Origin of the sequence: Alkalihalobacillus pseudalcaliphilus (assembly GCF_028610675.1) — a bacterium.
Classification (GTDB): domain Bacteria; phylum Bacillota; class Bacilli; order Bacillales; family Bacillaceae_D; genus Alkalihalobacillus; species Alkalihalobacillus pseudalcaliphilus.
The window spans coordinates 708,780-766,450 of sequence record NZ_JAQQWS010000001.1 but is presented as its reverse complement, the minus strand read 5'-3'; the positions used below and the strand labels follow the sequence as shown (position 1 = coordinate 766,450).

At 37.8% G+C, this 57,671-nt stretch carries 57 protein-coding genes, 3 riboswitches and 2 other annotated features (2 of these 62 cut by a window edge); of the genes, 45 read left to right on the top strand and 12 right to left on the bottom strand.

Going from position 1 to position 57,671, the window contains the following annotated elements; translation table 11 throughout:
• Window positions 1-997, bottom strand: the 5' portion of a protein-coding gene (gene mtnA / locus PQ479_RS03700; RefSeq protein WP_047988960.1) for an S-methyl-5-thioribose-1-phosphate isomerase. The gene continues 59 nt to the left of window position 1, outside the view; the window shows 997 of its 1,056 coding nt (coding positions 1-997); its start codon is at window positions 995-997; its stop codon lies off the left edge, out of view.
• Window positions 994-2,199 (bottom strand): S-methyl-5-thioribose kinase, encoded by a 1,206-nt coding sequence (gene mtnK, locus PQ479_RS03695; protein ID WP_047988961.1) that lies wholly within the window; start codon window positions 2,197-2,199, stop codon window positions 994-996. Before mtnK ends, mtnA begins: the two co-directional genes overlap by 4 nt.
• Window positions 2,200-2,285: 86 nt before the next feature.
• Window positions 2,286-2,387: riboswitch (SAM riboswitch) on the bottom strand.
• Window positions 2,388-2,991: 604 nt separating this feature from the next.
• Window positions 2,992-3,095, top strand: a riboswitch (SAM riboswitch).
• Between the two features lie 88 nt (window positions 3,096-3,183).
• Between mtnK and PQ479_RS03690 the strand changes: the two genes are divergently transcribed.
• The 5 genes from PQ479_RS03690 (at window position 3,184) to PQ479_RS03670 (ending at window position 7,132) form a co-directional block, all read left to right on the top strand.
• The gene (locus tag PQ479_RS03690; protein ID WP_047988962.1) at window positions 3,184-4,395 is read left to right on the top strand and encodes a 2,3-diketo-5-methylthiopentyl-1-phosphate enolase; all 1,212 of its coding nucleotides are present in this window, start codon (window positions 3,184-3,186) and stop codon (window positions 4,393-4,395) included.
• A complete protein-coding gene (locus PQ479_RS03685; RefSeq protein ID WP_420535517.1) occupies window positions 4,374-5,054 on the top strand; it encodes a 2-hydroxy-3-keto-5-methylthiopentenyl-1-phosphate phosphatase in 681 nt (226 codons plus the stop codon). Before PQ479_RS03690 ends, PQ479_RS03685 begins: the two co-directional genes overlap by 22 nt.
• Window positions 5,051-5,701: a methylthioribulose 1-phosphate dehydratase gene (locus PQ479_RS03680; protein WP_047988964.1), complete on the top strand. Its 651-nt coding sequence runs from the start codon at window positions 5,051-5,053 to the stop codon at window positions 5,699-5,701. The genes PQ479_RS03685 and PQ479_RS03680 overlap by 4 nt, the downstream gene beginning before the upstream one ends.
• The gene (locus PQ479_RS03675) at window positions 5,679-6,209 is read left to right on the top strand and encodes a 1,2-dihydroxy-3-keto-5-methylthiopentene dioxygenase (protein ID WP_047988965.1); all 531 of its coding nucleotides are present in this window, start codon (window positions 5,679-5,681) and stop codon (window positions 6,207-6,209) included. The genes PQ479_RS03680 and PQ479_RS03675 overlap by 23 nt, the downstream gene beginning before the upstream one ends.
• Window positions 6,210-6,493: 284 nt before the next feature.
• Window positions 6,494-7,132, top strand: a complete 639-nt coding sequence (locus PQ479_RS03670) for an SDR family oxidoreductase (protein WP_047988966.1) — start codon at window positions 6,494-6,496, stop codon at window positions 7,130-7,132.
• 62 nt (window positions 7,133-7,194) lie between these two features.
• Here PQ479_RS03670 and PQ479_RS03665 read toward each other — a convergent pair whose 3' ends face one another.
• Entirely contained in the window at window positions 7,195-8,199 is a 1,005-nt protein-coding gene (locus tag PQ479_RS03665) for a tryptophan--tRNA ligase (RefSeq protein WP_273716852.1), read from the bottom strand.
• A gap of 40 nt (window positions 8,200-8,239) precedes the next feature.
• Window positions 8,240-8,493 (bottom strand) — a binding site (T-box leader).
• A gap of 302 nt (window positions 8,494-8,795) precedes the next feature.
• On the opposite strand from PQ479_RS03665, the gene PQ479_RS03660 reads away from it, so the two are divergent.
• The 5 genes from PQ479_RS03660 (at window position 8,796) to PQ479_RS03640 (ending at window position 15,495) form a co-directional block, all read left to right on the top strand.
• Window positions 8,796-9,026, top strand: a complete 231-nt coding sequence (locus PQ479_RS03660; protein ID WP_047988968.1) for a hypothetical protein — start codon at window positions 8,796-8,798, stop codon at window positions 9,024-9,026.
• A gap of 634 nt (window positions 9,027-9,660) precedes the next feature.
• The gene (locus PQ479_RS03655; RefSeq protein ID WP_047988969.1) at window positions 9,661-10,185 is read left to right on the top strand and encodes an NfeD family membrane protein; all 525 of its coding nucleotides are present in this window, start codon (window positions 9,661-9,663) and stop codon (window positions 10,183-10,185) included.
• Between the two features lie 22 nt (window positions 10,186-10,207).
• Window positions 10,208-11,740 carry a flotillin family protein gene (locus PQ479_RS03650; protein WP_047988970.1) on the top strand — a complete coding sequence of 511 codons (1,533 nt, stop codon included), beginning with the start codon at window positions 10,208-10,210 and terminating at the stop codon, window positions 11,738-11,740.
• 233 nt (window positions 11,741-11,973) lie between these two features.
• Window positions 11,974-12,486, top strand: coding sequence for a TlpA family protein disulfide reductase (locus tag PQ479_RS03645; RefSeq protein ID WP_047988971.1), 513 nt, complete (start codon window positions 11,974-11,976; stop codon window positions 12,484-12,486).
• Between the two features lie 1,926 nt (window positions 12,487-14,412).
• Window positions 14,413-15,495 (top strand): DUF3866 family protein, encoded by a 1,083-nt coding sequence (locus PQ479_RS03640; protein ID WP_047988972.1) that lies wholly within the window; start codon window positions 14,413-14,415, stop codon window positions 15,493-15,495.
• Here the strand turns inward: PQ479_RS03640 and mciZ are convergent.
• Complete coding sequence (mciZ, locus tag PQ479_RS21860; protein WP_083991249.1) at window positions 15,441-15,614, bottom strand: Z-ring formation inhibitor MciZ; 174 nt, start codon at window positions 15,612-15,614, stop codon at window positions 15,441-15,443. The genes PQ479_RS03640 and mciZ overlap by 55 nt on opposite strands.
• Window positions 15,615-15,713: 99 nt before the next feature.
• Between mciZ and PQ479_RS03630 the strand changes: the two genes are divergently transcribed.
• The 8 genes from PQ479_RS03630 (at window position 15,714) to PQ479_RS03595 (ending at window position 22,298) form a co-directional block, all read left to right on the top strand.
• Entirely contained in the window at window positions 15,714-16,259 is a 546-nt protein-coding gene (locus tag PQ479_RS03630; RefSeq protein WP_047988973.1) for an NUDIX domain-containing protein, read from the top strand.
• Window positions 16,260-16,339: 80 nt separating this feature from the next.
• On the top strand, window positions 16,340-16,981 hold the full coding sequence (gene spoIIM, locus PQ479_RS03625) for a stage II sporulation protein M (protein ID WP_273716851.1): 642 nt from the start codon (window positions 16,340-16,342) through the stop codon (window positions 16,979-16,981).
• Window positions 16,982-17,093: 112 nt separating this feature from the next.
• The gene (gene fur, locus PQ479_RS03620; protein WP_047988975.1) at window positions 17,094-17,579 is read left to right on the top strand and encodes a ferric iron uptake transcriptional regulator; all 486 of its coding nucleotides are present in this window, start codon (window positions 17,094-17,096) and stop codon (window positions 17,577-17,579) included.
• Window positions 17,580-17,716: 137 nt separating this feature from the next.
• On the top strand, window positions 17,717-17,947 hold the full coding sequence (locus PQ479_RS03615; protein WP_047988976.1) for a YqzK family protein: 231 nt from the start codon (window positions 17,717-17,719) through the stop codon (window positions 17,945-17,947).
• Window positions 17,948-17,962: 15 nt separating this feature from the next.
• The gene (gene xerD / locus PQ479_RS03610) at window positions 17,963-18,853 is read left to right on the top strand and encodes a site-specific tyrosine recombinase XerD (protein WP_047988977.1); all 891 of its coding nucleotides are present in this window, start codon (window positions 17,963-17,965) and stop codon (window positions 18,851-18,853) included.
• A 118-nt stretch (window positions 18,854-18,971) separates the two neighbouring features.
• Window positions 18,972-20,150 carry a phosphopentomutase gene (gene deoB, locus PQ479_RS03605; protein ID WP_047988978.1) on the top strand — a complete coding sequence of 393 codons (1,179 nt, stop codon included), beginning with the start codon at window positions 18,972-18,974 and terminating at the stop codon, window positions 20,148-20,150.
• A gap of 15 nt (window positions 20,151-20,165) precedes the next feature.
• The gene (locus PQ479_RS03600) at window positions 20,166-20,972 is read left to right on the top strand and encodes a purine-nucleoside phosphorylase (RefSeq protein ID WP_047988979.1); all 807 of its coding nucleotides are present in this window, start codon (window positions 20,166-20,168) and stop codon (window positions 20,970-20,972) included.
• A 21-nt stretch (window positions 20,973-20,993) separates the two neighbouring features.
• Window positions 20,994-22,298: a pyrimidine-nucleoside phosphorylase gene (locus PQ479_RS03595; protein ID WP_273716760.1), complete on the top strand. Its 1,305-nt coding sequence runs from the start codon at window positions 20,994-20,996 to the stop codon at window positions 22,296-22,298.
• Window positions 22,299-22,747: 449 nt separating this feature from the next.
• On the opposite strand, the gene PQ479_RS03590 is transcribed toward PQ479_RS03595, so the two are convergent.
• Window positions 22,748-23,197 carry a GNAT family N-acetyltransferase gene (locus PQ479_RS03590; RefSeq protein WP_047988980.1) on the bottom strand — a complete coding sequence of 150 codons (450 nt, stop codon included), beginning with the start codon at window positions 23,195-23,197 and terminating at the stop codon, window positions 22,748-22,750.
• Window positions 23,198-23,562: 365 nt separating this feature from the next.
• On the opposite strand from PQ479_RS03590, the gene PQ479_RS03585 reads away from it, so the two are divergent.
• A complete protein-coding gene (locus PQ479_RS03585; RefSeq protein ID WP_047988981.1) occupies window positions 23,563-23,985 on the top strand; it encodes an organic hydroperoxide resistance protein in 423 nt (140 codons plus the stop codon).
• Between the two features lie 185 nt (window positions 23,986-24,170).
• Here the strand turns inward: PQ479_RS03585 and PQ479_RS03580 are convergent, their stop codons facing one another.
• Window positions 24,171-24,503 carry a heme oxygenase gene (locus PQ479_RS03580; RefSeq protein WP_047988982.1) on the bottom strand — a complete coding sequence of 111 codons (333 nt, stop codon included), beginning with the start codon at window positions 24,501-24,503 and terminating at the stop codon, window positions 24,171-24,173.
• Between the two features lie 527 nt (window positions 24,504-25,030).
• Between PQ479_RS03580 and PQ479_RS03575 the strand changes: the two genes are divergently transcribed.
• From PQ479_RS03575 to sigF, 4 genes are all read left to right on the top strand, one after another.
• Window positions 25,031-26,197, top strand: coding sequence for a D-alanyl-D-alanine carboxypeptidase family protein (locus PQ479_RS03575; protein ID WP_047988983.1), 1,167 nt, complete (start codon window positions 25,031-25,033; stop codon window positions 26,195-26,197).
• Between the two features lie 118 nt (window positions 26,198-26,315).
• Entirely contained in the window at window positions 26,316-26,666 is a 351-nt protein-coding gene (spoIIAA, locus tag PQ479_RS03570; RefSeq protein ID WP_047988984.1) for an anti-sigma F factor antagonist, read from the top strand.
• Window positions 26,667-26,681: 15 nt separating this feature from the next.
• Entirely contained in the window at window positions 26,682-27,110 is a 429-nt protein-coding gene (gene spoIIAB / locus PQ479_RS03565; RefSeq protein WP_047989577.1) for an anti-sigma F factor, read from the top strand.
• A 12-nt stretch (window positions 27,111-27,122) separates the two neighbouring features.
• Window positions 27,123-27,896 (top strand): RNA polymerase sporulation sigma factor SigF, encoded by a 774-nt coding sequence (sigF, locus tag PQ479_RS03560; protein ID WP_047988985.1) that lies wholly within the window; start codon window positions 27,123-27,125, stop codon window positions 27,894-27,896.
• Window positions 27,897-28,043: 147 nt separating this feature from the next.
• On the opposite strand, the gene PQ479_RS03555 is transcribed toward sigF, so the two are convergent.
• Entirely contained in the window at window positions 28,044-28,403 is a 360-nt protein-coding gene (locus PQ479_RS03555) for a hypothetical protein (protein ID WP_273716758.1), read from the bottom strand.
• 432 nt (window positions 28,404-28,835) lie between these two features.
• Here PQ479_RS03555 and PQ479_RS03550 point away from each other — a divergent pair, with 432 nt between their 5' ends.
• The 10 genes from PQ479_RS03550 (at window position 28,836) to PQ479_RS03505 (ending at window position 39,943) form a co-directional block, all read left to right on the top strand.
• Complete coding sequence (locus tag PQ479_RS03550; RefSeq protein WP_047988986.1) at window positions 28,836-29,762, top strand: ABC transporter ATP-binding protein; 927 nt, start codon at window positions 28,836-28,838, stop codon at window positions 29,760-29,762.
• Complete coding sequence (locus tag PQ479_RS03545; RefSeq protein WP_047988987.1) at window positions 29,752-30,978, top strand: ABC transporter permease; 1,227 nt, start codon at window positions 29,752-29,754, stop codon at window positions 30,976-30,978. Before PQ479_RS03550 ends, PQ479_RS03545 begins: the two co-directional genes overlap by 11 nt.
• A gap of 166 nt (window positions 30,979-31,144) precedes the next feature.
• The gene (gene spoVAC / locus PQ479_RS03540) at window positions 31,145-31,609 is read left to right on the top strand and encodes a stage V sporulation protein AC (protein WP_047988988.1); all 465 of its coding nucleotides are present in this window, start codon (window positions 31,145-31,147) and stop codon (window positions 31,607-31,609) included.
• Between the two features lie 21 nt (window positions 31,610-31,630).
• Entirely contained in the window at window positions 31,631-32,626 is a 996-nt protein-coding gene (gene spoVAD, locus PQ479_RS03535) for a stage V sporulation protein AD (protein ID WP_047988989.1), read from the top strand.
• A complete protein-coding gene (spoVAE, locus tag PQ479_RS03530; RefSeq protein WP_047988990.1) occupies window positions 32,626-32,976 on the top strand; it encodes a stage V sporulation protein AE in 351 nt (116 codons plus the stop codon). The genes spoVAD and spoVAE overlap by 1 nt, the downstream gene beginning before the upstream one ends.
• A gap of 6 nt (window positions 32,977-32,982) precedes the next feature.
• Window positions 32,983-33,564: a stage V sporulation protein SpoVABEA gene (spoVAEA, locus tag PQ479_RS03525; protein ID WP_047988991.1), complete on the top strand. Its 582-nt coding sequence runs from the start codon at window positions 32,983-32,985 to the stop codon at window positions 33,562-33,564.
• Window positions 33,542-35,032 carry a spore germination protein gene (locus tag PQ479_RS03520; protein ID WP_047988992.1) on the top strand — a complete coding sequence of 497 codons (1,491 nt, stop codon included), beginning with the start codon at window positions 33,542-33,544 and terminating at the stop codon, window positions 35,030-35,032. Before spoVAEA ends, PQ479_RS03520 begins: the two co-directional genes overlap by 23 nt.
• Window positions 35,033-35,116: 84 nt before the next feature.
• Window positions 35,117-35,293: riboswitch (Lysine riboswitch) on the top strand.
• A gap of 127 nt (window positions 35,294-35,420) precedes the next feature.
• Window positions 35,421-36,743, top strand: a complete 1,323-nt coding sequence (gene lysA / locus PQ479_RS03515; RefSeq protein WP_047988993.1) for a diaminopimelate decarboxylase — start codon at window positions 35,421-35,423, stop codon at window positions 36,741-36,743.
• Between the two features lie 576 nt (window positions 36,744-37,319).
• Window positions 37,320-37,588: a binding site (T-box leader), on the top strand.
• A 161-nt stretch (window positions 37,589-37,749) separates the two neighbouring features.
• On the top strand, window positions 37,750-38,208 hold the full coding sequence (locus PQ479_RS03510) for a GNAT family N-acetyltransferase (RefSeq protein WP_047988994.1): 459 nt from the start codon (window positions 37,750-37,752) through the stop codon (window positions 38,206-38,208).
• A 271-nt stretch (window positions 38,209-38,479) separates the two neighbouring features.
• Window positions 38,480-39,943, top strand: coding sequence for a YcdB/YcdC domain-containing protein (locus tag PQ479_RS03505; protein ID WP_047988995.1), 1,464 nt, complete (start codon window positions 38,480-38,482; stop codon window positions 39,941-39,943).
• Window positions 39,944-40,013: 70 nt separating this feature from the next.
• Here the strand turns inward: PQ479_RS03505 and PQ479_RS03500 are convergent, their stop codons facing one another.
• Window positions 40,014-40,448 (bottom strand): peptidylprolyl isomerase, encoded by a 435-nt coding sequence (locus PQ479_RS03500; protein WP_047988996.1) that lies wholly within the window; start codon window positions 40,446-40,448, stop codon window positions 40,014-40,016.
• Between the two features lie 161 nt (window positions 40,449-40,609).
• Between PQ479_RS03500 and PQ479_RS03495 the strand changes: the two genes are divergently transcribed.
• Window positions 40,610-41,008, top strand: coding sequence for a hypothetical protein (locus PQ479_RS03495; protein WP_047988997.1), 399 nt, complete (start codon window positions 40,610-40,612; stop codon window positions 41,006-41,008).
• Window positions 41,009-41,088: 80 nt separating this feature from the next.
• Here the strand turns inward: PQ479_RS03495 and PQ479_RS03490 are convergent, their stop codons facing one another.
• Entirely contained in the window at window positions 41,089-41,958 is an 870-nt protein-coding gene (locus tag PQ479_RS03490; RefSeq protein WP_047988998.1) for a LysR family transcriptional regulator, read from the bottom strand.
• A 240-nt stretch (window positions 41,959-42,198) separates the two neighbouring features.
• Between PQ479_RS03490 and mmgD the strand changes: the two genes are divergently transcribed.
• The 3 genes from mmgD to prpB all read left to right on the top strand — a co-directional run bounded on the left by mmgD (window position 42,199) and on the right by prpB (window position 46,748).
• The gene (gene mmgD / locus PQ479_RS03485) at window positions 42,199-43,302 is read left to right on the top strand and encodes a citrate synthase (protein WP_047988999.1); all 1,104 of its coding nucleotides are present in this window, start codon (window positions 42,199-42,201) and stop codon (window positions 43,300-43,302) included.
• Between the two features lie 1,076 nt (window positions 43,303-44,378).
• Window positions 44,379-45,815 (top strand): bifunctional 2-methylcitrate dehydratase/aconitate hydratase, encoded by a 1,437-nt coding sequence (locus PQ479_RS03480; protein ID WP_047989000.1) that lies wholly within the window; start codon window positions 44,379-44,381, stop codon window positions 45,813-45,815.
• Window positions 45,816-45,830: 15 nt separating this feature from the next.
• Window positions 45,831-46,748: a methylisocitrate lyase gene (gene prpB / locus PQ479_RS03475; RefSeq protein WP_047989001.1), complete on the top strand. Its 918-nt coding sequence runs from the start codon at window positions 45,831-45,833 to the stop codon at window positions 46,746-46,748.
• 57 nt (window positions 46,749-46,805) lie between these two features.
• Here prpB and PQ479_RS03470 read toward each other — a convergent pair whose 3' ends face one another.
• Genes PQ479_RS03470 through PQ479_RS03460 form a run of 3 tightly spaced genes read right to left on the bottom strand, consistent with a single transcriptional unit; the run spans window position 46,806 to window position 48,679 of the window.
• Complete coding sequence (locus tag PQ479_RS03470) at window positions 46,806-47,498, bottom strand: ABC transporter ATP-binding protein (RefSeq protein WP_047989002.1); 693 nt, start codon at window positions 47,496-47,498, stop codon at window positions 46,806-46,808.
• On the bottom strand, window positions 47,495-47,878 hold the full coding sequence (locus PQ479_RS03465; RefSeq protein ID WP_047989003.1) for a GntR family transcriptional regulator: 384 nt from the start codon (window positions 47,876-47,878) through the stop codon (window positions 47,495-47,497). Before PQ479_RS03465 ends, PQ479_RS03470 begins: the two co-directional genes overlap by 4 nt.
• A gap of 3 nt (window positions 47,879-47,881) precedes the next feature.
• Window positions 47,882-48,679 (bottom strand): hypothetical protein, encoded by a 798-nt coding sequence (locus tag PQ479_RS03460; RefSeq protein WP_047989004.1) that lies wholly within the window; start codon window positions 48,677-48,679, stop codon window positions 47,882-47,884.
• 148 nt (window positions 48,680-48,827) lie between these two features.
• On the opposite strand from PQ479_RS03460, the gene PQ479_RS03455 reads away from it, so the two are divergent.
• The 8 genes from PQ479_RS03455 to PQ479_RS03420 all read left to right on the top strand — a co-directional run.
• Window positions 48,828-49,367, top strand: coding sequence for a small multi-drug export protein (locus tag PQ479_RS03455; RefSeq protein ID WP_053070410.1), 540 nt, complete (start codon window positions 48,828-48,830; stop codon window positions 49,365-49,367).
• 72 nt (window positions 49,368-49,439) lie between these two features.
• Window positions 49,440-50,174 carry a TspO/MBR family protein gene (locus PQ479_RS03450; protein WP_047989005.1) on the top strand — a complete coding sequence of 245 codons (735 nt, stop codon included), beginning with the start codon at window positions 49,440-49,442 and terminating at the stop codon, window positions 50,172-50,174.
• Window positions 50,175-50,531: 357 nt separating this feature from the next.
• Window positions 50,532-52,256, top strand: coding sequence for an ABC transporter ATP-binding protein (locus PQ479_RS03445; RefSeq protein ID WP_273716756.1), 1,725 nt, complete (start codon window positions 50,532-50,534; stop codon window positions 52,254-52,256).
• 309 nt (window positions 52,257-52,565) lie between these two features.
• Entirely contained in the window at window positions 52,566-53,195 is a 630-nt protein-coding gene (locus PQ479_RS03440; protein WP_047989006.1) for an SIMPL domain-containing protein, read from the top strand.
• 235 nt (window positions 53,196-53,430) lie between these two features.
• Entirely contained in the window at window positions 53,431-54,399 is a 969-nt protein-coding gene (locus PQ479_RS03435; protein ID WP_047989007.1) for an AEC family transporter, read from the top strand.
• A gap of 18 nt (window positions 54,400-54,417) precedes the next feature.
• Window positions 54,418-54,888 carry an SMI1/KNR4 family protein gene (locus PQ479_RS03430; RefSeq protein ID WP_047989008.1) on the top strand — a complete coding sequence of 157 codons (471 nt, stop codon included), beginning with the start codon at window positions 54,418-54,420 and terminating at the stop codon, window positions 54,886-54,888.
• Window positions 54,889-55,239: 351 nt separating this feature from the next.
• Window positions 55,240-56,385 carry an acyl-CoA dehydrogenase gene (locus PQ479_RS03425; protein ID WP_047989009.1) on the top strand — a complete coding sequence of 382 codons (1,146 nt, stop codon included), beginning with the start codon at window positions 55,240-55,242 and terminating at the stop codon, window positions 56,383-56,385.
• Between the two features lie 25 nt (window positions 56,386-56,410).
• Window positions 56,411-57,671 carry the 5' portion of an acetyl-CoA carboxylase biotin carboxylase subunit gene (locus PQ479_RS03420; RefSeq protein WP_047989010.1) on the top strand. 80 nt of this gene lie beyond the right edge of the window, so only the first 1,261 of its 1,341 coding nucleotides appear in the window; its start codon is at window positions 56,411-56,413; its stop codon lies beyond the right edge, outside the window.

The window sequence follows — 57,671 nt, the reverse complement described above, 5'->3', positions numbered from 1 at the left end:
CTTCTGTTATGATACCATATTCTGTAATGATACCAGAAATTAATGAGTGCGGAGTAACGTCAAATGCTGGATTAAACACGTTAATACCACTTGGAGCAATTGCTTGCCCGTTTAGGTGAGTTATTTCTTCTGGGGGACGTTCCTCAATGGGTATATCATCACCATGTAATGTGTTTAAATCAATAGTTGAGAAAGGGGCTGCTACATAAAAAGGAATCTGATGACTTTTCGCAAGCAGTGCTAAACCATATGTGCCGATCTTGTTAGCCGTATCACCGTTTGCCGCAATGCGATCGGCACCAACAATAATAGCATCTATTTTTTTTGTTTTGAGTGTATGAGCTGCCATACTATCGGTAATGAGAGTGACGTTGACTCCAAGCTGTTGGAGCTCCCAAGCAGTTAAACGTGAGCCTTGTAAGACGGGCCTTGTTTCACAAGCATAGGCATGTAACGTTAAACCTTGATCTTTAGCTAAGTAGAATGGAGCAAGAGCTGTACCATACTTGGCAGTAGCTATAGCACCGGCATTACAAATCGTCATAATTGTGTCTTGATCCTTAAAAAGTGATAAGCCATACTCGCCAATTTTCCTGCATGTTTCCGCGTCTTCTTTTTGAATGGCTAAAGCTTCAGTTAAAGCTATGTCTTTAGCTTCTTCAACACTACCTGACCCGCTTACCTTTTGAGTCATACGATCAATGGCCCAAAATAAATTAATAGCTGTTGGTCGGCTCGAAGCTAAGTAATCTCGTTGAGCGATAAATTCTGAAAGAAATAAATCAAGCTGATTGGATTGTTTCGCTTGTGCCCATAGGGCTAATCCGAATGCAGCGGCAATACCTATTGCTGGAGCCCCTCTCACTTTCAAATAAGTAATAGCTTCCCAAACTTGTTCAATTGTCGTTGCTCGTTCAAAAGTTACCTCATGAGGTAACTTTTGTTGGTCAAGAATTAAAACGGAATCTTTATCCCAACGTACTGATTGGATTGTCATACATATACCACCTTTACTTGTTGAATAAGCGAATCCATGTCTTTAATTGAATGACGTTCTGTGATGAATGTTCGAGCTACTTGTATAATGGTTTGCTGAACAGATTGACGGATTGCTAACTCTTGAATGCTATCGACATCTTTTACATGTGCTAAACCAATCATGCGACGAATCATTTCTGCACCTGCAAATCCAACTGACTCTGTCCAAATCGTCGCTAATACATCTTCAAGGTGACCATCCACTTTTGTAAACGACTCTTTACTTTCGTTTTTCCAAAGCTCGGTATATGTCGTTTCAAAAACCTTCCACGTATCGATGAGCGTTTGAATTAAATAGCTTTGTTGTTGTTCTTTCTCAATTGAATTACTTGCTTGACCTTCTTGTGCATAATAATTCATAATCAGATTCGCAAAAAAAGTGCCGATGTCAAAAGCTTTTGGTCCATAAAAGGCAAATTCAGGATCAATAATTTTTGTTTCATCTTTTGTTACAAAAATACTACCTGTGTGAATGTCTCCGTGTATAAGTGCTTCCGATTTTGTTAAGAAGAGATGTTTTAATTTTGCGACTTCTCTTTTTAGCTTATTGTCGCTCCATAATTCATGTACGAGTGGTTTCAAATGGTCGTCAAAAGAGTTTGTTTCACTATCAAAGAATGGATCAGTGAAAACGAGTCTTTCCGTAATATCACAAAGGTCTGGATTGATAAAATCTACCGCGAGTTCTTTTGCTTCCTTAGGGTGTAAATGAAAGGTTGATGTACGAAAAAGTATTTCTGCTAAATAAATACCAATATGGCTTGCAACTTGAGGGTAAAGATTACCCGTAATCAATCCTTCACGTAAAATTGTAAAGTCACTAAGATTTTCCATGACGGTTAAGGCAAGTGTCTGATCATGGTGAAAAACCTTTGGCACAAGATTAGGTACGTATTTGGCAGCGAGTTGAAGAACTGATGCTTCAATTCTTGCACGGTCTAGTGTTAACGGCCAACTTTCACCAACCACTTTGGCATATGGTAGAGCTTGTTTAACAATAAATGAACGACCTGTTGTTTGACTGAAAATATTGAAAACATAATTTAAATTGCCGTCACCAATCTCTGATACTGTCGCCCGCTCATCTTCATTTAGTAAACCAATTTCTTTTAAAAAATTGACAGCAGTTGCTTCTGTTAATGCTATGTATTGTATACTCATTTGTTATCTTCCCCTTTAATTTAAGTAATAAAAAAGCCTCTTTCTGTTAGCAGAAAGAGGCGAATAGACAATGTGTGAATCGACCTCTCTTATCTACCAGAACATGTCTGTTGGATGTAGCACCGTGCCAAAAGGTCGGTTGCTGCGGTTTCATCGGGCCAAATCCCTCTACCTACTCATGATAAGAGTGTAAAAAATATGAAATTAACTGACTTGTGATTACTATAAAGGATGTAGGCTCGGTCGTCAATAAGTTTTTGAAAATTATATATATTACACATAATAGGCTAAGTGTGCCTTTGAAATAGAAATAAGCTAAATAGAATAAATAATAAAAAAAGATTGACAATTAAACAAGTAAACTGGCAATATATATAGCAAGGAAAATACAACCAAGCAAGTAGCAACAAAATGGAACAATATCGAATCATCAGATGACTATTAGTGACAGAGCTGAGTTCCGGTCATAGCCGATTAGCTCAGCGCCACGTGATTGTCTCGGAGCATGATTTTCGGTAGTAGCGGCAAGCCAAGTTCCGCATATGAGTATCAGCAGGAACTTTCATATAAACCACTTATGGAGAAGCTGATTCATTTCGCCACCAATAAAGATGAAAGTAGTGGCGACTTCTTAAACATTTGGCTCGTTTACAACTCCATCACCATCAGGAGTCGCACGACCAAAAAGGGAGCAGTGACCTGTTAAGGTCGTCTATCGCAAGATGGAAGACCAGTTAACTTCAAGGCACGTACTACCACCCTTAAGTATACTTTCATATAAAAATAAATAATCTCTTATCAAGAGCTGGCGGAGGGATAAGCCCTATGAAGCCCGGCAACCGGTTTATTTAAATACGGTGCTAATTCTTACAATCTTTATGATTGAAAGATGAGAGAGGGAATACAAATTTGTCCTCTCCTTCTTTATTTGAATGGAGAGTTTTTTGTTAGTAATTTGATAGGTGTAAGGAGAGTGGAACAAACATGAGTCATGTGACAGCAACGTATCTAGTAAAAGGAAAAAAAGAGGAATTAGCTAAAAAAGCAGAAGGAATAGCCTTAGGATTAACAGTAGGATCGTGGACAGAGTTACCAACCATTGAACAAGAGCAATTAAAGGCTCATAAAGGAAATGTAGAGCAAGTAGAATATGTAGGAGAAGGTCGTGATGAGCATGGATTAATAAAAATTAGCTATCCAAGTTTAAACTTCTCTCCGGATTTACCAGCGATTTTAACAACGGTTTTTGGTAAACTTTCCCTTGATGGTGAAGTGAAATTAATCGATTTAAACTTCTCTAGTGAGTTAAAATCCTATTTTCCCGGTCCGAGATATGGGATTGATGGTGTCCGTGAACTTGTAGAAGTGAAGAAACGGCCACTATTAATGAGTATTTTTAAAGCGGCGATCGGTAGAGATTTAGACTCGTTACATGAGCAAATGCTTCTTCAAGCGTTAGGCGGAGTTGACATTATTAAAGATGATGAAATTTTATTTGAAAATGAAAAAACACCTCTAGAAGAGAGAATTCCAGTGTGTTTGGCTGCTATTACGGAAGCGGCAGAATCAACAGGACATAGACCATTATATGCTGTCAATATCACTGGAAGGACCTCACAACTTAAGGACAGGGCTAAGCAAGCGATAGATTTAGGAGCACCTGCTCTACTCTTGAATGTCTTTGCTTATGGGTTGGATGTCTTACAAGATTTAAGAGAGGATACCGAAATTGATGTGCCCATTTTAGCCCACCCTGCAGTAAGTGGGGCGATGACATCGAGTGCTTATTATGGTTTTTCTCATCAATTATTGTTAGGGAAATTATTAAGAATGGCTGGAGCGGACCTTGTTTTATTCCCGTCACCTTATGGTAATGTGGCGTTAGAAAAGGACAAAGTGTTAGGCATTGTCACGTCATTAACTGAGCAAGATGATAGCTATAAGAAAGCATTCCCGGTTCCTTCTGCAGGCATTCACTCTGGGATGACTGAAAAAATTATCAGTGATTTTGGTCCAGACATTGTGATTAATGCTGGAGGTGGCATCCACGGTCATCCAGGTGGAGCGATAGCGGGTGGAAAAGCTTTTCGTCATGCGATTGATGGAGTTATGGAACAGAAGAGTTTACTGGAGGTAGCCAATACAAGTATAGAACTAAGGCAAGCCATTGATGCATGGGGGTATTTAAAACCGTGACAAAACCAGTCATTTATTGTGATTTTGATGGAACGATTACGGAGTCAGATAATATTGTTGCATTAATGGAAAAGTTCGGTCCAAATGATGCAGAGGCCATAAAAGAGCAAATCCTTTCACAATCTATTTCTATTAAAGAAGGTGTGGGCCAGCTTTTTCGTTTAATAAAAAGTAATAAGAAACCAGAAATGGTGAGCTATTTATTAGACACTGTAAAAGTCAGACCGGGGTTTCAAGAATTACTTCATTATTGTAAGCAGGAAAGTATTCGCTTTTATGTGGTAAGTGGTGGCATTGATTTTTTTGTTTACCCTTTATTAGCTAGATTTGACTTAGAAGAAGAGCAAATCTATTGCAATGGCCATGATGCTGAAGGACCGGTCATTGAAATTACTTGGCCTTACCCATGTGACACCGATTGTCATAACGAGTGTGGGTGCTGTAAACCATCAATCATACGTACCATTTCCGAAGCGGAGGATTTTAACATTGTGATTGGTGATTCAGTGACCGATTTTGAAGCAGCCAAAAAAGCAGACCATGTATTCGCTCGAGCCCGTTTGGAAGAGGAATGCCAAAAGCAAGATATACCATATACAACGTTTAGCGATTTTTTTGACATTCTGAATCATATTAAGAAGTTGGAGGTGATCCGATGATGAGGGAACGCTGGGAAGAACTTGCTGATATTAAGGAACAATTGGCACGGAGAGATTGGTTTCCTGGTACGAGTGGGAATTTATCGATAAAGGTATCGGATAATCCTGTTACCTTCTTAGTAACGGCAAGTGGTAAAGATAAAACGAAACGAACAAATGAAGATTTTCTGTTAGTAGATGAGTTCGGTGAATCGATTGAGCATTCGTACTTAAAACCTTCAGCAGAAACGTTACTTCATACAGAAATTTACAAAAAAACAGATGCTGGTTGTAGTCTTCATGTTCATACATTAGATAATAATTTAATTTCAGATTTGTATGGTGATGATGGCTTGATTACCTTTAGAGGTCAAGAGCTTATTAAAGCTTTTAACATTTGGGAAGAGGATGGCGAAATAACCTTACCCATTATAGAAAATTACGCAGATATTCCTACCTTAGCAAAAGCGCTAGGGAAGAAAATTACACCTGACATTAAGGGCGTTCTTATTCGTAACCATGGTATTACCGTATGGGGAAGAACAGGTTTTGAGGCAAAGAAGCATTTGGAAGCCTTTGAGTTTTTATGTTCTTTTCACTTACGACAATTACAATATAAACATTATTTAAAGGGAGGTAAACAAAATGGCACAATTACGTTTTCATGACAATAACGAAAGAGTAGTAGGGGAAGAACTAGTTAAGTATTTAGAAGAACAAGGGGTCATTTATGAAAATTGGGGTACAGAGAATTTACCTGCTCATTTAGTTGAAAAGTTCGCTTTAACAGATGAGGAAAAACAAGAGATATTACAAGTGTATAAGTCAGAAATTGCTGACATTTCAGCTCGTCGTGGCTATTTAACAGCTGATGTCATTTCATTATCAGATTCTACACCTAACTTAGATGAGCTATTAAAGAACTTTGTCCAAGAGCATCATCACACAGATGATGAGGTACGTTTTATTGTAAGTGGACATGGAATTTTTGCCATTGAAGGAACGGACGAAAGATGGTTTGATGTAGAACTTGAGCCAGGTGATTTAATCTCCGTCCCAGAAAACTATCGTCATTATTTCACACTAATGGACGACAGAAAAGTTGTAGCTGTACGAATTTTCAAAACAAAAGAAGGTTGGGTTCCCGTTTACGAAAAAGAAGAACAAACTCTTTAATAACAGTATCAAAAGTGAAAAATCCTACACAATAACGATGAAGCACCTTTAGTAGTTGGAAAAACTACGAAGGTGCTTTCATTTGATTGGCTGTTGATACAAAGCAACAATAAGCAGTCACCAAGTACAATACGACTTTCATTCAGTAGCGGTGAGTAAAACTCCGCAAATGAGCATCAGCACCAACTTCTATATAAAACCTATTACTATGGCAAAAAAGTTTGCCTAGTTGACGTTTTAAACATTACACGTTTGGGAAAAGACTAAGTAAGGAGTTGATAGACGTGAATGTATTAGTCGTTGGAGCAAATGGACAAGTTGCCAAGGAGGCAATTAAAGAACTAAAAGATACAGATCACAAAACCTTTGCGATGATTCGAAATAATGAACAAGCTCAGTCGTTAAAAGAACTAGGTGCTGACGAAGTTGTCCTTGCTGATTTAGAGAAAGATATTTCACACGCTTTCAAGCATATCGATGCCGTCATCTTTGCTGCCGGTTCAGGAGGGCATACAGGTGCAGATAAAACGATTCTTATTGATTTATGGGGAGCGATAAAAGTGATTGACCAAGCCATAGAGCACAAAGTGAATCGCTTTGTCATGCTTAGCTCCATGGGTACAGTTGAACCCGAACAATCAGATAAAATAAAGCATTATTTAGTCGCAAAAAAACTTGCTGATGATCATCTGAAACGCTCAGAATTAAATTACACGATCGTAAGACCAGGCTCACTAACGAATGAAGAGTCACTTGGGAAAATTAAACTAGAACAAGTCATACAAAATCGTGATACGACCATAACGAGAGCTGATGTTGCTAAAGTACTCGTAGCTACATTAGACAAAGAAAATACATTTCAACAAACATTTGAAATTCTAAATGGTGATACCGATATTGAGGAAGCACTCAATAGAATATAGTAGAAAAAGAGTTACCTGTTTGGGTAGCTCTTTTCATATGTTCAATAGGTTTCAGACCATATTTAAATATGAAGGAGCCCTACTCTTTCTTTAATTTGAATCAATTTTTCCTTTGCGATCATACGTGCTTTTGTAGCACCGTCTTGTAGAATATCTTCTATTTCTTTTGGTTTTGACACGAGATTTTGAAATTGTTCCCTTGGGATAGTTAATTCACGATTCATTACTTCAAATACAGCATCTTTGACAGCACCCCATCCAATCCCATTTCTAAAATGTTCACGCATATTAAGAACTTCATCATCTTTTGCAAAAGCTTGATACAAAGTAAATAATGGTGAGGTATTTGGGTCCTTAGCTTCATGGGGTAAAGAAGAATCTGTCTTTACTTGTTTAATTAACTTATTTAATTGAGCTGCTTCTGAAAATAGTGGAATGACATTATTATAGCTTTTGCTCATTTTGCGTCCATCAAGTCCCGGTAGAATTGCTACATCTTTTTCGATATATCCTTCTGGCGACGCAAAGGTTTCACCATACTTCTGATTAAAGGTCTGGGCCAAGTCCCGGGCAATTTCAATATGTTGAATTTGGTCTTTACCAACAGGAACTAAATCCGCATCAAAAAGCAGTATATCTGCGGACATAAGAATGGGGTAATTAAATAGGCCCATGTTCACACCGTCATCACGATGCAGACCCATTGTGGTGTTTTTGTCAACGAGTGCTTTATATGCATGAGCTCTATTCATTAATCCTTTTGGTGTTAAATTAGCTAAAATCCAATTTAGTTCAAAAAGCTCAGGAATGTCGGATTGACAATAAAAGAGAGACTGAGTAGGATTTAGCCCAAGCGCTAACCAAGTTGCCGCAATTTCTAGCGTTTGTTTTCTTAAAAGTTCAGCATCAGTCACTGTATTTAAAGCATGCATGTTGGCGATGAAATACAATGGTGTATATTCGTCACTTTCTAAAAATTGAAGGGCAGGCTTTATAGCCCCCGCATAATTTCCAACATGGATTGTGCCGGTTGGTTTTATGCCAGTTATTACTTTTTTCATACATATACCTCCTAATTTTTGCATACAAAAAGGGCTCCCATCCTAAAATAAGGACGAGAAACCCGTGGTGCCACCTTGATTCGTTTTTTTTTTCAAAAAACGCACTTATCGACGTACGGAAATAAAACATCATTTCGATACGCTGCCTTTTGTAACGATAAGGCGTTTCGTCTAAGCCTACTTTAATGTTCAGCTTGAAAGCTCCAAAGTCCATTCAACATGAAAGTAGACTGATTCCCACCAACCATCAGTTCTCTAAAACTACTCAGCATGTCTACTCCTCTTTATCAACGCAATGATATGAAGTTGAAAATGATTGTAATACAAAATCCAAATAAAGGCAATAGGTAATGATAAAAAAATCCAATATTCAAATTGTCAATGATAAACATATATAATTTCATGATCCACTTGGAGTTCAACAAAGTAACTGAATGAATGGATGATTAAAGGGAATTTATTACAAAACATGGAAACGTATGATACACTTAGGTTATCTAGATTCACGATATAGACATTACGGCTTGTTCAACCAACTGGAAGGATCATTGTATAAAGAAGATAGAAAGGAAAGTAATCCACAAAAAAGGAGGTAGAAAAAAATCGACTTATTACTCTGGATAACGCTTGTTTTCATAATTTTTGGATTTATTGTTCTCGTTTCTATGAAAAAAGGTATGGAAAGTAAGCTCGCCTTTATAATAGCGAATGAAGAAGACGGGGAAAGTTCAACAAAAGTTAAATCCATAGTTTGGTGGATAGTGGGTACCACAGTTTGGGGAATAGTGAGTATGACTCTTATTACTTGGTGGTTTCAGAACCAATTTGGATAATTGTTGGGTTAAAATGTTGTTAAACAAACAGTATGTTAGTTTAACAAGCAAATATTATAAAATGGAACTTCTACAAATGAGGGAGTTCAATTTTTATCAATAATATCACCATTTCCATCCCACAAGACGCGGAGCACTATCTTTCAGATAAAGCCCACATGGCGAAACTAAAACCAGCTCCACCACCAACAAGAATGAAAGTGGTGATAAGTCCTTTCCAACTCAGCTCTTGATAAAATTTGCTTTTGATCTTTTTCAATTTGATTTTGTTTTTAGAATTTGAGAATTAGCATTAACCCAGCGGACGAAAACATGCGGAGACTCCCGTGGGACGTAGTGGCAGGCTGAGATCCACTGGCGTAGCCAGTTAGCTCAGCGCCACCCCACAGGACGCGGAGCATGATTTTCGGTAGCGACGAGCAAAGCTCTGCACATGAGTACCAGCATCAACTTTCCTATAAAAATAATTATTAGAAAACATTGTATTTATGTGAAACATTTTTTAAACTAGATACGTAAAGTTGTATAGAACATCATTTTACAGAAGAAGGAGGTTCTGGTTACATAGTCAGTAATTCCTTGCGGGGAACTAAATAGGGGTCGTGGTTTATTTAATTGAAGGGAGGGAGATTAAATGGAAGATCTCCAGCAGATGTACTTTATTGGATTGATGGTTGGGGCTGCGATTACAGTCGTTTATATATTACTAAGCGATTTATTAGAGCCAGTTTTTGGTTTTCTTGATGGCATACTTAACCCAGTTCTTATCCTCTCCTTTCTAACATTCTTTTGTGCCTCAGGCTATTTGTTAGAATTTTTACCGATAAGTTCATTCGTCATTATTCTAATCTCAATGGGTATTAGCCTTCTGCTTGTCACATTATTAAACGTCTTTGTACTCATTCCACTATCGAATGCTGAAGCAACATTAGGTTATACTGAAGAGGATTTAAGAGGAAGAATGGCTAAGGTTATTATTTCTATACCTGAGGATGGCTTTGGCGAGATTATGATTACCGATCATAGTGGTCATATATCTAGAACGGCTAAAAGCTTTGAAGAAACAAGTATTGCATCAGGGGAAGAGGTCATCGTCATCGATATTAAAGATGGTGTCTTATATGTCGCAATACAAGAAAAAGATTTACTAGATTCATAAATTTAAAGAGGAGCGTGAACGGATGGATCCTATTATTATTGTTATAGGTATTGCGGTTGCCATTGTTATTGCATTAGTGTCAGTTTTTATTACGAAATATCGTACAGCAGGGCCGGATGAAGCATTGATTGTGACAGGGAGCTTCTTAGGATCAAAAAACGTAAATACCGATGCTGTTGGAAATAAAATTAAAATTGTTAGAGGTGGCGGTACCTTTGTATTACCAGTCTTCCAACAAGCTGAGCCATTGTCATTATTATCTAGTAAACTAGATGTACAGACACCTGAAGTGTATACAGAATTAGGGGTTCCAGTCATTGCAGATGGTACAGCAATTATTAAGATTGGTAGTTCAATTGGAGAAATTGCTACAGCGGCTGAACAATTTTTAGGTAAGCCAAAGAGTGAGCGTGAACAAGAAGCGAAGGAAGTATTAGAAGGTCACTTACGTTCAATTTTAGGAACTATGACAGTAGAGGAAATATACCGTAATCGTGAACGTTTTTCGCAAGAGGTACAAAAAGTAGCTTCTATGGATTTAGCAAAAATGGGTCTTGTCATTGTATCATTTACAATCAAGGATTTACGTGATAGTAATGGTTACTTAGAGTCTCTTGGTAAACCAAGAATTGCTCAAGTAAAACGAGATGCTGATATTGCTACAGCTGAAGCAGAAAAAGAAACAAGAATTAAGCAAGCAGAAGCAAGTAAAGAAGCTCAACGCTCTGAACTTGAACGTGCAACTGAAATTGCTGAAGCTGAAAAGATTAACCAACTTAAAGTAGCTGAGTTCCGTACGGAGCAAGATCGTGCCAAAGCTCGTGCTGACCAATCTTATCATTTAGAAGAAGCTCGCTCAAGACAAGAAGTTACTGAGCAACAAATGCAAATTCAAATCATTGAACGCCAAAAGCAAATTGAGCTTGAAGAGCGAGAAATTTTAAGAAGAGAAAAGCAATATGACTCTGAAGTTAAGAAGAAAGCAGATGCTGATCGTTATGCGGTTGAACAAGCAGCAGAAGCAGCAAAATGGAAACAAGTAACAGAAGCAGATGCTGATAAATATCGTATCGAAGCGATGGCGAAAGCAGAGGCTGAAAAAGTACGTGTTGATGGTCTTGCCTTTGCCGAAGCTGAAAGAGCTAAAGGGGAAAGTGAAGCGGAAGTTATTCGTTTGAAAGGTCTTGCTGAAGCGGAAGCCAAAGAAAAGATTGCCGAAGCGTTCGAAATGTACGGCCAAGCAGCGATGCTCGATATGATTTTAAAAATGCTTCCTACTTATGCAAAAGAAATTGCTAGCCCACTTAGCAATATCGATAAGATTACTGTCGTTGATACAGGTGGTAATGGAGAAGGTAGCGGTGCTAATAAAGTTACCTCCTATGCGACTGATTTAATGGCGACATTACAAACAAGTTTAAAAGAATCATCAGGTATTGACGTAAAAGAATTAATAGAGAATTTCTCAGGTAAAGCGAATGTGAAAAATTCTGTTGACCAATTAACAGAAGAGATTAAATCAAAAAAAGATACAAATAATGAGAATGCTTCTTAAATGGTGAAATATTAAGTGAAGTAGTCATATAAAAGAGACTTTAAGTATTAATTTACTCAAAGTCTTTTTTTTAGATATTCAGCGTCAAAGGAAAAAAGCTCAAGTTTTACACGAGCATTGTGCATTTGCCACTTTTCCCTCACAAAGCTTTAACAAGTTTCTAAGTCTACCTACTTGTCTGATAATCTAAACATTTTTATAATGAAGGTTATGAGATAAGGGAGGCAGCACCGATGAAAAAGGGAATTACAATATCCGTCTTATTATTGGCCCTCATAGGAGGAGCAATTGTTTTTTATTTAACTGAACGTACGGAAGTTGGAGCATATGAAGGGAATCAAGCTATTGATTTCACTTTGCCGATGTATAAAGATGACACAAGGAGCTTAAGTGATTTTTTTGGAGAAGTAATTATATTAAATGTATGGGCATCCTGGTGCGAACCATGTATTCGTGAAATGCCTGATTTAATGGAAATCGATGATGAATATGATGATGTAACTGTACTAACGGTTAATATGAATAGATTTGAGCGAAATGATGATGATGCACCGAATTTTATAGAAGAAATAGGATTTACCTTGCCGGTATTTATTGATGTTGATGGGGAAATGTATGAGCAATATCACATTACAGGGTTTCCTAGAACTTATATCATAGACCAAGAGGGTATCATTCAACAAATCTTCCCAGGTGAAATCAACAAAGAGATGCTTAAGAATGCCATTGAACCTTATATACATTAATCGAAAATGTTAAACCAATATGAGAAAAGAAAGGATTCAAGCGAATTCTTTCTTTTTTTTGCTTAAATAACTGGCTATTGCATAAACTTAATAATGCCATGTCAAAACAAAAACAGCTCCATGAGGATCAAAGTACACTTTCACTCTTAACTAGTGGCTTATATTTTATAAGAAGGTTAGTGCGAACTTAGAGCTTTGCTCGCCGCTACCGATAATTATGCTCCGCGTCCCGCGGGGTGGCGCTGAGCTAACTGGCACAGCCAGTGGATCTCAGCTCTGCCACTACGTCCCGCGGGAGTCTCCGTATATTTTCGTCCGCTGGGTTACTGGCATATTCTCAAGAACAAAAAACAATCCAACACTATTCTTTTAAAATGAAAAAGAACAAAATTAAATTGAATGAAGTTCCAACAATCAAAAGGCAAAATCCAGGTTTCACGCTAGGGTGTGATGAGTATTTTCGAAATGTCATCATGTAAGTTTTGTTAAATTTAGTTCGAACATAGAGCGTATAATGCATACACGGAAGTTCAATTCACTTCTCCACCAATAAAAATGAAAGTCATCTTTCACCATCTTAACAATTCATAAAGGTTTGTTCAGATACTGACGTCAAACCTTGGAGTAACTACACGAAAAAGGCCGAACGTGACAGTTACTCGAAGGAAGAAGGTGAGTAACTACACGAAAAGGTCTAATCATGTCAGTTACTCAAAGGGCATGATGGCACAATGAGTTCTTGAGCTTAATGATTAGTCGTAACCTGTCATACTGGAAGTGAACTTGACGAGATTCAGTGCATCACCCATTAAAATTTTATACAAAACCCGCATGGTGGAGCCAAAACCGCTCCACCACCACTAAAGATGAAAGTCATCTATCACCCCCTTAAGGTTCATAAGGAATTGTGAAGATACGGAAGCCAAACCTCGGAGTATCTGCACAAAGAGCGGGTTAATGTGAAGATACGGACGCCAAACCTTAGAGTATCTACACAAAGAGCGTGTTAATGTGAAGATACGGACGCCAAACCTTAGAGTATCTGCACAAAGAGCGGGTTAATGTGAAGATACGGACGCCAAACCTTGGAGTATCTGCACAAAGAGCGGGTTAATGTGAAGATATGGACGCCAAACCTTAGAGTATCTGCACAAAAGAGAGGGTTAATGTGAAGATACGGACGCCAAACCTTAGAGTATCTGCACAAAGAGCGGGTTAATGTGAAGATACGGACACCAAACCTTAGAGTATCTGCACAAAGAGAAGGTTAATGTGAAGATACGGACGCCAAACCTTAGAGTATCTGCACAAAGAGCGGGTTAATGTGAAGATACGGACGCCATACCTCGGAGTATCTGCACAAAGAGCGGGTTAATGTGAAGATACGGACGCCAAACCTTAGAGTATCTGCACAAAGAGAGGGTTAATGTGAAGATACGGACGCCAAACCTTGGAGTATCTGCACAAAGTGGTCATTCATGTGTAGTGTTGACTTCTTAACCTGTGGGTACGTTTACAACTAGTCCTCTCCAAACATGGAAGTAGGGTTTCACTCTTTAACTGGTGGCACTTCATTCAATTAGTTTTTGCTTTTTTATTTGTTGGCTTTTCATTCATTTGTTTTATATGAGAAGTTCTCTAACCAAGAAGCCTGCACCAACCCATTCCCGAAGCATATCATCTTTTGTACACTTTCATACAAAACGCGCATGGCGAAGCCCAATTCACTTCGCCACCAACAAAGATGAAAGTAGTGGCGACTTTTTAAGCAGTTGGCCCGTTTACAACTCGATCACCATCAGGAGTCGGCTGAACAAACAGTGAGGACTATCCTGCTAAGGTCATCTATCGCGAGATGGATGACGAGCTAACTTCAAGGCCAACCCATCGAACCTAAGTACACCTTCATCCAAAAGGAGGCTAATCATGTACCATCAGGCACTTGTTAAAGTTGTTTCTGTTTTGTTCGAAGATCATAAAAAGCAGTGGATCATAACGGACCAATTTTCAGGGAGAGCGATCCTTTATAAATCAGTATTAGAGCCTGTGAAAGCAGGAGATGATATATATGTAAATATAACAGCTTATCATCTTAATCTCGGCACAGGCGGGTATGATATTGTTGTGAGCAAACAAATAAGCCCTGAAACGGTAACAAGAAACGAGCAAGGAGGGCATATCATTAAACTTCGTTATACACCGAATCAGCATAGTGTTCAAGCGATCGATGCACAAGAGAGTCCCTATCATACTTTATTTGAAAAAGATTTCTCTTTAGAGGGAAAGAAAGTGCTTTTAGCTGAATTACATAGTATGGTACCGCTCATTTGGAGTTTTGCTAGACAACTGAATGAACAGTTGAAAATAACGTTTATTTTTGATGAACAAGCAGCGCTCGCTCTCCCCATAAGTAAACATCTTGAGAGGTTAGAAAAGGAGAAGGGTTTTCATTCGATTACTATCGGTCAAGCATTTGGTGGGGAATATGAAGCAACGACCTTACAAAACGCCTTACAGTTTGCTGACCAATACTTACGGTCCGATTTGATCGTTGTTTCTGTTGGTCCAGGAGTAGTTGGGACGGGAACCAAATATGGATTTTCTGGTATTCATTTAGCAAATTGGGCAAATATCATAGGTGCGTTGCAAGGTGTTCCTGTATGGGTTCCAAGAATTTCTTTCGCAGATAAGCGTGAAAGGCAAAGGGGGGTAAGCCATCACACAAGAACAGCCTTAATGGAATTTACGTATGCGAAATCTATATTACCATTACCCTATTTGCAGCAAGATAGAATGCAGTTAATCAAACAACAATTAGCACATGCCAAAAGCTTAACAGAACATACGGTTATTATTAGTACAAAAAAAGCAAACTTCGAACATATTAGAAAAGCGGTCACTATTTTTGAAGATGAGATTACAACGATGAATCGTTCTTTTGCTGAAGATCCTGATTATTTTTGTGGTGTTTTTGAAGCGACAAGAGTAAGTTTAGGTTTCGTTGAGTAGACAGCATCTGTCCATTCCTTCACGTATAAATAATGTTTTTGAGCTTCCTTAAGTTTCGCTTTGATTTCCCAAGCCTTCCCTGTTAAACGAATGCCGTTTGGATGAATATCAATTTTCATTTTCATCTCTCCTTGTATGGATGTTAGTTTATATTTTTTTACACTCTGTGATACACTTTTATGAGCAAAACCATAATTTAGAACAAAGGATTGATAGTTTTGAATCATTTAGTAGAAAAGACCACAAACATTCAAGCGATTTATCAAGGTAGAATTATTGATTTACAAATAGAAGACGTACTTCTACCAAATGGTGAAACGAGTAAAAGGGAAGTAGTCAAGCATCCCGGAGCCGTTGGTATCATTCCGATCACATCTGAAGGAAAGTTAGTCATGGTTCGTCAGTATCGCAAGGCCTTAGAAAAAGTGATTGTAGAAATACCAGCTGGGAAGTTAGATCATCAAGAAGAACCAATAGCATGTGCGAAACGAGAGCTACAAGAGGAAACAGGTTATGTATCAAACAGTATGGATTTTGTCGTGTCATTTTATACGTCACCTGGATTTGCTAATGAAATCATCCATATTTATGTGGCTGGTGGACTTGAGAAAAAAGAAATGGCTTTAGATGAAGATGAATTTTTGGATGTGATAGAAGTTTCAATAGAGGAAGCAGAAGAAATGATCCAAAATCAGATCATCCATGATGCTAAAACAATTTACGCGGTACAATATATGCAGTTAAAACTAGCAAAAAAAGAATAGAAAGACTTTAGAAGTTCTTGTCATAGATTCGTTCTCATTATCATAGAGTAGATTAAAGGCTATGCGAGAGGGTTGATATGATGAGAACAAATAGTTTTAAATATATGGTGATGAGTCATATTGAGGAAAATCGTTCTTTATATATATTTACGACGGTATTATTTCTAATGGGGATTATTTTCGGAGCAATCGTTGTAAATAGCATGAGTTTAACACAAAGGCATGATTTACATTTATATGTCTCGCAGTTCTTTGGACAAGTGTCTGAGGGCCATATGACATCCTCAGCAGAAATCTTTGCAACAAGCTTTATGCATTATATTAAATACATTGGTCTAATGTGGCTATTAGGATTATCTGTAATCGGATTACCTGTATTACTTATTTTATTATTTTTAAAAGGTGTCGTTGTTGGGTTCACGATTGGATTTTTAGTTAATCAATTGGGCTTACAAGGCTTTCTATTATCATTTGCCGCTGTGATGCCACAAAACTTTATTCTGATACCGGTCTTTATTATTATTGGAACGGCAGGAACAGCATTTTGTGTAAAAATGATGAGACAGCAGTTTTTTAAAAAACAAACGGTTCCTTTTATGCCACAATTTGTTCGCTATTCTCTGTTAATGCTCTGCTTAGGCGGTGCTGTTGCCTTTGCCTCATTTTGTGAAGCATATTTATCACCAATCTTGATGAAGTTTATAATTACTACTTTTATGTAATAATTATTATATAAAAATGAATATCTGATTCTAAATAATAATCATTATCGATTGACACTCCCTTTTTCACTTATTATAATAAAGAAAGTTAGATGCTTGGGGAGGCTTAGAAATGGAAAAGCGATTAGAGCGAATAAAGAAGCATTTGCACTCACAAAGTTATAAGCTGACGCCACAAAGAGAGGCGACAGTTCGTGTATTGTTAGAGCATGAGGAAGATCATTTGAGTGCCGAAGATGTATACCTCCTAGTTAAAGAAAAAGCACCTGAGATAGGTTTAGCGACGGTGTATCGTACATTGGAGCTTCTTGCTGACTTAAAAATTGTTGATAAAATTAATTTTGGTGATGGTGTTTCTCGATTTGATTTACGCCAAGAAGGAGCAGCTCATTTTCATCATCATTTAGTCTGTATTGAATGTGGGGCTGTTGATGAAATACAGCAAGATTTATTAGGCGATGTTGAGGCAATCGTTGAGCGCGATTTTAATTTTAAAATAAAAGACCACCGTTTAACTTTCCACGGGATTTGTTATCGTTGTCATGATAAGGATAAGCAAAATGAGGAGAATGAACAAAATGCGGAAACGGTCTTCTAAACTCAGATGAGAAAGTCTTTCTTTTATTTAAAAGAAGACTTTTTTATTTTGGTGAACATTTGGTATAATCACGCTTGTTTTTGGCATAGCTTGTATTATAGACTTTTCTCGCTATGGGTATAGGAGTGTGATGTTGGATGTTTCAATCGAAGGTGGCTATGGTTTGGCATGCGCTAAAGGTATTCCTTTTATTTATGGGATGCACAGTTTTCTTTTATTATGGTATTCTATGGATAAGTGAAGAGTATGAAAGTATGCACCGTTATGATGAGCCCCAAGGCAAGGCTGTAAAGGTTTTTCAGATTGAATCTAGTGAAGAGCATTCTATGAAAAACCGTTTGCTTTGGTTCTATCGTTTAGGTGAATAGCTAGGAGCGATTTGGGTGGATACATTAATAACCGATTTTATCCGTTATATGAAAATTGAAAGAGGTTTAAGTGAAAATACGATCTCTTCCTATCAACGAGATTTAAAAGCCTATCAACATTATTTAATACATGTTGAGCAAATTGATACATTTGATGCGGTAAAGAGAGAGGAAATTAGGCAATTTCTCTATTTTTTAAAAGATGAAGGTAGAGCCGATACTACGATTGCTCGAATGCTATCTTCCATTAGAGCTTTTCACCAATACCAAATTCGAGAGCAAGTTCTCCTTCATGATCCTTCTGATTTAATTGAAATGCCAAAGGCACAAAAGAAATTACCTAAGGTTTTATCAATGGAAGAAGTAGAAGTTTTACTCGATCAATCAAATGGGACAAAGCCGACTGAAATTCGTAATAAGGCAATGCTTGAGCTATTATATGCAACAGGAATAAGGGTTTCTGAGATGATGGACCTTACGCTAGATGATATTCATTTATCGATGGGGTTTATTCGGTGTATAGGAAAAGGCAATAAAGAACGAATTATTCCGATTGGTGATACGGCGATACGTGCACTTGAAAAGTACATGCAGCAGGCCCGTCCGCAATTATTAAAGAAAAATAAACATGACTTTATCTTTGTTAATCACTATGGTAAAAAACTGACAAGACAAGGGTTTTGGAAAATACTAAAGCAATTAACTAAAGAAGCAGGGATTACAAAAGAGCTTTCCCCCCATACACTCAGGCATTCATTTGCCACGCATTTATTAGAAAATGGTGCAGATTTACGTGCGGTACAAGAAATGTTAGGTCATGTAGATATCTCTACTACGCAAGTTTACACACATGTTACTAAAACGAGACTAAAAGATGTATATTCTCAATTTCATCCTCGAGCTTAATGGCAAAAGGGTGTTTTTTCACAAAGAGGTCAGACTTCTGACGAGTTTTCCTGTTCATCTTTGTCTAAAAATGGGTATAATAGAAAGGTAAGTTTTGATTATTTTGGAGGGATTACTCATGAGCAAAGCATATGAACGGGTATTTTTGATTGTGCTTGATTCTGTTGGAATTGGTGAGGCACCAGATGCTGCAAAATTTGGTGATGTTGGCTCGCACACATTAGGTCATATTGCGAAAGAAATGAATGGATTACATATGCCTTATATGGAAAAGTTAGGGCTCGGACATATAGAGCCGATACAAGGTATTAAAAATACGGAAATGCCAATAGGTCACTACGGAAAAATGCAGGAAGCTTCAAATGGTAAAGATACGATGACGGGGCATTGGGAAATTATGGGCTTACATATAAAAGAGCCTTTTCAGGTATTTCCAGATGGTTTTCCACCTGATTTGATTGCACAATTAGAAGCAGAGACAGGTAGGAAGATAATTGGGAATACGGTTGCTTCAGGAACAGAAATTTTAGATGAATTAGGTCAGGCTCATGTGGAAACTGGGGATTTAATTGTTTATACGTCAGCAGATTCTGTTTTACAGATTGCGGCACATGAGGATGTTGTTCCTTTAGAGGAGTTATATGCCATTTGTGAAAAAGCAAGAGCCATGACATTGCAGCATCCTTATATGGTAGGGCGAATTATTGCAAGACCTTTTATTGGTCAAGTGGGTGCTTGGGAAAGAACGGCTAACCGTCATGACTATGCCTTGAAGCCATTTGGTAGAACAGTTATGAATGAATTAAAAGATGCCGATTTAGATTCGATTGCTTTAGGGAAAATATCGGATATTTATGATGGAGAAGGTATTACTGAATCAATTCGTACGATTTCAAATGACGATGGCATGAACAAACTAATTGATTTAATGGACCGAGATTTTCATGGATTAGCTTTTTTGAATTTAGTTGATTTTGACGCCAAGTATGGTCATAGACGTGATCCGCTCGGTTATGGTAAAGCATTAGAGCAATTTGATAGGCAGCTTGCCGATGTTTTATTAAAGCTTAAGGAGAATGATCTATTAATTATTACCGCTGACCATGGTAATGATCCGACGTTTAAAGGAACTGACCATACGAGAGAGTATGTACCTTTAATTACGCATACAAAAGGACAAACAAGTGGACAAAATTTAGGGATTAAATCAACGTTTGCTGACATTGGTGCGACGGTTGCGGATAATTTTCATGTTCAACTACCGGCATTCGGACATAGTTTTTTAAAGGATATTTAGAAGGGGGAAGATAACGTGAATATTGTTGAAACCGTTAATTTTATTAAAGAAAAATATCAAAAAACACCAAAGGTTGGGTTAATTCTTGGCTCTGGTTTGGGTGTATTAGCTGATGAAATTGAAGATCCAATCAAAGTACCATATCAAGACATCCCGCATTTTCCTGTGTCTACAGTAAGTGGTCATGCAGGTCAACTCGTATTTGGGCATTTAAATGGAAAACAAGTTGTTGCGATGCAAGGCCGTTTTCATTTTTATGAAGGATATTCAATGAAAGAAGTTACATACCCTGTCCGTGTTATGAAAGAGCTTGGCGTAGAGGTTTTAATTGTGACAAATGCTGCCGGAGGTGTGAATACGGAATTTCAAGCAGGTGATTTGATGCTAATCACTGACCACATTAATCAAATGGGGACTAATCCATTAATTGGGTCGCATGATGAAGGGCAAGGTGTTCGATTCCCTGATATGTCTGAAGCTTATTCTAAAAAGTTAATGTCGATTGCTATGGATGTAGCCGAAAAACATCAATTAAAGCTTCAACAAGGAGTATATGTAGGAAATACTGGCCCTTGCTATGAGACACCTGCAGAAGTACGCATGATTCGTACTTTAGGTGGTGATGCTGTTGGAATGTCAACCGTACCAGAAGTTATTGTTGCCAGACATGCCAATATTAAGGTATTAGGTATTTCTTGTATTTCCAATATGGCAGCAGGAATTTTACCACAACCTTTATCCCATGATGAAGTCATTGAGACAACGGAGAAAGTCAAAGCAAACTTCTTGCAACTAGTAAAAGCAACGGTTGAAAACATATAACATTCCAATGGAGGTGCTCTAATGAGAATGGTCGATTTGATTGAGAAAAAAAGAGATGGATTAGCTTTATCAAAAGAAGAGATTGAATGGTTTATTTCGGGTTATACGAATGGGGAGATACCAGACTATCAAATCTCAGCTATAGCGATGGCAATCTTTTTCCAAGATATGACGGCGGAAGAACGAGCTGATTTAACGATGGCGATGGTTCATTCAGGTGAGACGATTGATCTATCATCAATAGATGGCATCAAGGTTGATAAACATTCAACAGGTGGTGTTGGTGATAAAACAACGATTGCCTTAGCGCCACTTGTGGCAGCTTTAGGAGTACCTGTTGCAAAAATGTCAGGGAGAGGTTTGGGACATACTGGAGGAACGTTGGATAAGCTCGAGGCGATTCCTGGCTTTTCGATTGAATTAGATAATAATGCTTTTACCGCTCAAGTTAATAAGCATAAAGTCGCGGTAGTCGGGCAAACAAGTAATTTAGCACCGGCAGATAAGTTGTTATATAGCTTACGTGATGTGACGGCAACGGTTAACTCAATACCACTTATCGCTAGTTCTGTTATGAGTAAAAAAATCGCTTCTGGTGCAGATGCTATCGTATTAGATGTTAAAGTGGGTTCAGGTGCTTTTATGAAAGATGTCGAGCAAGCGAAGGAACTGGCAGAGGCTATGGTCGAAATCGGCAACAAGCTTGGACGAAGAACGATGGCGATTATTTCTGATATGAATCAGCCACTCGGCCAAAGTGTGGGGAATGCTTTAGAAGTGAAGGAAGCGATTGAGGTTTTAAAAGGGAAAGGGCCAAAAGATCTTCATGAGCTTTGTTTAACTTTAGGTAGTTATATGGTGTATTTGGCTCAAAAAGCTCCTTCGATTCAAGAGGCACGAGTTCAATTACAAGAGGTTATCGATAATGGGCAAGCTTTAGAAACGTTAAAAGCATTTATTGAAGCACAAGGTGGCGATCCTCGTGTTGTGGATGAACCAGAGCAAATGCTAGGAGCGAAATACCAGATTGAGGTAGCGTCTTCAAAAAGTGGATATGTCCATGCTATTGAGGCACACCTAATTGGAAATGCAGCAATGAAACTTGGTGCGGGAAGAGAAACGAAGGAAGACCAAATTGATTTGTCTGTAGGAGTCGTTTTACAGAAAAAAATCGGTGACCATGTGAACGAAGGTGAAGCACTTGTCACCTTGCATTGTTCGAAAGAGCAGGTCGACGAGGTAAAAAATCTTATTTTACGTGCGTACCAATTAAACGCAGATCCGGTACAAGAGCAAACGCTAATTTATGAAACGATTGAGAAGTAACTTTTAATACGTAGATGAGTGATTAAAAAACCCCCTCTTAGTCTCGTAAACAAACGAGGCTTAGATGGGGTTTCATATTAGGGAATTATTCAAATCCTTATTACGTGACTGAGTTAGCGTCCTAAAAATATATAGCCTGGATCATGAGGATGAAAAAACTTAGACTTCCATATAAATTTAGGAAATCAAGAATATAAAACTCTCTGTCACTACGTCCCGTGGGAGTCTCCGCATATTTTCGTCCGCTAGGTTACTGCTCATGCTCAAGTTTAGAATGATTCTTACAAAAATGGTTGAAATGAATAAGAATAAAAAAACAAAGTGAATCAAAAGCGATCGAATAAAGAAGCTAAACCAAATTAAACGAACTGCCACCAGTTCAAGAGATTAATGTCTTTTATTCTGTTTGTTATTTCTTTTCATGAGCTTGGTTCACGTTTGGGCACACTCTAAATCTTTAGTTTGATGTTTTTATGTAAGAAAATGATTCTTTCTATTTCTTCAAAACCATTTTTCTTATAAAATTCTTCGGCCGGTATGCCTCTATCTGTGAGAAGTGTCATGTTGTTAATATGATTGTTATGAAGTTCTTTTGTTAGATAATTCAACATGGCTTTACCAATGCCTCTATTTTGATATTTTGTTTTTACACACATTTCATTGATGAAAAATTCATCTCCGCTCCACCATGCTTTATTTACGCCAAATATAAAGCCAAGAATTTCCTCGTTTTCTACCGCTAAAACCCCTATAAAACCAGGTGTCTGGTAAAAGCTCACTAAATATTTTTGAGCCTGAGCAAATGTCCATTCATCATTCCAAGGCTCATCATTAAATACTTCAATAAATGTTTCCGTACATTTGATTACATCACTTTTTGCTATTCGTTTAAATTCCAAGCTGAATTCTCCTTTTTGTTATATGTATGTTTCAAATGTATTAACCGTTTTATTTATATGGACGAAAACGGCCACATGCTCCATGGGAACAAGTGCAGAGCAGCAGCCCACTTGTTCAGTAAAAAAAGAGGGAGTAGTCACTTATCAGTTTTTTGGTTCATTAAAAGCATCTCACACAATCCATTTTGTGTAAATAACGTAAAAGGTAATGAACATAAAAAAGTTTCCTGAGATTTACAGAGCACATCTTTTATTTTAGAAGGATGTCTTATTTTTTTGGCGAATTATTATAGAAAGGTGTTTAATTTGCCTTAAAAAAGTGAATAGTTTATAGAGTGTTTTAAATAAGGAAGGAGTTTTTAACAATGGCAGATATCATTTTAACAGCAAAAGCAAAAGCAGTAGGTGGACGTGAAGGACACGTTAAATCGGATACAGGTGTTATCGATTTGCCTTTAAAGATGCCTAAAAATGGGGAGACTGTTTCGGATGCGACAAATCCTGAGCAATTATTCGCAGCGGGATATGCAGCTTGCTTTGATGGCGCTTTAAACCTAATGGCAAGTAAAGCGAAAAAAGAAATCGAATCTGAAATTGAAGCAGAGGTTAGCCTTGTTAAAGATGAAATCGACAGCGGATTTAAGTTAGCTGTTACTTTACATGCGACGCTTCAAGGTGTTTCTAATGATGAGGCAACAGAGTTAGTGCACAAAGCTCACGAATTCTGCCCGTATTCAAAAGCAACTCGAGATAATGTTGAAGTTACATTAAAAGTTTATACAAAATAAAGACGTGTACAAGCCAGTGGAGAGTTAGTAGTTATTGGCTATGATAATAATAAAATACCCCCGAATGAAATAGGAGTTCTATTTCTTTTGGGGGTGTTTTTTTATGTCTTAGCACTTCGTGTCATACGAAACTCTAATTCCCTACCTAATTTGATCGTAATAACGGAATGTATGTGTCCTAATTATTAGGAGTTCGCTTCTATCGTTGTTGCTACTTTAACAATTATGACTTCACTACTAAGCATGGGTGAGTCGCTTTTTTCTTTCTTCTCATCTGATTTTGGTTTGGCGTGAGCTTGTTTAAAAGCATCGCTTGTTTTCCACGCTTCAAAGTCAGTTAATTCTTCCCAATACATGTTGACACTAAGCTCATCATGCTCTTCTATATTTTCTCTAATCGTAGTTTCTACTTTAATAAAACCTTTCATATCTTGAAGCGGGCCTGGCTTTGTGAAGTTAGGAGCTAGCTTTTCTGCAAATCCTTTTTTCATTTTAATTCGATTCGTTACAATATACATGCTGTTATACCTCCTTAATGTCTCATTAAAATCATTCTATCAAAATCAAAGATAAAAAAGCGAACAATTGATATTTTTATTGAGTAAAGCGATAGTTTTACATAGAAGTCAATAAAGAAACAAATACCAATCAGATTCAAGTGTTTTGTATGAAAGTTATGCTAATGATTAGGTGCGGAGTTCTATTTGCCGCTACCGAAAATTATGCTCCGCGTCCTGCGGGGTGGCGCTGAACGAACTGGCACAGTCATCACTCTTTACCTGTTGGCACTTCATTCAATTAGTTTTTTTCTAAATGAATGGTGTTAGATTGTGTTGTGAACTTGAGAATTTGCAGAAACCTAGCGGAGCATGATTTTCTTTAGCGGTGAGCAAAGCTCCGCACATGAGCATCAGCATCAACTTTCATATAAAATACAAACCCCTCAAAATATCGTATAGGAAACTGCTTAACTGGAAAAACTAGATGGGAGTTACTATGACTAATTACATGAGCCTAAATCAGGAAGATGAATGGGAGGACCACTATGAAAACATTAAAAACATTACTTATTTTTACGATGTTATTTAGCTTCATTCACGCACCATTAACCTTTGCAAAGGAAGAAGAATCAGCAGTGAAATTGGCAGAGAAGTCATCTTCAGCCATTGTCATCGAACGCGATACGGGGCAAGTTTTATTTGAGAAAAATAGCCAAGAAAAGTTGCCGCCAGCCAGTATGACAAAAATCATGACCATGCTACTTATTATGGAACAAATAGACAAAGGGGCCCTTAAATACGAAGATTTAGTTCGAACGAGTGAAAACGCTGCTTCAATGGGTGGTTCACAAGTATTTTTAGAGCCAGGAGAAGAAATGACGGTTACTGATATGTTAAAAGCGATCGCTGTGGCATCGGGTAATGACGCATCTGTTGCAATGGCTGAGCATATCGCGGGAACCGAAGATGAGTTTGTAAAAATGATGAATGAAAAGGCAAATGAATTAGGATTAATTAATACAAATTTTATTAATTCTAACGGATTACCAGCTGCTAACCATTACACGACGGCTCATGATTTAGCCATAATCTCCAAAGAGTTACTTAAATATGAGGATATTACAAATTTCACGAGTATTTATGAAGATTATTTACGTAAAGGTACGGATAAGGAATTTTGGTTAGTTAATACAAATAAGCTCGTCAAATTTTATCCAGGAGTAGATGGCCTTAAAACAGGCTTTACTCGTGAGGCGATGTATTGTTTGACAGCAACCGCTGAAAAAAATGGGATGAGAGTGATTACGATCATAATGGGGGCACCAACACCAAAAGATCGAAATGCACAAATTACTGAAATGTTAGACTATTCATTTAGTCAATATATGACACATCCAATGTATGAAAGAGAATATATCATTAAAGAAATCCCAATAAAGAAAGGTTCTAAAAAAACAATTCCTGTCTTAACGAGTGAGTCGGTTTCTTTATTAACAAAAAAAGGTGAGTCTGTTGATGACGTCACGGAAAGAATCGAATGGCAAGAAGAATTACGAGCGCCGATCAAAAAAGGTGATGTTGTGGGGTTATTAATTTTGGAGAAGGACGGCAAGGTTTTAAGTGAGTCTAACCTTGTGTCAGGAGAAGATGTCGATAGTGCCTCTTGGTGGCAATTATTTAAACGAGTTTTATCGAATTTCGCAGGAAACTAACTATTTTGCACTAGTTTTTTCGAAATGAATCTAGTTTTGTCAGACGAGAAGGGATATAAAGCGAAAAAGACGAACTACTCTCTAGTAAATAAAAGTTAAGGAAAAGGGAGATGGTCAGATGAGTTTAGTCATTGATTTAGAACATAAAGATCATGTTCTACTCATTCGTCTTGAAGGAGAATTGGATCACCATACAGCTGAGTTATTACGCACAAAAGTGGAGGACAAGCTTAAACAAACAAATATTAAACATATTGTATTAAGTCTAAAGCAATTAACATTTATGGACAGCTCTGGACTTGGCGTTATCTTAGGCAGATATAAGCAAATAAAAAGTCTTGGTGGCGAAATGGTCGTTTGTGCGATTTCACCATCTGTTAAACGCTTATTCGAAATGTCTGGTTTGTTTAAAATCATTCGCTTAGAAGAAAATGAGCAATTTGCACTTGAAACTTTGGGGGTGGCGTAAGTGGCTAGAAATGAAATGGAGATTCGATTTTCCGCTCGTAGTGAAAACGAAGCATTTGCACGCGTGACGGTGGGTGCCTTTATCGCTCAACTGGATCCAACCATGGATGAGATGACAGAATTAAAAACGGTCGTTTCCGAGGCAGTCACCAATTCTATTATTCATGGCTATGATAATAATCCAGATGGTATGGTTTATATTCACGCCATTATTGATGACCAAACAATTGAATTAACGATTCGTGATGAAGGTATGGGTATCACGGATATTGAAGAGGCGAAACAGCCACTTTATACAACGAAGCCTGAGTTGGAGCGCTCAGGAATGGGTTTTACGATTATGGAAAATTTTATGGATGAAATGAAAATTAACTCTGAGCCGATGATTGGAACCTCGATTTATTTAAAAAAGCACCTTACTAAAAGTAAAGCAATTTTTAATTAAAGAGGCCAGGATATGGATGTAGATGTGAAGCAAACAAAAAAGAAGGCTCAATTGTCGGATAAGGAAGTAAAAGAGTTAATTGAAAGAAGTCAAGCTGGAGATCAAGAAGCAAGGGATACGATTGTTAATCGGAACACTCGGTTAGTTTGGTCGGTCGTACAACGGTTTATGAATAGAGGATACGACGCTGATGACTTATTTCAAATTGGTTGCATTGGATTAATTAAATCGGTTGATAAGTTTGATTTATCTTATGATGTTAAATTTTCTACCTATGCGGTTCCTATGATTATTGGTGAGATTCAACGCTTCTTACGAGACGACGGTACAGTTAAAGTAAGTCGCTCGATTAAAGAGCTAGGCAACAAGATTCGTAAGGTGAAGGATGATTTAACAAAAAATTTAGGTCGAGTACCAACCGTCAATGAAATTGCCGAACATCTAGAGATTCCACCTGAGGAAGTGGTATTTGCTGGTGAAGCCAGTAAATCATTAACATCTATACATGAAACGGTTTATGAAAATGACGGCGACCCGATAACGTTGTTAGATCAAATCGCTGATCAATCAGAAACCCGCTGGTTCGATAAAATAGCTCTTAAAGAAGCGATTCGAGATTTAGATGAAAGAGAGAGATTAATCGTATACTTACGTTATTATAAGGATCAAACCCAATCAGAGGTTGCCGAACGTTTAGGTATATCACAAGTGCAAGTATCTCGATTAGAAAAAAAGATTCTCGAACAGATGAAAGTGGTCATGAGTGAAGAAGCTGAAGGAATATAAATAGAAGGAAAAGCCATTTACTTTGTTGAAATGAACATAGATAAATGGCTTTTTCTTATGTAACGAGAACATAAACTAACCTCCCGAACGTGTCAGTTATTATAAGGAAGAAGGTGAGTAATAAAGGTGAGTAATATAAATGCTAATCTAATAATGTGCAAAAACGATTAAATAACAAAAAGCGGAAGAAAGCCCGAGCAAACGGAGAATCTCGGGGTTGCGAGCGAAAAAAGGAGTAGCAAGCCCGAGCAAACACGGAATCTCGGGGTTGCGAGCGAAAAAAGGAGTAGCAAGCCCGAGCAAACACGGAATCTCGGGGTTGTGAGCGAAAAAAGGAGTAGCAAGCCCGAGCAAACACGGAATCTCGGGGTTGCGTGCTGAAAAAGGAGTAGCAGCCCCGAGCAAACAAGGAATCTCGGGGTTGCGAGCGAAAAAAGGAGTAGCAAGCCCGAGCAAACGCTGAATCTCGGGGTTGCGGGCTGAAAAAGGAGTAGCAAGCCCGAGCAAACAAGGAATCTCGGGGTTGCGTGCTGAAAAAGCGGCATGATGTCACAATGAGCTCTTGAAATTAAGAATTAGTCGTACCCTAGCGAAGCATAATTTTCGGTAGCGACGAGTAACGCTCCATGTTCGCACTAACTTTCATACAAAAACCCACATGGCGAAGCCCCATTCACTTCGCCACCAACAAAGATGAAAGTAGTGGCGACTGTTCAAACTGTTGGCACGTATACAACTCGATCACCATCAGGAGTCGGCCTGAACAAACAGAGAGCACTTTCCTGCTAAGGTCATTTATCTCGAGATGGATGACGAGCTAACTTCAGGGCACAAACTATCGCCCATAAGTAACTTTTATATAAAACTTATGAAACCTAAAGCTGCTATTATACGTAAGCATAAGGGTGGGTTGAATCAAAACAAAGGAGGAAATAAAGAATGGTTGCAATTCTAAAGGTCGAAGGACTAGGAAAATCATTTAAGGATAAAAAAGTCATTGAAGACATCGGCTTTGAAGTCCAAAAGGGTGAAATTATGGCAATCCTAGGACCTAACGGGGCAGGAAAGTCAACATCTATTCGTAGCATATTAGGGATCATGTATACAGAAGAAGGGAAGATTTTGTACGAAGGGAAAGAAGTACGCCATGTCCCAAGAGAAAAAATAGGCTACTTACCTGAAGAAAGAGGACTCTATAAAAGTGTCAAAGTCATTGATTTATTATTATATTTTGCCGATTTAAAAGATTATCCATTACATAAGGCGAAAACAAGAGCGTTAGAGTTGTTGGAGAAATTAGGATTAGAAGGCAAAGATAAAAGTTCTATTGAAGAACTATCAAAAGGAATGGCACAAAAAGTACAATTTATCGCTTCGATTATTCATGAGCCAGAGCTCTTAATTTTGGATGAACCATTTTCAGGGTTAGATCCTGTCAGCCAAGATCTATTTAAGAAGGAAATAAAAGCACTAGCTGATCAAGGAACAGCGATCCTATTATCCTCACATCAAATGAATATCGTTGAAGAGTTGTGTGACCGCTTATTTATGATCAATAAAGGCCGCAAAGTCATCTATGGAACATTAGATGATGTGAAAAGGAAATTTGCTAACTTTAAATGTACGATTCAAGGTGTGAACGAAAAGAATGCTCTAGAAAAAATAGCTCATGTTGTAAGAGTGGAGCAAACAGGTGATAGGGCAACTCTCTTTTTAGAAAACGATGTCGATGTGAATAAATGGATTCGACTAATACCTTCTGAATTAGATATACAGGAACTAAAAATTGATCGAATTTCCTTACACGAAATCTTTATTGATATTGCTTCTGATCGTCTTAAAGGAGGGTATGTATATGAAAAATAGTATGAAAGTAGCTAAATGGGAAATAAAACGTAACTTACGAAATAAATCATTTATCATTTCCATATTATCAACACCGCTTTTATTTATATTATTTTTCTCCATTCCGATGTTATTTAATTCAGGTGGTGAAACCGACCAAAATTCTTTAACTTTATATGTGGAGGATCCACTAGAGGTGTGGTCAACAATTGACTCTACAGGTTTAGCAGATTCATTAGATTGGGATGTAGAATTAACGACAGAGACGCCGTCGGCCGCTTTTTTAGATGATAAGGAAAATAGCGTTATGGTCTCATTTCAAGAAGAACATATAAGGTCCGGTCAAATTCCAACATATCTGAGTGAGGATTTATCAGAAACTGATCTACACCAGCTTCAAGCGATACAGCCGTTTGTCAAACAAGCACAGTTAGAATTGTTTGGGTTCGAAAATGATGAAATTGAAATAGCGAGTATGCCTGTGTCATTTATCGCACAAGCTGAGTCGGAAACAGATCAGGCTGAAGAAGCAGGAGGGGCTTTCTCCTTTTTAGAAAGGCTTGTTCCCGGAATATTTGCGGGTGTTATTCTATTTTCAGTTGTGATTACTGGCATGATGATATTTACAAGTGCCTCACAAGAGAAGAAAGAAAAAGTGTCTGAAATGATTTTGTCATCAATCACACCCCATGAGCTCATGCAAGGTAAAATTATTGGATACTTTGTATTAGGTGTCATACAGGTTGCGAGTTGGATAGCGATTATTCTGCCATTCTTAACATGGTATGTTGACTTTCCATTATTGAGCTATTTATTTGTTCCAGAATTACTTGTACTTGTATTAATCGCTGTTGCAGGTTATTTATTATTTGCTGCTATATTTGTTGGGATAGGAGCAACGGTAGATGAAGTAAGCTCAACTAGCAACTTTCAAGGGATTATTTTTATGATACCATGGTTACCGTTCATTTTATTAGGTCCAATTCTTTCTGATCCTGAAGGGTTAATCGCCCAAATTGGAAGTTATTTTCCGCTAACCGCCCCGGGTGTCTTGATTATACGTTTATCGATGCTTGAAGAGTGGCCGTGGATTGAAGTGATTATTTCAATGCTAATCCTTTTTGTAACGATTTGGTTATTCATCAAATTAGCTGGAAAAGTATTTAAGACAGGAATTCTTATGTATGGTAAAAATGCTACACCAAAAGAAATACTCAAGTGGATGCGAGAAAGTTAATAAGAATTTTCTAGCTTGTCAGTGCTTCAGAAAAATGTGAAGCCTTGGCAAGCTTTTTTTGTGCCATTAATCTGTGGAAATCAATTCTATTCCGAATGAAAATATGACCTTGTCACATACTATCAAAGTCGAGAGTAGTACGGAAAATACGGAGGTTAGAGAAGCGATGGCTGAACAAGATTTGAAAAAAGTCAATCAATATCATAAAAATATCGAGCTATATCAGCCTAAGCGTGGCTTTTTTAATCGAGGTATCAAAGCGTTTGTTGTGGGCGGTATATTATGTGTTTTTGGTCAATGGCTTAGTAATCTATACCTCCTCTTTTTGGACATTAATGAAATAGAGGCAAGGGCATTAATGATGTCAACTTTTATCCTTTTAACAGCGATAATCACAGGAATTGGTTGGTTTGATAAAATCGCACAATTTGCTGGAGCCGGTACGTTAATTCCTGTTACCGGTTTTATGAATGCGATGACCAGTGCAGCATTAGAATATAAAAGTGAAGGGCTTGTCTATGGTATTGGAGCTCATATGTTCAAATTAACCGGAGCCATTATTGCAATTGGGGTTTTGTCTTCTTATTTGGTAGGGCTTGTTCGTTTAATAATACACTACATTATTCATTAGTTAGAAGGGGTATGGTCGGTCATGAAAACGTGGACGTTTCAAAATGGGATTTATGTAGAATCAAGCGGCACCGTTGCTGGTCCAAAAGAAGCGGCAGGCCCTCTTTCGGAATCATTTGACCAAACCTATCAAGATTTATATTGTGGCGAAGAGTCTTGGGAGCTAGCAGAAAGAAAGCTCATGGAAGATGCAATTACACATGCGTTAAAAAAAGCAAATAGGAAACAAGAAGACATTGATATTTTCATTGCTGGAGATTTACTTAATCAGATGATTACTTCTAACTATAATGCAAGAAAATTAGCTATCCCTTATCTGGGGGTTTTTTCAGCATGTGCAACTGTAATGGAGGCGGTGGCGATTGGAGCAATGATGATTGATGGTGGCTTTGCCCATTCAATTTTACTAGCTACGAGTAGTCATCATGCTGCTAGTGAGAGACAATTTCGCTATCCAAATGAATTTGGCTATCAAAGGCAGGAAACGGCCTCATACACAGTTACTGGAGCAGGAGCATGTATATTGAGTCAGAAAAAGACGAACATAAAAATTTCAGCAGCAACGATTGGTGCAGTCGTCGATTATGATATGAAAAACCCGTTTCAGTTTGGAGCGACGATGGCCCCAGCAGCGGCTGCAACGATTAAAAGTCACTTAGACAATACGAAAACGTCTGTTGGAGATTATGATTGTATTTTGACGGGTGATTTGGCACGTGTAGGATCTGGGATTTTGCATAAGCTATTGGAAGAAGAGGAAATAAAGCTTTCACATACGTATGATGATTGTGGCACGATGATTTATTATACCGATCAAGCCGTCAATGCAGGTGGAAGTGGAGCAGCATGTTGTGCTGTCGTAACGTTTGGTCATGTATTTAAATTGATGAGGAAAGGTGTATTTAAAAAAGTTCTCGTTGTTGCAACGGGCTCTTTATTAAACCCTTTTATGATTTATCAAAAGCAGTCGATTCCGACGATTGCCCATGCGGTTGCCTTTGAAAGAGAGGACATGTAATGGAATATCTCGCAGCTTTTATAGTTGGTGGTGTGATTTGTTTCTTAGGACAAGCTTTACTGGATCTCGTTCGCTTATCACCGATTCATACATTATGTGTATTAGTAACACTTGGTGCCATGTTAGATGGATTTCATCTTTATGACCGAATTATTGATTTTGGCGGGGCAGGGGCTATTTTACCGATAACTAGTTTTGGGCATTCTTTCGTTCATGGAGCGATGCAAGAGGGTGGCAGAGAAGGGTTTATTGGAATAGGTATGGGGATGTTTGAGGTTACATCTGGTGGTCTCTCTTCTGCTATCTTATTTAGTTTTTTAGCTGCTATATTTTTTAAGGCGAGGGGGTAATGGTGTTTGGAGCAAAAGCAAGTAATTGTAGTTACCGATGGGGACGCGGCTGCATTAAAAACGATTCAATATGTAGCCAATAAAATAGGTGGACTTTGTATAGCTCAATCCGCAGGAAATCCAACGCATTTAACAGGGCAAGAATTAATTGAATTAATCTTACAAGCAGATAAAAACCCAGTTTTTGTCATGTTTGATGATTGTGGCTCAAGATATGAGGGGCTTGGTGAACATGCGATGAGGATTGTGTACGATGAGCCTATGATCCAAGTCATTGGAGCAATTGCTGTAGCATCTGCGACACATAGTAAGGAGTGGGCCAAAGTTGATATTTCTATAGACCGTTTTGGCCATTTAACCGAGTATGGAGTCGATAAAAATGGTTTCCCAGACTTAGAAATTGGCAGAATTAACGGAGATACTTTATATATTCTTGATGAATTTGAGATACCAGTAGTCGTAGGCATTGGTGATATAGGTAAAATGGGAGGTTTTGATGATGTGAAAAAAGGTGCCCCGATCACAATGCAAGCAGTACAAATTATTTTAGAAAGGAGTGGTAACCTTGACAAAAAAAAGAGATTATAAGGATGAACCGCTATTTTATAAGAGCTATCGAGACAATATTGCCTATCTAGAAGAACGGCTAAAGCTAGATATTTCTTTCGATATCGGTGTTCGTGAGTTAGAAATCCTAGATCATCGGATTGGGATTTATTATGTAACAGGTCTTACTGATAACTTATATATCATTGAGATTATGAAAGAATTAATGGATCTAGGCGCTAGGAACCGAAAATCTTCAGATGTATTTGGTGCTATAAAAAACCATCTCACACATGTCCAAGTCGAAGAGACGAGAGAAGTCAATAATGCGATTAAACAAATGCTTTCGGGATTAATATTTATTATCGTTGAAGGATATGATCAAGCATTTATTATCGATGTTCGTCAATATCCTGGGCGTGGACCTGAGGAACCAGACACAGAACGTGTCGTTCGTGGTGCACGTGATGGTTTTACTGAAAATATCATCATGAATACGGCCTTAGTGCGAAGAAGGATTCGAGATGAGCGTTTACGACATGAAATTACTCAAGTCGGCGTACGCTCTAAAACAGATATTTGTATTTCTTATATAGATGGTATTGCCGATCCTGACCTAGTTGATATTATTAGAAAAGAGTTAGATTCGATTGAAATAGACGGACTAACGATGGCCGATAAGGTGATTGAAGAGTACATTGTTAAACAAGGTTATGATCCATTTCCTCTTGTTCGTTATACGGAGAGGCCAGATGTAGCGGCAACCCATTTATTAGAAGGTCATGTTGTGATTATGGTTGATACATCTCCAAGTGTCATTATTACACCGACCACTTTCTTTCATCACATACAGCATGCGGAGGAATATAGGCAAGCACCTGCAGTCGGATCATTTTTACGCTGGGTACGAACAATCGGAATTGCAACGTCTTTATTTATCATTCCTTTTTGGTTGTTGCTCGTTATTGAACCTACTTTATTACCTGCAGCTCTAGATTTCATTGGTCCTGAGGAGACGAATAATATCCCGATTCTTTTACAAATCTTATTTGCTGAATTTGGGATTGAGCTACTGAGGATGGCGGCTGTTCATACACCTTCACCATTAGCCACAGCCCTTGGCTTGGTCGCAGCTTTATTAATAGGTGAAATGGCGATTGAGGTAGGTTATTTTACAACAGAAGTTATCTTGTATGTCGCTTTAGGTGCTATTGGTATGTTTGCTACACCTAGTCATGAACTAGGGGTGGCTTTGCGAATCATTCGAATTGCCCTTGTCTTATTAGTTGGGATATTTAAAGTTCCTGGTTTTGTTGTGGGAACGTTAATACTAATCTTCTGTTTGACGGCAATAAAACCATTTAACAAGCCTTATTTTTGGCCATTTATTCCTTTTGACCCACCGGCATTATGGCAAATCTTAATTAGAGCCAATGTTCCATCGATGCGTTGGCGTCCAAGTATTGTAAATCCACAGGATCCTGTTAAACAGGATTTAAAAAATGAATAGTCTACATATATGAGGCATGTTGGTGTTGCGAACGGCGTATGATTATGGTAAAGTTAGAGCAACAATTTCATGAACCTCATGTAAAAGTGGGGTAGAGGCGCAGGAAGAATCAGTATACTTATGGAGCGGGTGGAACGCATAGATATGAGTAGAAAGGTCGACTTGCCGAAGCCTACATATGTACCACATTATGTAGAGCTGGGGTGTTATTGAAGAAATAACGCACTGTCACTGAGGAATCAGTGGAGGACTATTCATTTTTTAGTGGGGTTACGTCGGCGAACAGCTAGGTAACACTAGCTGTTTTTTCTTTTACCTTTTAACAGAAATGAACAATCCAGTCGTGATGTGTTGATTATATAGAGAGAACAAATGAGGGAGAGATATTATGTATATACATGGAACTAGTCATATTAATCAGTTTGGACACTTAGAAATCGGAGGAGTAGATACGGTTCAACTTGCCAAACAATTTGGAACACCACTTTTTATTTATGATGTATCTCTTATTCGAGAGCGAGCAGCTGCTTTCCAACAAGCCTTTATTGATGAAGGGATACCTTACCAAGTGGCTTATGCAAGTAAAGCGTTTAGTTGCCTCGCGATGTTTCAATTAGCGGATGAGCTTGGACTAAGCCTTGATGTTGTTTCTGGTGGAGAACTATTTACGGCGATACAAGCAGGTGTACCAATGGAGAAGGTTCACTTCCATGGCAATAATAAGAGTATAGCTGAATTAGAAATGGCGGTAGACGCTGGGATTGGTTGTGTGGTCGTTGATAATTTCTATGAGCTTGATCAGTTATCGCGTATTAGTTGGGAGAAAGGGAAGTTGATGAAAATCTTGCTCCGGATTACTCCAGGGATTGAAGCACATACTCATGAATATATTTCTACAGGTCAAGAGGATTCGAAGTTTGGATTTGATATTGAAAGTGGGCAAGCAACGGAAGCAGTGAAACGAGCATTAAAGGCAGAATACATTGAATTATTAGGCGTTCATAGTCATATTGGGTCACAAATTTTTGAATCGGCTGGTTTTGTTATGGCTGTAGAGAAGGTTTATCGCTCTCTTGAGCAATGGCGGGATGAGCTTGGTTTTGAGTCTTCCGTCTTGAATTTAGGTGGCGGTTTTGGTATCCGTTATACAGAAGAGGACCAACCTTTACCGGTCGGAAATTATGTACGTGAAATGATTGCGATCGTGAAACAAAAATCGGCCGAATTAGGAATGAATATTCCTGAAATTTGGATTGAGCCAGGTCGTTCATTAGTCGGCGATGCTGGAACGACGTTATATTCTATCGGTTCTTCAAAAGAATTACCTGCTATTCGTAATTATTTATCTGTTGATGGTGGAATGAGCGATAATCTGCGACCGGCATTATATCAAGCCAAATACGAAGCGGTGCTCGCCAATCGTGTCAATGATCGAGCAGAAGAAGTATATTCGATTGCGGGAAAGTGCTGTGAAAGTGGCGATATGTTAATTTGGGATTTACCGTTACCGAAAGCCAACCATGAAGATATTTTAGCTGTATTTTGTACGGGTGCTTATGGTTATTCAATGGCGAATAATTATAATCGTATTCCAAGACCTGCCGTTGTTTTTGTTGAAAACTCAGAAGCTCACATCGTGATTGAGCGTGAAAGTTACGCTGACTTAGTTCGGTTAGATCGTCCGCTTGCGAAGGTTGTTAATCATTTATAAATCTCAAGTTCATTAGCCGTATAAAGCTCATGATATAAACACTCAATTAGAGTGATAAAACCAATGAAATGCCAAGAAATGAAAGATACATGGAGCAGAAAACGCTTGGAGTTGACCAGGCGTTTTTTTGTTATGTGAGATTATTCTGGAATTATCTATCCATATAAGGTGAGAAGAACCAAATATTCATAATAAATGTCCACGAATCACTCTAAAAGCATGATTATACAATCTATTAAATGGGAATGGTGTTGTAAAGATTTTCTTATTGGTAGGTGATAACATGAAGTCAAAATATGTATGGGTTTTTGCTCTCGCTTCGCTGGGGGGGTTAATAGGTATTGTCATTTCTAGGTTAGTTTTTCAATAAATATGCTTCTTATCATTACCGTAATAATAAATACCTAACGTTGATGACTTTAAACATAATAATAAAAAGATTAGGTTATTATGGGGTATTAAATATACTTGATTTTTATAAGGTGTCATTCTTTTCTTTTTTATTAAAGGAGCAAAAGAGTGCAAACAGAAAATTGCATTGACTTATTTCAGAAAATTACATATAATTTAAAAAACTAAAAAGCGATGATGAGAAGAGTACTTGTGCACAAGCATAACAGAGAACTCCAGATAGTGGGAATGGAGGATGTAATGGCATAAGGAAACAAGCCTCTGAGCTGTACAAAGGATCTTTTATTGCAAAGTGATGGTGTACCGGGTTCTCCCGTTATAGAGATTAGTATAACCATGTTTACATGACGTACTTGAAAAGGTTATTGTAGCGATACAATAACTAACTGGGGTGGCACCGCGAACTTTTAACAATCAGAAGTCTCGTCCCCAAGGATTAAAACCTTGGGGGGTGAGACTTTTTTCTATGTTCAAAGATATCGTTGGAGTAGTGCTCGTTGAATGAAAGAGCTACTTTCTTTTGCTTGAGGGTATAATCCATTCATTTAAACTCCTTAAGGCTTATCCACAAAAATTGATGTAGAGGTGAATATTCATGAAGCAGATAACAATTAAAAATCTAACGATGAACAATATATACAAGTGTTTGGATTTAAAGTTAGCGGCTGATCAAGTTAAACGAGTTGCTCCGAATGTTTATTCGATTGCAGAATCAAAGGTAAATCCTCTTTTAACACCTTATGTTATTCATTTGGATGATGAAGTTATAGGTTTTGTTATGACGGAATGTGATCCAAATGAGATCGAAGAGAGGAGGTATTGGATCCCTAGATTTATGATTGATGTCTCTTATCAAAGAAAGGGTTACGGTAAAGAGGCCATGCAACAAGTCATAGATATTTTGAAAATGAATGATGAGTGTAACTACATCGGTCTTTCAACAGAGCCAGATAATGATTCTGCCATTCATTTCTATGAGTCACTTGGATTCGTCAATACAGGAGAATTATTAGAAGGAAAAGAAGTTATTTTGAAACTAACAGTTAGACGCTAATGAGTTGTTAATGACTTAGGGCAATAGTATGTGCTTTGAAGTTAGCTGGTCATCTATCTTGCGATATCTGACCTTAACACAGATCCCTGCTTGTTCGTGCGACTTCTGCTGGTGATAGAGTAGTATAAGTGCCAATTGTTTAAGAAGTCACCATTATTTTTTCTTTGATGGTGGCGAAGTGAACGTGCTTCGCCATCTAGGTTTTGAATGTAAGTAAGAGCTGCAAGTGTTTGTTTATAATTTCAATCGGTCAAACGGTGGAGGGATTATTTTGTTAGATAAATTAAAGAAATTTATCGATTTACCCGTAAAAAGCTTAAACGCTGAGGATGAACGATTGACATCGGTGTTAGTTGATGAAAAAACAAATGAAGAAGTAGGAAGTTATAAGGTTAATAGTGGCGGAGAACTTGTTCATTTTTATTTTCACAGACATCGTAAGGGTGATAAAAATCCTCTCACCATGGATCGATGCGTGGAGAAGGCGAAGACATTTATTAAAGCGTTTTATCCACACCAAAACTTAGCTGCACCAACATCTGTACAAGAGATTGAGGGTCATTTCCTATTACAATTTCAAGATAAAGATGAACAATATGGACTTTCTTTACCTGAGTCTGGTTTCAGTATTTCTGTTAATCAATATGGTTGTATTCCTTATTTTTATAAGGCAGAAGAAGAATATGAGGTCAATTATGTAAATATCATAACTTCACCGCAAGAGGCACTTGGCCAGTTTATTGATGAATTGGATTTTGAACTAAGGTATGAAAAATTTTCAAGAGCTTTGTTTAAAAATGGTGACAACCGTTATCATTTAGCCTACTGTGTTACAGGCCATGTTATGGAAATACCGGTTGATGGCACAGACCCTGGAAAGTCGTTTTCAGATCTTTCACTTGAGAAGGACGTACAATGGGAAGCTACAACAAATCAATCTATTTATGAGTTAGTGGGAATCAACGAACAATATGAATGTTTAGACCGGTTCGTAAATAATGGAAAAAGACTAGAAATCTGGTCGAAAAACCGTCATAAAGTAGAGGCGTTTACTACTACCATGGATGATGCTGAACCTCATATAGTGAAGCTTTGCTTTGAACAATCTTCGAATCGCCTTATTCAAGTGCTTCGTTATGAACATGATGAAAAAAGGAAAGAGAATATGAGTCAGGAACAAGCAAAAGAATTGGCGATTCAAGCTCTTTTAACCTTTGATCCGTCTGCACCCAATTATTTAAAAATGGCTCGAGTTGAGGAAGAGTATGAAGATGAGAATCCATTTGACGAAATGTATGATAAGGTGGAGGAACCAATCGAAGTAGATATTGAACCGACCTGGGAAGAATATGAGCTGATTGAAGAGGAAGCCGCTTATATGTTTATCTTCTATTTCTATCATCAAGATGTACGGGTTGAAGGTCATCAAGCAAGTATTTCAATCGGAAAAGAAACGGGTAGGGTTATGTACGCTGTGATCGATATACCTCATGAAAAAAATCTAAAGAATATCTCACAAGTCCCTAACATTAGCTTAAGTGAGGCGAAGGATATTTTTAAGGAACAGCTCGAAATGCTTTTATCATTTTCGTATCAATATGACCTAGAAGGGCAAAAGAATTATCAACTCTGTTATGTTCCCACTTTTAAACATATTTCTGGTCATATTCGAGCCATTGATGCAAAAACTGGTCAATACTTTTATGTGGAGGAAGAGAGTAGCTTGTTTTTTTAAAAACATCAATTTGACTGACCACATATAGCAACTAAAAAGCCTTGGAATCTCTCCAAGGCTTTCATCATTTTTACTCTTCCCAAACCTTCACTTCTTGCATAACGTCACCTTGCTTAATACGGTAAACAGAATCAAGACCTTCTACAACTTGTCCAAAAACGGTATGAACACCATCAAGGTGAGGTTGTGGCTCATGAACGATAAAGAACTGACTACCACCAGTATTTTTACCAGCGTGTGCCATTGACAGGGCACCAGCTACGTGCTTATGCGGGTTTCCAGCTGTTTCACAATCGATAGAATAACCAGGGCCACCTGTACCATTTCCAGTCGGACATCCACCTTGAGCAACAAAGCCAGGAATTACACGGTGGAATGTTAGGCCATTGTAATAGCCTTTATTTGCTAAATCTTCGAAGTTTTTCACTGTATTTGGTGCAGCATCTTCGTAGAAATCAATGACGAGTTTTTCGCCGTTTTCAAAAGTAATCGAACCTTTTTTCATAATATGTATACCTCCAATATTTAGATTCACCTTATTGTACACGATTCTTATCGTAAAGGGAAACAATCTAAATAGATTCTGAAGAGCTTGTGATTTATTTGTATATATAAAATTTTCTATTTCTTCTATAATGATATAAATGACAAGGAGGATGAGCCAATTTGAAAGTAATCAAATGGTCGTTGATTTTACTAATTGTCTTCGTTTCTCTTTTTTATGTGTTTGATTTTATAAGGTATAGTTGGTTTGATATGAAAAGACAAGTAGTTGAGGTAGCAGAAGAAACCATTTATTTAGCTGGTTTAAGAACATACAGAGATGCTGGTAATGTGATAGATAAGATCAAAATAACGGAAGAAACAAAGTTTACAGCAGTAGGGTTAGGCTCTTTTTTTATAGACGATAAAGAAGATTTAGTTCACGGTCATAAAGTAAGAGTCTGGTTATCGAGTGAAGCAGACGATACCGCAGAAAAAATAATCGTTTATAACATTTTACCTTTGTCATTGACCAAGCGATTAAAAATAAAATTCAAGATGTTTTATTTTAAGCTAGTTTAGCGTCCTTTTTGACGCTAAACATACCATATTTTTGCTAGGTTTAGGTTTTCCAGAACTGCATCAAGTGATCAATTAGACTACTACAAAGCCTTTACATCCACTGTTTGAATAAATTCAACAAAAGCCTTCACAACATTAAGCTGAAGAGTTGACTCCTGATAATACATGGAAGTTGCTCGCGTAACAGTCTCTCCATTCGGCAAAGTTAATGGCAAAGTAATAATTTCGGGATAAGAACGAACGACGAGATTTGCTAAAATACCATAACCTAATCCATTTAAAATCATTTCCTTACAGGTTTCCACTTGATTTACTTGAATGTTAATATTAGCTGGCTTCTGATAATTCCTATACCACCATGAATCAACTAACTGTTTCATTTGCTCATCTGTACGATAATCAATGCGTGGTAGTTCAGGTAGTTGTTCTAATGTGAAATCCCAAGGGGCCGCAATACAAATTTCTTCTTCATATAATAATTGCTTTTTACCTTTCCAAGAAAAATCTCCTTTAATAAAACCGATATGAACATCATGATTTAAGACAAGCCGATACATGTCACTACTCCAACCTGTCACTACCTGGAATTCAACATGTGGGTAGCTTTGTTTGAATAGACGGAGGAGCTTCGGAATTTTATGTGTCGCAAAAAAGTTAGAGACACCAAGCCTTAATGTGCCACTTACTTGTTTTTTTGAATGATGGATCGCTTCTTCTATTTCCCGCTCTTGTCGTAATTGTATTTTTGCATGTGCACATAATAATTCTCCCTCAGGGGTAAACATGATCCCTCGTTGTTTTCGAATAATCAAAGCGACCCCGTAATGCTGCTCTAACTTTTGAATACGTGAAGTTAGTGTAGGTTGTGAAACAAATAGTTGTTCAGCAGCAAGGGTTATGTTTTCGGTTTGTTCAAGAGCTACTAGCATTTGCCAATCTTCGGTTTTCATCGAATTGCCTCCAGATATAGAAAAAATTTATGGTTCATGATAAAAATTATATATTTTTCTAATTGTTGAATCAATTTTATAATGAAAAAGAACGGAAAATTGTGATTTTTTGGTCGTTTTAAAGGTTTCAAATAACTTGTCGAGAAATGATTGACTAGTAGTAATGAAAAGCTTGTCTAGATGTAAGCGTTTTAAATTCTGTATGAACCAATTCCAAAAAATGAATTAGGAGGAAGTACGATGAGTTTAAAAGAGTATGGTCCTGGTTTGGAAGGTGTTATTGCTACAGAAACAAAGCTTTCTTTTTTAGATACCGATGTGGAGAAAATTATCATTTGTGGGCATGACTTGATAGAGCTTTCAAAAAAACATCAGTATTTAGATGTTGTTCATCTTTTGTTAGAAGGTGAGCTACCAAGCTCTACGGAAAGGGCAGGGGTAAAGGAACTTTTACAAACGAATTACCATATTCCTGTTGATGTGACGACACTTTTAAAGCTACTACCGAAAAAAACACATCCAATGGATGGTATGCGAACTGGCCTTTCTGCTTTAGCTGGCTATGATGATGAAATTGATAACCGTGAGCAGGCTGTCAATAAAAAACGTGCTTACCAACTTTTAGGACAACTGCCTACCGTTACCGTTAATGCTTATCGCATTATAAAAGGAGAGGATCCGGTAAATCCTGACCCGACATTAAGTTATAGTGAGAATTTCTTGTATATGATTACAGGAAAAGTACCAAGTAAAGTAGAGGCTGAAATTTTTGATCGCTCACTTCTTTTGTATAGTGAACACGAAATGCCCAATTCTACTTTTACCGCGAGAGTAATCGCTTCCACTCAGTCAGATATGTACGGGGCATTAACGGGCGCCGTCGCTTCTCTTAAAGGACATTTACATGGCGGAGCAAATGAAGCTGTGATGTATATGTTAAATGAAGTTGAAACCGTCACACAATTTGAAGAGCTGCTTTATCAAAAGTTAGTCCAAAAAGAGAAGATTATGGGATTCGGCCACCGTGTTTATATGAAAAAAATGGACCCAAGAGCTTTAATTATGAAAGAGTCTTTAAAACAACTCTCTGATTTAGATGGTGACCATCTACTGTTAGAGATGTGTGAGGCGGGCGAACGCGTTTTGCGTGAAGAAAAGGGTTTGTATCCAAACTTAGATTACTACGCAGCACCTGTCTACTGGAAGTTAGGAATTCCAATAGAATTATACACACCCATCTTTTTCAGTGCTAGAACGGTTGGACTTGCTGCACATGTGATTGAACAACATGACAATAATCGCCTCTTCAGACCACGCGTCCGTTATATAGGAAAAGATTATTAAATCTGAAACCAGAGAAATCCAAAACAGAGCCCTAGTATACCAGTACCAGTCAGCCAATAAGCAAAAAAATGATTCATGAACTCTAACCAAAGTAACTAATCACCAACAAACATGAAAGTAGTGTTTGGCTCTTTAACTGGTGTCATTTCATTCAATTTGGGTTTTGAATGAGAAGCAAATGAACCAAAGAGTCGGCACTAAAAGGTTCCATCGTGTCAGTTACTCAAAGGAAGTAGGTGAGTAACTGCACGAAAAGGGCTGATCGTGTCAGTTACTGAAGGTAAGAGGGTGAGTAACTACACGAAAACGGCTAATCATGTCAGTTACTCACAGGAAGTAGATGAGTAACTGCACGAAAACGGCCAATCATGTCAGTTACTCAAGGGGTATGTTGTCACAATGAGCTTTTGAACTTAATGATTAGTCGTAACCTGTAACACTGGAAGTGAACTTGAGAATTAACAGTAACCTAGCGGGCGAGTCATGCGGAGACTCCCATCGGACGTCATGGCAGAGATGAAATCCGCTGACTGCACCGATTAGCTCAGTGCCAGCCCACAGGACGCGTAGCATGATTTTCGGTAGCGATGAGTAAAGCTCCGCACATGAGTATCAGCATCAACTTTCAATAAAACGCTCATGGCGGAGCCAAAACCAGCTCCGCCACCAACAAACATGAAAGAATGGTTTTGCTCTTTGACTGGTGGCTTTTCATTCATAAGCGGTTTTGAGGATTCTCACGTTTGGCTGTAGCCCCGCCACTTTTTGAGATAGCTCGTAAGAGCAATCCCAAAAAGATTCAGCGCACCGCACAAACAGCCACAACCAACAAAAAGAGAGAGTAGTCACTCATCAGGATTAGTATCCAATATCCAAGTGTTTTTGGGCCGTTAGCCAAGCTCGCTTGGCTACTTCACGCCATGGCGTGAAGTTTTGAAAATCGAAATGCCATTCAGATGAATCCTTTCATCTGATAAGGCGATTTCGATTTTCAAAAACGGACCAAAAACAAAGACAGAAAGGTCAACACGCAATGAGTACCATCACTAACTTTCATATAAAAAGGAGAGAATACCATGTTACAAACAAATGAAAAAACAAAAACTGACAGTCTTCTAGAAGAAATCGCAGACTATGTAATAAACTATGAAATCACAAGCGAAGAAGCCTATTCAACCGCCCATTATGTTCTCATTGATACGATTGGCTGTGGAATATTAGCCTTAAATTATCCCGAATGTACAAAATTACTAGGACCGATTGTACCTGGTACAATTGTGCCAAACGGAGTACGTGTCCCAGGAACTTCTCACGTACTTGATCCTGTGCAAGGAGCCTTTAATATTGGCACGATGATCCGTTGGTTAGATTATAACGATACATGGCTGGCGGCTGAATGGGGTCATCCTTCAGATAATCTAGGGGGAATACTGGCTGTAGCCGATTATGTCAGTCAACAACGTCAAGCGAAGGGTGAAGAGCCTCTAAAAATGAAAGAAGTTCTTGAGATGATGATTAAAGCACATGAGATTCAAGGGGTTTTAGCTTTAGAAAATAGCTTAAATCGCGTTGGTTTAGACCATGTTCTTTTCGTGAAAATCGCTTCAACCGCTGTAGTAACCAAGATGCTCGGCGGCGGTCGTCAAGAAATCATCAATGCCTTATCTAACGCTTGGATTGATAATTCGAGCTTACGCACCTATCGTCATGCCCCCAATACAGGGTCAAGAAAATCGTGGGCAGCAGGAGACGCGACAAGTCGAGCGGTTAGACTTGCTTTAATGGCTGTAAAAGGTGAAATGGGCTATGAAACAGGTTTAAGTGCACCTGGTTGGGGTTTCCAAGATGTTCTTTTTAAAGGAAAAGAGCTTGTTCTTAGTCAGCCTTTAGGCACATATGTGATGGAAAACGTCTTATTTAAAGTGTCATATCCAGCAGAATTCCATGCTCAAACAGCGGCAGAGGCAGGGGTCGCTCTTCATCACGCTATCAAAGACCGCCTTGATGATATTGACAAGATTACGGTTTCCACACATGAGTCAGCGATTCGAATTATTGATAAACGAGGTCCATTGCATAATCCAGCCGATCGTGATCATTGCCTTCAGTACATTACAGCGGTCGCTTTATTAAATGGAACAATTGTTGCCGAAGATTACGAAGATGCCGCTGCAGCGAATCCGCGTATTGATGAATTAAGAGAAAAGATGGTCATTAGCGAAAACCAAACATATACAGCTGATTATTTGGATCCGAAAAAGCGTTCAATCGCTAATGCTGTCCAAGTATATTTTAAAGATGGGTCAACAACAGATGAGGTTGCGTGTGAATATCCTTTAGGTCACCGCTTCCGTCGTGATGAAGCAAAACCAAGGATTATAGAGAAATATCAATATAATTTAACAACTCAATATGCAAAAAAACAATTACAAGAAATTGAAGAAATCAGTTACGACATTGATACATTAGCTAACTTAACTGTGCAGGCTTTTGTAGAATGTTATGTGAAGTAAGGAGGGGGTGCTAAGATGGTCTGGATTGTCGATAAAGGACATACACAAGAAGAGCTAGCTAAACAGTTCAGAGAAAAAATAGCTGCAAAACCAATTTTACAAATTCCTGGTGCCCATGATGCGATGGCAGGATTAGTAGCTAAAAATGCTGGATTTGAAACGTTATATTTGTCGGGAGGTGCTTATACGGCAAGTAAAGGGCTTCCTGATTTAGGCATGCTCCAGTCAACTGAAGTTGCAGAGCGAGCACAAGAGATTGTTCGAGCGACGAATTTACCAATACTTGTAGATATTGATACGGGGTTTGGGGGCGTTTTAAATGCAGCGAGAACGGCGGTTGAAATGTATGAAGCAAGAGTAGCGGCCGTGCAAATTGAAGATCAGCAATTACCGAAAAAATGTGGGCATCTCAACGGAAAGCAGTTAGTAACCACAGAAGAAATGTTCCAAAAAATTCAAGCATTAAAAAAGACGGTGCCGAGTTTAGTTGTCGTAGCTAGAACGGATGCCTTAGCAAGTGAAGGGCTTGATGCAGCGATAACAAGAGCTAAAGCGTATGTTGATGCCGGTGCCGATGCGATCTTCCCAGAGGCACTCCAGTCGGAAAAAGAGTTTAGTCAATTTAAAGATCACATTCAAGTACCATTATTAGCCAATATGACTGAGTTTGGAAAGACACCATACTTAACAGCTAAGCAATTTGAAGATTTGGGTTATGGGATGGTCATTTACCCAGTGACCTCCTTACGAGTGGCGGCAAAAGCGTATGAACACGTCTTTACACTCATAAAAAACGAAGGAACACAAGTAGGAGCATTAGAACATATGCAAACGAGAAAAGAGCTATATGATACGATTGCTCACAATGATTTTGAAGACTTAGATAAACGTATTGCGAAAACGGTTTTGGATGAAAGTCATTCTCCTTCATAAGTATAACAATCAGGAGGCTGGCTAGTGATTACCCTATCACTAGCCAGCTTTTTCTATTTATTCTACATAACGTTTCTTCATCCAACCAACAATATCGGTTCCTTCTTGCTCGCGAATTGTATCGACACTTTCATGTCCAATAATCTGTCCGTTTTTGATGAGAATGACCTCATCTAAAATCATTTCAAACTCTTTGATCTCATGGGTCGTGATTAAAATTAATTGCTTTTCTAAATCTACAAAAGAAACAAGGCTTTTCATGATAGAGTCTCGAACTAGCGGGTCTAAGCCTGAAAGGGGCTCATCCATGACCACGATGGGAACATCTCTAGATAAAGCCAATACGATTTTTAACCGGCCACGATTGCCCTTTGATAATTTTTTTACTTTATCTGTTAATGTTAATTCCATAAAAACTAACATATCTTCCGCTTTCGAACGATTAAAGTCGTTAAATTGTCCTTGATAAAAATCTAAAACATCTTTGACAGTCATGTAAGAATAAAACATATCTTCATCAGATAGAAAACTAACATGGCTGGCGATTCGCCTTGAAACAGGTTGCTCAAAGACGTGAACCGTTCCACTACTAGGAGAAGTTAACCCAGCAATGAGTTTTAGTGTTGTTGATTTACCACTACCATTCTCGCCTATTAACCCAATGATTTTCCCTTTTTCAAGGTGGAGGTCGATATCTTTTAGAGCTGTTTTCAAACCGTATTTTTTCGTGACTTGCTTTAGTTGAATCATTCAAAATCACCTCGTTTTGATAATTGTAAGAAGGTCTGAAGTCCTTCAATAATTTCGGGTTCACGATAACCCATTTCTTTCATACCGATGACAAATCGTTCGATTTCAATTTGTTTTGTTGATTCTCTCATTTTCGTTAAAATCGTGCTATCTTCAGTCACAAATGTACCTTGGCCCCGCCTTGATTCAGCAATCTTCTCATGCTCCAGTTCCCTATATGTTCTTTGAACCGTATTAGGGTTAACGCCTGACTGAACAGCTAATTCACGTACAGATGGCAATTTGTCACCGGGTTTGAGTTCGTCACGCATAATTTCTTTTTTGATTCGCTCGACAAGTTGTAAGTAAATCGGTTGATTCGTCTGAAAAGTGTCAGTCATTTTTTACACCTCAAGCTTTCGATCCAAAATCCAACTCGAAGTGGCAAACAAAATGATTAGAAGAATACCCTGAATAACAAAGTCACCGACATAGAGTGATACTTCTGTATTAGCTCCAGACATCTCTAAGCCTGTTTGGTCAAAGGAGAAATTGAACTCACCAAATTGAATCGTTTGGCTGACATAACCCCATTGGGTAAGCGTCTGAAAAAAAGCTGTTTCTGTTAGTTCACCGTAAAAATACATGGAAGTAACAAATAAAACGGCTGAAACAATAAAGCTAAGCGTAGGCTTTAAATATTTTTTGAACAATAGGTAGAGTATATAAAAGAACAATAGGACGATTGTCATCGAAATGGTAAATTGAAAAAGCATAAACAAAAACATAGCCATAATTTGTGTGACATTAAGTGCGAAAATTTCATTTAATGGTAATTCTACGAGACCTAAGAGAATAGGGATAAAAATAAACAAGCTTGTGAATAGTAGCGAAATGAACATCGAGATTAACCCTGCTACAAGTTTAGCTCCAAGCAAAGCGTACCCCGGTAATGTATTATGAAGCCATACATGTAGATTTTCTTTTTGCATACTATGATAGAAATAACCGAGCAGGAATAATATATGGAAAGCCATCAGAAATAAAGCGGTCATAGAAACGTGGGAAAGCCCAATCCCAAAGTAGCTTTCAGTCAAAATATAAGACAAGCTTGTGATGATAATCGTAGCAATCATAGCACCGTACAGCATGCCTTTTCCTAAATGAAATTCCTTTTTAATTAAATGTAACCAAGTATTCATAAGAACCTCCTTAATTGTGTTGGTGTATTAATTAGATAGTACACTAATACAAGATATGTTGTCAATATATTTTTGCCACAAGGATTTTCAAGTTTTTTCTTTAAAAAACAAGTAAACAAGTCATGTGGTGCAAATACTTTACAGAAGTGTGGGAATCAGTAAAAATAAGAGAAGATTAAAAGGAGGGAGTATTATCGCACATTTTATTGCATACATCATCATTTTTTTAGCAGCAGCGACACCTTTTATTGAGGTTGTTTTTACAATTCCGGTAGGGGCTATTGCTGGATTGAATGTTTGGCTCGTGACATTTGTAGCAACGTTTGGGAATGTCCTAACGGTTGTTATTGTTATAGCATTAGCCGATCGTATTAGAGAATGGCAAAGACGAAGGAATGCAGAAAAAGGAAAGGTTAATAAGAAAAATGAACGGGCAGAAAAAATCATGAGTCGATTTGGATTACCGGGTCTTGCGCTATTAGGTCCTGTATTTGTCGGGAGTCATTTAGCTGTGCTATTAGCTATATCACTAGGAAGTAGCAAAAAACACGTTACCTCTTGGGTACTAGGTAGTGTCATTGGCTGGGGAATTATTACCGGTATTGCTTCTTATTATGCTTTAGATTTTTTCCAATTTGAGCAAGAAAGTGGCTTTTTGTATGACTTAATCGAGCGCTTCAATCAATAAGTGGTTTAAGAGTAATGAAATGAGGAAAAATATAAGCAAATAACGATGAGTAGTCGATTTGGAGGGCTTCAGTTGAAAAAGCACCCTATTTTAGTGACATGGACTTTACTTTGTTTAATTGTTACCTTAAGTGTGAATTACTTCTTACCAGTCAGTAGGAATGTTTCAGATGTAGCGAATGCTTTGAATAATGAGATTGAACCTGCCGGATATGCTTTTGCGATTTGGGGCCTTATATACGTATTGATGGCGATTTGGATTATTCGAGCTTACTTTGTTCGTGGTTATCAACAGGAATTATATGGGAAAGTCTTAGGATGGACTTCGATCAATTTATTGTTTAATGGATTATGGGTTATCAGCTATGGTTCTGGGCAAATCATTGTAAGCCTCGCCATCATTGTCGTCATTTTATTAACACTTATTATGATTTATCGGATCATCTCTGTAAATAATGAAGAAGTGAAGCCATTTATGAGATTACCGATTTCCTTGTATATGGGTTGGGTTTCGGTTGCAACGATTATTAATGTGTTTAATGTATTTACAGATCGCGGCATTGAATCATTCCTATTTCTTGATGAAATTGCGTGGACCATTATTATGCTTGTTATTGGATGGTTATTAGCTTTTACACTGATGAAGAGATTTGATGACATCATTTACCCTCTACCATTCATTTGGGCATATGTTGCTATCTATGTGGAAAGTACGAATATGTATGTTCAATACGTAAGCTTAGGACTTGCGATTGTCGTCGGATTATTTGTCCTGTATCAGGTCATATTGAGATTAAAGAACCGGTAAAAGAACGATATTTTTACAAATTAATAATTCGGTTCCGTTATTTTGAGCTAAGATGCTAAAGGTAACGGATTTTTTTATATAAAAGCAAGGAAAGGTGCCAGTTGTTGTAGGAAAAGCCCGGAAGTAACAGAGCGAGTTCGGCGTCATGTGATTGTCGCGGAGCATGATTTTTCGGTAGCGGTGAGCAAAGCTCCGAATACCAGCTGTAAGCAACTTTTATATAAAACCCATTGAATTTTTCATCATTTCAGTTTATAATTGATTATCATTATCAATTAGAATATTATATAAAGGGAAAGAGTATTTTTTTTGGACTTTTTTATTTCGTAGGTCTAAATAAAATTCTGAGAGAAGGGGTTGGAGAAGATACAATTACTAAGAAGATTTTTCTCATATTATAAACCATATAAGTGGCTATTTATTTTAGATTTTTCATGTGCCATTTTAGTAGGTTTATTAGAATTAGCATTTCCATTAGCCGTTAACCAAGTCATTGACCGCTTATTACCGATGGGTGAATGGACGATTATTTTATGGGCATGTTTAGGTTTATTATTTATTTATGCACTTAATACTTTCTTACACTTTGTCGTTACATATTGGGGTCACAAGTTAGGAATCAATATTGAGACAGATATGAGACAAAAGCTTTTTACTCATATGCAGAAACTATCATTTGGCTACTATGATAATAATAAAACAGGGCACTCTATTTCGAGGCTTACTAAGGATTTAGAGGAAATTGGGGAAGTAGCCCATCATGGACCAGAGGATGTTTTTGTTGCTGTCATGACACTTCTTGGAGCCTTTTTAATTATGTTAGGGATTAACTGGAAACTTGCATTAATTTCGTTTGTTGTTATTCCATTATTGATGATTTTTGCCATTCATTTCAATAAAAAAATGACTGGAACTTTCCGTAAGATGTTTGGTGATGTTGCCGAAATTAACTCTCGTGTAGAGGATAGTATTGGTGGAATCCGTGTCGTACAAGCTTTCGCTAATGAGAAGTACGAGCAAAAGCAATTTTCCAATAACAATCAAAAATATCGTCAAACAAAGCTGGAATCGTATAAAATCATGGCCCAAAATATTATGTCAAACTATATGTTTATGCGAATTGTGACGTTATTTACACTAATTGGTGGAACCTATTTTGTGCTTGGTGGCCAATTAACAAATGGTGAATTTGTTGCTTTTATCCTATTATCCAATGTTTTATTAGGCCCTATTCAAAAAATAAATGCCGTTATTGAGAGTTACCCGAAAGGTATTGCTGGGTTTAAACGTTATTGTGAAATTTTAGATACCGAGCCTGATATTAAGGACAATCCAAATGCAAAGGATATCCAAGTGAATGGTGCTATTTCCTATAAACAAGTATCTTTTGGTTATACGCAGCATGACAAAATTTTAAATAATATTAGTCTTTCCATCTCACCTGGAGAAACAGTAGCTTTTGTTGGACCTTCTGGTGCAGGTAAAACAACACTTTGTTCTTTGTTACCTCGTTTTTATGAAGCGACGAGTGGTGATATTCAAGTTGATGGGCATTCAATTAAGGATATTACCTTAGAATCACTCCGGACCCAAATTGGGATCGTGCAACAGGATGTATTTCTATTCTCAGGGACAATTAGGGAAAATATTGCTTACGGTAAACTAGATGCTAGCGATGAAGAGATTTATGAAGCAGCGAAAAAAGCACAGCTGGATGATTTCTTACAGTCTCAACCTGATGGTTTACAGACGGTGATCGGGGAAAGGGGTGTGAAATTATCAGGAGGGCAAAAGCAGCGTTTAGCCATTGCTAGAATGTTCTTGAAAAATCCACCAATCCTTATTTTAGATGAAGCGACTTCTGCTCTTGACACGGAAACAGAAATGGCTATTCAACAGTCATTAACAGAACTGTCTAAAGGTAGAACGACACTCGTTATTGCACATCGTTTGGCAACGATAAAAAATGCTGACCGCATTGTAGTTGTTACAAAGGATGGAATTAAAGAGCAAGGTAAACACGAGGAATTGATTGAAAAGGAAGGCGTTTACCGTAGGTTACACTTAGCTCAATTCGGTTAATGTCTAGTATGTATTCATAGATAAGGAAAGTTCTTGCTTATAGATAGGCGAGAGCTTTTCTTTTTGGTGAATTTGTTGCTTATGCTTTTTTACGTTTACCTTTTGAGCTTTGAATGTTTGTACTTTTGTATTTGCCTATTCATTTCTTGTGAAAATGGAGGGTTTTATCGATTAGAAAAATAATCGATGAAACATTGTGAACAACACAGTGCTTCACATATTTTATAATCATGTAGTATCAAGGTCATTCAGGTATGGTGTATAGTTGTCATGAATAGACTGATAGTGTGGGTGAAAGGAGAGAATGAGATGTTTTTGGAAAAGGGTTTAAATCGAATCGTTGTTTATGGGAAAGGAATTGTTCGTGATGCACCAAATGTTGCCTTTGTTGTGGTAGGAGTTGAAACAGAAGGCAAAGAGGTGGAACAGGTTCAAACAGAGAATGCTGAGAAAATGCAAAGCATTTTGTCCGTTTTACAACAGGAAGGCATTCCGAATGAACTCATTCGTACGATCGAATATCAGTTACAGCCGATTTATGACTTTCATAATAACCAGCAACTATTTAGTCATTATCGTCTTACGCATCTTCTAGAAGTGGAAATAGAGGATATTCAGAAAACAGGTCAAGTTCTTGACAAAGTTGTTCAAGCAGGTGCGAACCGCACACAATCTGTACAGTTTAAAAGCAATCGAGAAAATCAATTATATCGCCAGGCCCTTACGAAAGCGGTTGAAGATGCTAAAAAAAAGGCGATTGAATTAGCAGCGAGTAATCAGGTCAAATTAAAACAAACACCGTTATTGATACACGAACAAGGCCAAGTTGCTCAACCGTTCAGTCCAAGGCTCCAAACATTTGAAGCCGCATCAACACCGATCTCAACTGGACTACTGGCTATTGAGGCGAACGTAGAAGTTGTATATGAATATGAGTAAGAATCAATCATAGGGACTAACAGGCGGGACATGGCTAATGAATAGTCGCCATTTTAGTTCGATAGAAAGTGCCCTGTCTAAGAGCAGGGCATTATCTTTTAGTTAAGAAACCCCTTACATAAAAAAATCATCAATGAAACATTCTTTTTAGTTTCATTTTTTGATAGGATATAGAAAAACAACATGAAATCCATAAAAAGAAAAGAAGTATCCATGGACTTAGAAAGAAGGAAATATGTTAAAATTTATTCTTGCAATTGCAATTATTATTGGTGGACTACTAGTTGGTCGGTTACTTCGCCTTTTTATTCAGAAAAATGGTCAATCATCACGTATTCCTTTTGATAAAATGATTCAAAAAATGATTCCATTTGTTCTTTTAGGGATCAATCCCATTATATTATTAGCTGCCTTTTGGATTGTAGAAATCGAAGAAATGAAGTTTCTTTTACTTCCCGTTCTTGGCATATTCGCTCTGATTATTGGTGGAGCACTAGCGATACTTTCCTCAAGACTTTTACGGCATCAACCGGTCCAAACAGGTGCGATGTTTGTTAGTGGTAGCTTCTCCAATTGGGGAGCATTTGGAATGCTATTTTGCTTTTTATTATTAGGTGAGATGGGCTTAGCATTCGCGGCCATGGTTCGTCTATTTGAGGAATTATTTTATTACACAGTTTGTTTCCCGGTTGCTAAAGGGTACGGCCCTAATGCTAAGCAAGACCAAGCACCTTCCCGTTTTAAAAAAATAGTGACCGATCCGTTTATTCTCGTCACGTTTTCAGCAATTAGTATCGGTGCGATATTAAACTTCTCGGGCATTGTTAGGCCTGAACTAGTCGGTAATCTTAATGAATTTCTTGTACCGCTAGCTTCCTTTTTATTAGTGGTGCCTTTAGGGTTTACGATGAAGGTCAATTCAGTGAGGAAGTATTATAAAGAAGGATTGATTATTTCTAGTATTAAATTTATTAGTGTTCCTATAATAACTGTATCAGCCGCTTGGCTATTAGGCTTGGGTGCTTATCAAGATGGATTATTAATTTATGTTCTTTTAATCTTATCTGCAATGCCTCCAGCGGTGATGTCACTCGTTCCAGCACAGCTATATAAGCTTGATATTGAACTAGCGAATGCTAACTGGATAGTCAGTACGTCCATGTTACTCGTTGTATTACCTATTTTATATTTACTGATTCCTTAAATGAGGGAGGTTTTGTTGATGAGAATGGATGATAGAGAGTTAATGAAGGTTTGGAAAGAAAGAAGTGCCTACGAACCCGGGCAAATTGTAACAGACGATAAAATTGATCACATTGAGAAAGCGATTGGTTTTCGTTTGCCTCATATCTATAAACAATTAATGAAGCTACAAAATGGTGGGGAAATGGTTATACCTATATATCCGGATGATGAGCTACCATTTGTTATTCAGTATTTGCAAGAATTAGAGCTAGACAAAGGTGTAGGGTTATCTACAATCTTTGTTGAAGAATTGCACTTACCAAAAGATCTCGTATTGATTACAGGTGACATGTATAATTGGTTAGCTCTTGATTACCGAGTTGAATTTAAAGAGGAGCCTTCTGTTGTTTTTTTATATGAAGGAGAAGATAGTAATTGGAAAGAGATTCTCGTAGCCGAGACGTTTGAAGAGTTAATCACGGATCTATTGTTAGAAATCAAATCATAGAAATGTAAACACGCTTAAAAATGGGTAAATAAAATTCTATTATCTCATTTAAATTTTCTTATTATGAAGGGAAAGCTGATTCTTCAAGGTTATTCATATGACTTTTTGAGAACAGCTTTTTTTCTTGAATTTTCCACCATCATTGATTATGATAAATATGTATCAAAAAATGATACCGCTTACATTACTTGTCCTACTTAACCTCACGCGTACCCTACTTCTATGACTGCTTTACTTATTCATTAACGTTCTCTTTATTCTCTTTAACTATGTAGCAAGCCTAGCCGTATGATAAGTTTTATAGTTTTTTGTTCTTAGAATGACTATGCTAACAGAAAGGGCTGAAGCCATGTGCATTTTGAATTAACGAAAGAACAAGCGATGATTAAAAAGTTGGTTCGTGATTTTGCTTTAAACGAGGTCGCACCTGAGGCAGATGAGCGTGATAAAAGTGGAGAATTCCCTTTACAGCTTTTTAAAAAATTATCTGCATTAGGGTTAATGGGATTACCTTTTCCAGAGAAATATGGAGGTGCCGAAGCGGACACAATTTCCTTTGCTCTTGTCGTCGAGGAGTTGAGTAGAGTTTGCGGATCAACCGGTATTACGTATTCCGCACATATTTCTCTTGGTGGTGCACCGCTATATTTATTTGGTACAGAAGAACAAAAGCAAAAATATTTGACGCCTTTGTGTACAGGTGAATATTTAGGAGCTTTTGGTTTAACGGAGCCTAATGCTGGTTCTGATGCTGGTGGAACACAAACCAAAGCGAAGAAGCTTGGTGATCATTGGGAGATTAATGGGACAAAATGTTTTATTACGAATGCAAGCTATGCGAAAAACTTGGCATTAACAGCCGTAACGGATTCATCAAAAGGGATCAATGGAATTAGTGCTTTTATTGTTCCCACCGCTGCTGAAGGATTTACGGTACTAAATCAATATGAAAAGCTGGGCCTGCATTCATCAAACACGACGGAACTTGTATTAGAAAATGTAAGCGTTAATCAAGAGGCGTTATTAGGTGTTGAAGGTGAGGGCTTCAAACAATTTTTAGCGACATTAGATGGGGGAAGAATTGGAATCGGTGCAATGGCGGTAGGGATAGCTCAAGCTGCTTATGAAAAAGCATTAGCTTACGCAAAGCAACGGAAACAATTTGGTCAGTCATTATCTTCCTTTCAAGCTATTCAATTTAAGTTGGCAGATATGGCTATGCATATTGAGTTAGCTCGAACGATGGTATATAAAGCAGCATGGTTGAAAGATCAAGGTAAAAGATTCAAAAAAGAAGCAGCGATTGCTAAGCTATACGCGTCAGAAATATGTATGAAAGCATGTGATCAAGCGATTCAAATTCATGGTGGCTATGGTTATATGAAAGAATACCAAGTGGAAAGATTTTTCCGCGATGCAAAGCTTTTAGAGATTGGTGAAGGAACTTCTGAAGTGCAAAGAATGGTTATTGCAAAAGAAATAGGGTGTACATCTTAGGTTATAAAGAATTGGAGGCATCAAAATGTTTCATAAAATTCTTATTGCCAATCGTGGTGAGATAGCTGCACGGATTATCCGAACGTGCGAAAAATTAAATATTCAAACGGTGGCAGTGTATTCAGAAGCAGATAAAGAAGCGACTTTTGTAAGAGCAGCAGATGAAGCCTACTTAATTGGGGGCCCACGTGTCTCAGAAAGTTATTTAAATATCGAAAAAATCATCGAAGTGGCAAAAGCTGCTCACGTAGAAGCCATTCATCCTGGATATGGATTATTATCAGAAAATCCTGAATTCGTAAAAAGATGTGAAGAGGAAGGTATCGTTTTTATCGGTCCAACAGCAGCGACTATCGCAAAAATGGGCAGTAAAATCGAAGCAAGGAAAGCAATGGCTTTAGCAGATATTCCGATTGTTCCAGGAATCGAGCATCAGCTTTTAAATGTAGAAGATGCTGTTTTTACAGCTCAAAAGATAGGTTATCCAGTCATGCTTAAAGCATCTGCTGGTGGCGGTGGGATTGGCATGCAAGTCGCCTTTAATGATGTAGAGTTAGAAAAGGCTTTTATTAGCAATCAAAAGCGTGCTCTCAACTTTTTCGGTGAAGGATCGATGTATATGGAAAAATATATTGAAAATCCACGTCATATTGAAATCCAAATCATCGCTGACAAGTTAGGAAATACCGTTTATTTATGGGAGCGTGAATGCTCGATCCAAAGAAGACATCAAAAAGTGATTGAAGAAGCTCCGTCACCATTTTTAAGTGAGGAAACAAGAAGGCAGATGGGTGAATCAGCGGTGCTTGCAGCCAAGGCTATTGGTTATGAGAATGCCGGAACGATTGAATTTATTGTCGATGAGGAACAAAACTATTATTTTTTAGAAATGAATACGAGATTACAAGTGGAACATCCGGTGACGGAAGAAATTACAAAATTGGACCTTGTGGAACAACAAATTAAAATTGCATGCGGTGAAAAGCTCACTTATGGACAGAAGGATATTAGTAAAGAGGGTCATGCCATCGAGGCACGTATATATGCAGAAGATCCGGTCACTTTTTTTCCTTCACCAGGAACGATTACAAACTTAGAGATTCCAAACGGTCCAGGGATTAGACATGAGCTCGGTGTTGAAACGAACTCAACTGTGACACCGTTTTATGATCCAATGATTGCGAAATTAATCGTTACAGCCAATACGAGAAATGAAGCCATTGAGTTAATGGTCCATGCCTTACAAAATTATGAAGTGACAGGTATTAAAACGAATATTCCATTAC

What these genes read in the sequence shown, in the direction of transcription:
- spoVAC (WP_047988988.1), top strand. Translation starts at nt 31,145, where the DNA reads ATGGCTGAACAAGATTTGAAAAAAGTCAATCAATATCATAAAAATATC.
- spoVAD (WP_047988989.1), top strand. Translation starts at nt 31,631, where the DNA reads ATGAAAACGTGGACGTTTCAAAATGGGATTTATGTAGAATCAAGCGGC.
- PQ479_RS03645 (WP_047988971.1), top strand. Translation starts at nt 11,974, where the DNA reads ATGAAAAAGGGAATTACAATATCCGTCTTATTATTGGCCCTCATAGGA.
- PQ479_RS03690 (WP_047988962.1), top strand. Translation starts at nt 3,184, where the DNA reads ATGAGTCATGTGACAGCAACGTATCTAGTAAAAGGAAAAAAAGAGGAA.
- PQ479_RS03545 (WP_047988987.1), top strand. Translation starts at nt 29,752, where the DNA reads ATGAAAAATAGTATGAAAGTAGCTAAATGGGAAATAAAACGTAACTTA.
- PQ479_RS03435 (WP_047989007.1), top strand. Translation starts at nt 53,431, where the DNA reads ATGTTAAAATTTATTCTTGCAATTGCAATTATTATTGGTGGACTACTA.
- PQ479_RS03685 (WP_420535517.1), top strand. Translation starts at nt 4,374, where the DNA reads ATGGGGGTATTTAAAACCGTGACAAAACCAGTCATTTATTGTGATTTT.
- PQ479_RS03640 (WP_047988972.1), top strand. Translation starts at nt 14,413, where the DNA reads ATGTACCATCAGGCACTTGTTAAAGTTGTTTCTGTTTTGTTCGAAGAT.
- spoIIM (WP_273716851.1), top strand. Translation starts at nt 16,340, where the DNA reads ATGAGAACAAATAGTTTTAAATATATGGTGATGAGTCATATTGAGGAA.
- mciZ (WP_083991249.1), bottom strand. Translation starts at nt 15,614, where the DNA reads ATGAAAATTGATATTCATCCAAACGGCATTCGTTTAACAGGGAAGGCT.
- mtnK (WP_047988961.1), bottom strand. Translation starts at nt 2,199, where the DNA reads ATGAGTATACAATACATAGCATTAACAGAAGCAACTGCTGTCAATTTT.
- mmgD (WP_047988999.1), top strand. Translation starts at nt 42,199, where the DNA reads ATGAGTTTAAAAGAGTATGGTCCTGGTTTGGAAGGTGTTATTGCTACA.
- PQ479_RS03595 (WP_273716760.1), top strand. Translation starts at nt 20,994, where the DNA reads ATGAGAATGGTCGATTTGATTGAGAAAAAAAGAGATGGATTAGCTTTA.
- PQ479_RS03490 (WP_047988998.1), bottom strand. Translation starts at nt 41,958, where the DNA reads ATGAAAACCGAAGATTGGCAAATGCTAGTAGCTCTTGAACAAACCGAA.
- PQ479_RS03615 (WP_047988976.1), top strand. Translation starts at nt 17,717, where the DNA reads ATGTTTCAATCGAAGGTGGCTATGGTTTGGCATGCGCTAAAGGTATTC.
- PQ479_RS03440 (WP_047989006.1), top strand. Translation starts at nt 52,566, where the DNA reads ATGTTTTTGGAAAAGGGTTTAAATCGAATCGTTGTTTATGGGAAAGGA.
- PQ479_RS03675 (WP_047988965.1), top strand. Translation starts at nt 5,679, where the DNA reads ATGGCACAATTACGTTTTCATGACAATAACGAAAGAGTAGTAGGGGAA.
- PQ479_RS03510 (WP_047988994.1), top strand. Translation starts at nt 37,750, where the DNA reads ATGAAGCAGATAACAATTAAAAATCTAACGATGAACAATATATACAAG.
- spoIIAB (WP_047989577.1), top strand. Translation starts at nt 26,682, where the DNA reads ATGGAGATTCGATTTTCCGCTCGTAGTGAAAACGAAGCATTTGCACGC.
- fur (WP_047988975.1), top strand. Translation starts at nt 17,094, where the DNA reads ATGGAAAAGCGATTAGAGCGAATAAAGAAGCATTTGCACTCACAAAGT.
- PQ479_RS03680 (WP_047988964.1), top strand. Translation starts at nt 5,051, where the DNA reads ATGATGAGGGAACGCTGGGAAGAACTTGCTGATATTAAGGAACAATTG.
- sigF (WP_047988985.1), top strand. Translation starts at nt 27,123, where the DNA reads ATGGATGTAGATGTGAAGCAAACAAAAAAGAAGGCTCAATTGTCGGAT.
- spoIIAA (WP_047988984.1), top strand. Translation starts at nt 26,316, where the DNA reads ATGAGTTTAGTCATTGATTTAGAACATAAAGATCATGTTCTACTCATT.
- PQ479_RS03585 (WP_047988981.1), top strand. Translation starts at nt 23,563, where the DNA reads ATGGCAGATATCATTTTAACAGCAAAAGCAAAAGCAGTAGGTGGACGT.
- PQ479_RS03550 (WP_047988986.1), top strand. Translation starts at nt 28,836, where the DNA reads ATGGTTGCAATTCTAAAGGTCGAAGGACTAGGAAAATCATTTAAGGAT.
- PQ479_RS03500 (WP_047988996.1), bottom strand. Translation starts at nt 40,448, where the DNA reads ATGAAAAAAGGTTCGATTACTTTTGAAAACGGCGAAAAACTCGTCATT.
- PQ479_RS03470 (WP_047989002.1), bottom strand. Translation starts at nt 47,498, where the DNA reads ATGATTCAACTAAAGCAAGTCACGAAAAAATACGGTTTGAAAACAGCT.
- PQ479_RS03575 (WP_047988983.1), top strand. Translation starts at nt 25,031, where the DNA reads ATGAAAACATTAAAAACATTACTTATTTTTACGATGTTATTTAGCTTC.
- PQ479_RS03650 (WP_047988970.1), top strand. Translation starts at nt 10,208, where the DNA reads ATGGATCCTATTATTATTGTTATAGGTATTGCGGTTGCCATTGTTATT.
- PQ479_RS03580 (WP_047988982.1), bottom strand. Translation starts at nt 24,503, where the DNA reads ATGTATATTGTAACGAATCGAATTAAAATGAAAAAAGGATTTGCAGAA.
- deoB (WP_047988978.1), top strand. Translation starts at nt 18,972, where the DNA reads ATGAGCAAAGCATATGAACGGGTATTTTTGATTGTGCTTGATTCTGTT.
- lysA (WP_047988993.1), top strand. Translation starts at nt 35,421, where the DNA reads ATGTATATACATGGAACTAGTCATATTAATCAGTTTGGACACTTAGAA.
- prpB (WP_047989001.1), top strand. Translation starts at nt 45,831, where the DNA reads ATGGTCTGGATTGTCGATAAAGGACATACACAAGAAGAGCTAGCTAAA.
- spoVAE (WP_047988990.1), top strand. Translation starts at nt 32,626, where the DNA reads ATGGAATATCTCGCAGCTTTTATAGTTGGTGGTGTGATTTGTTTCTTA.
- PQ479_RS03655 (WP_047988969.1), top strand. Translation starts at nt 9,661, where the DNA reads ATGGAAGATCTCCAGCAGATGTACTTTATTGGATTGATGGTTGGGGCT.
- PQ479_RS03460 (WP_047989004.1), bottom strand. Translation starts at nt 48,679, where the DNA reads ATGAATACTTGGTTACATTTAATTAAAAAGGAATTTCATTTAGGAAAA.
- PQ479_RS03430 (WP_047989008.1), top strand. Translation starts at nt 54,418, where the DNA reads ATGAGAATGGATGATAGAGAGTTAATGAAGGTTTGGAAAGAAAGAAGT.
- PQ479_RS03465 (WP_047989003.1), bottom strand. Translation starts at nt 47,878, where the DNA reads ATGACTGACACTTTTCAGACGAATCAACCGATTTACTTACAACTTGTC.
- PQ479_RS03480 (WP_047989000.1), top strand. Translation starts at nt 44,379, where the DNA reads ATGTTACAAACAAATGAAAAAACAAAAACTGACAGTCTTCTAGAAGAA.